The following is a 57,545-nucleotide window of genomic DNA, read 5'->3' on the forward strand; positions in this document are numbered from 1 at the left end:
GCCCGGAGACGGAGGCGTGCAGCTCACGGCCCATCGACGGCAGGGCGACATTGAGGATGGTGTTGTCCAGGCTGACGATCAGCAGACTCATGCAGCAGATGGCCAGCACCAGGAGCCGGCGTCGGGAGGTCAGCTCTGCCATGCGTGGATCGTACGGCCGTCCCATGATCGCCGCCCGGTGTCGGCGCGATACGCGACAATGGACGGATGACCACGCTCGCCCCGTCGCCTTCGGCGTCCTCGACGCTCACCATCGGCCCGCACGCCGTACAGCCTCCCGTGGTGCTCGCACCCATGGCAGGGATCACCAACGCGCCCTTCCGCACCCTGTGCCGGGAGTTCGCCGAGGGCGTCCGGGGCTTCGGGGGCAGCCCGGCGCGGCAGGCCGCCCCGGGCTCCAAGGGGCTCTTCGTCAGCGAGATGATCACCACTCGGGCGCTGGTCGAGCGCAATGAGAAGACCATGCAGCTGATCCATTTCGACGCGCACGAGACCCCGCGCTCGATCCAGCTGTACGGAGTGGATCCGGTCACCGTCGGCAGGGCCGTCCGCATGATCGTGGACGAGGATCTCGCCGACCACATCGATCTGAACTTCGGCTGCCCGGTCCCCAAGGTGACCCGCAAGGGCGGCGGCTCTGCCCTCCCGTACAAGCGGCCCCTGCTGCGCGCGATCCTGCACGAGGCGGTCTCGAACGCGGGGGCGCTGCCGGTCACCATGAAGATGCGCAAGGGCATCGACGACGACCACATCACCTATCTCGACGCGGGCCGGATCGCCGTCGAGGAGGGCGTCACCGCGATCGCGCTGCACGGCCGCACGGCCGCGCAGCACTACGGCGGCACGGCGGACTGGGACGCGATCGCCCGGCTGAAGGAGCATGTCCCGGAGATCCCGGTGCTGGGCAACGGCGACATCTGGTCGGCGGAGGACGCGCTGCGGATGGTCCGGGAGACGGGCTGTGACGGTGTGGTCGTGGGGCGCGGCTGTCTGGGGCGGCCGTGGCTCTTCGGCGACCTGGTGTCGGCCTTCGAGGGTACGGGCGCGTCCGCCGCGCCGACCCTGCGAGAGGTCGCGGGGGTGATGCGCCGGCACGCGGAGCTGCTGGGGGGGTGGATCGGCGACGAGGCGCGCGGAGTGATCGACTTCCGTAAGCATGTGGCCTGGTATCTGAAGGGCTTCTCGGTCGGCTCGGAGATGCGCAAGCAACTGGCGATCACCTCGTCGCTGGCGGAGCTGGACGAGCGGCTGGCGCTGCTCGATCTGGACCAGCCCTGGCCGGTGGGGGCGGACGGCCCGCGCGGGCGTACGTCGGGCAACAACCGGGTGGTTCTGCCGGACGGCTGGCTGAAGGATCCGTACGACTGCGCGGGCGTCGGCGCGGACGCGGAACTGGACACTTCGGGCGGCTGACCCAGCCCCCGGGCACGTGATTCTCGCCACCCTTGATAGGGGTGACGCTCAGATGAGCGTTATGGGGATGGGTGCATCTCTCGGAAGGGTGGCACTGGGTGCCACCCTTCATGGCTTCACCCTTTCAAGACCCTGCCCGACCTCCCGGCACTCGGCGTCGACATGGCGAGGGTTCCCCGTCGCTCTGCGTGTGTGTGCCTTCAAGCCTTGAAGCAAGGGTGTTGGGGCGGCTGATCGCGGGGTCGCTTTCGATCCGCTGGCGGACGAGTGGTTACGGCCGTATGACGGCCAAGTGGACGTACCCAGATGCCTTCGATCTGGGTATGTTCCTGGCCGTCAGGGCAGCCACCGAGCCTCGGGGAGTCGAGAGCCGTGTCGGAAATCAAGGATCAGCCGGACCAGAAGTTCGTTTACGACTTCACCGAGGGCAACAAGGACCTGAAGGATCTGCTCGGCGGCAAGGGCGCGAACCTTGCCGAGATGACCAACCTCCGGCTGCCCGTCCCTCCGGGCTTCACCATCACCACCGAGGCCTGCAAGGTCTACCTCGCCACCGGCGAGGAGCCGGCCGCCCTCCGCGACGAGGTGAGCGCCCACCTGGACGCCCTGGAGCGGCACATGGGCAAGAGGCTCGGCCAGGCTGACGATCCCCTCCTCGTCTCCGTGCGCTCGGGCGCGAAGTTCTCCATGCCCGGCATGATGGACACCGTCCTCAACATCGGTCTCTCCGACGAGTCCGTCGCCGGTCTCGCGCGGCAGTCCGGCGACGAGCGCTTCGCCTGGGACTCCTACCGCCGGCTCATCCAGATGTTCGGCAAGACCGTCCTCGGCGTCGACGGCGACCTCTTCGAGGAGGAGCTGGAGGCGGCCAAGGCCGCCAAGCGGGTCACCGTCGACACCGATCTGGACGCGGACGACCTCAAGTCCCTGGTCAAGAGCTTCAAGGAGATCGTCGAGTCCCGGGCGGGGCGGGACTTCCCGCAGGACCCGCGCGAGCAGATGGACCTCGCGGTCAAGGCGGTCTTCGAGTCCTGGAACGGCGACCGCGCCAAGCTCTACCGCCGCCAGGAGCGCATCCCCGGCGATCTCGGCACCGCCGTCAACATCTGCTCCATGGTCTTCGGCAACCTCGGCCCCGACTCCGGCACCGGTGTGGCCTTCACCCGCGACCCGGCCAGCGGCCAGCAGGGCGTCTACGGCGACTACCTCCAGAACGCGCAGGGCGAGGACGTCGTCGCGGGCATCCGCAACACCGTCCCGCTCGCCGATCTGGAGCGCATCGACAAGACCTCGTACGACCGGCTGATGCAGATCATGGAGACGCTGGAGAACCACTACAAGGATCTCTGCGACATCGAGTTCACCATCGAGCGCGGCCAGTTGTGGATGCTTCAGACCCGTGTCGGCAAGCGGACCGCCGGGGCCGCCTTCCGGATCGCCACCCAACTCGTCGACCAGGGGCTGATCGACGAGGCCGAGGCGCTCAAGCGGGTCACCGGGGCCCAGCTCGCCCAGCTGATGTTCCCGCGCTTCGACGAGCGGGCCAGGGGCGAACTCCTCGGCCGGGGCATCGCCGCCTCGCCCGGCGCGGCCGTCGGCAAGGCCGTCTTCGACTCGTACACCGCCGTCAAATGGTCCCGCTCGGGTGAGCGGGTCATCCTGATCCGCCGGGAGACCAACCCCGACGACCTCGACGGAATGATCGCCGCCGAGGGCATCCTGACCTCGCGCGGCGGCAAGACCTCGCACGCCGCCGTCGTCGCCCGGGGCATGGGCAAGACCTGTGTCTGCGGCGCGGAGGAGTTGGACGTCGACACCAAGCGGCGGCGGATGACGGTCGGCACGACCGTGATCGAGGAGGGCGACCTCGTCTCCATCGACGGCTCCACCGGCAAGGTGTACCTCGGCGAGGTGCCCGTCGTGCCGTCCCCGGTGGTCGAGTACTTCGAGGGCCGGATGCACGCGGGGGCCGAGGACGCCGGCGAGCTGGTCGCCGCCGTCCACCGGATCATGGCCTACGCGGACCGGGTCCGCAGACTGCGCGTACGGGCCAACGCGGACAGCGCCGAGGACGCGCTGCGCGCCCGGCGGTTCGGGGCCCAGGGCATCGGGCTGTGCCGCACCGAGCACATGTTCCTCGGTGAGCGCCGCGAGATGGTCGAGCGGCTGATCCTCGCCGACACCGACGAGGAGCGCACCACCGCGCTGGAGCAGCTTCTGCCGCTCCAGAAGAAGGACTTCATCGAGCTGTTCGAGGCGATGGACGGCCTTCCGGTGACGGTCCGGCTGCTCGACCCGCCGCTCCACGAGTTCCTGCCCGACATCACCGAGCTGTCGGTGCGGGTGGCCCTCGCCGAGTCCCGCGAGGACCACAATGAGAACGATCTGCGGCTGCTCCAGGCCGTCCACCGGCTCCATGAGCAGAACCCCATGCTCGGGCTGCGCGGCGTCCGGCTCGGGCTGGTCATCCCCGGTCTCTTCGCCATGCAGGTACGGGCGATCGCGGAGGCCACCGCCGCCCGTATCGACGCCAAGGGCGATCCGCGCGCCGAGATCATGATCCCGCTGGTGGGCACCGTCCAGGAGCTGGAGATCGTACGGGAGGAGGCCGAGCGGGTCATCGCCGAGGTCGAGGCCGCCACCGGGGCCGAACTCAGGCTGGCGCTGGGCACAATGATCGAGCTGCCGCGCGCGGCGCTGACGGCCGGACAGATCGCCGAGGCCGCCGAGTTCTTCAGCTTCGGCACCAATGACCTCACCCAGACCGTCTGGGGCTTCTCCCGCGACGATGTGGAGGCGAGCTTCTTCACCGCCTACCTGGAGAAGGGCATCTTCGGGGTCTCGCCGTTCGAGACGATCGACCGGGACGGCGTCGGCGCGCTGGTGCGCAGCGCGGTGGCGGCGGGCCGGGCGACCCGGCCCGATCTGAAGCTCGGGGTCTGCGGGGAGCACGGCGGCGATCCGGAATCCGTCCACTTCTTCCATGAGGTGGGGCTGGACTATGTCTCCTGCTCGCCCTTCCGGATCCCGGTGGCCCGGCTGGAGGCGGCCCGTGCGGTGGCCCTGTCGAAGGGGACGGCGACCGGCTGAGGGGGCGGCGACGGCCGGCTGAGCCGACCGGGGCAGGGGGCGTCCGAGGGGTGCCGGGGAGGGTGCCCGAGGGGGCGCCCGCCCCTCCTGTTGCACAGGTCAGGGCGTCCCCTTCTGTTTCTTTCGGCACTTCCGTAAAGACCCTGTCGAATTCAGGGGCCTTGATAGGCGACATGACGCGCGTAGCCTGATCTTGACGTAACCCCAATTTCTGTCGTTCGCCCTTTGAAACAGCGGGCGGGGCGCGGCCTGTGGATCCCCATCCACGGGCCGCGCCCCATTACCCCACCGGACAGGGAGCCGCACCTTCTGTCACCCGCCGCCGGATGTGCGAAGCCCCCCACGGTCTTCGACTCATCCATCGGAGACAGAAGGAACCTGCCCGACGCCGTACAGCCTTTCGGTTCGCACCCGACCCGGGCGAGACATTTCAACTCTGGCTGAAACTCCGTGGTGACCGGCTGTGATGACGTGCATACTCAGTGATCGGGGCGATTGCGGGTGCAACAGTGGGGGTTTCAGTGCTGCGTATCCATTTCACCGGCGACGACCTGGCCAGGGTGAGAATGGCCACAAGGCCGGATGCCCTGTGGGAAACGATTCTCAGTTTTCATCGATTGAGAGAGCGCCGTCGCGCTCAGATGTTCGGGGAATGGCGTACGGAAACCCGCACGCGGTTGAATAGTGAAACAAGCCTGCTCTCCGCACTGGTGCCGCTCCGGGGCTATTTCCCGGACTTTCTCACTCCGCCGGAAGGCATCGGAGGTCTGGAGGCCGGTCTTGAGGCGATCCGCGCCACCGATGCCGGGCGGCTTCAATCCGAACTGACTCTGGTGTCAGCGGGAACCGCCCCCGAACAGCAGGCCGAACGATCGGTCGAGCGGCCCGCCGAGCGCGCCGCCGAACGGGCCGGAAGGCTCGCCGGACTCGCCGAGGGCAAGCCCGAACCGCTCGCCCGGCTCATCTCGGTGCTGCGCGGCTACCACCGCGCCGCCATCGAGCCGTACTGGGCGCACATCCAGGCCAGGGTGGAGGCGGACCGCGCGGTGCGCGGCCGGGCCCTGCTCGACGGCGGCGCGGCCGAACTGCTCTGCTCACTGCCGGCCGGGCTGCGCTGGCGGGCCCCCGTGCTGGAGTCCGACTACCCCGTCGACCGCGAACTGCGGCTGGACGGCCGGGGGCTGCTGCTCCAGCCCTCCTTCTTCTGCCGGGGCATGCCCGTGGTGCTGCGGGACCCCGCCCTCCCGCCGATCCTGGTCTACCCGGCGGCGCACAGCCCCGAGCCCGCCTTCGGGGAGACCGGCGGCACCGCGCTCGGCCCCTCCCTCGGCAGGCTCGTGGGCCACACCCGCTCGGCCGTCCTCCAGGCCATCCGCTACGGCTGCACCACCAGCGAACTGGCCCGCAGGGCCGGTGTCTCGCTCGCCTCCGCCAGCCAGCACGCGGCGGTGCTCCGGGAAGCCGGTCTGGTGCTGACGCTGCGCCACGGCAACGCGGTGCTCCACACCCTGACCCCGCTGGGCGCGGCCCTGCTCAGAGGCGGGGCGCCGGCGGAAGCGACAGGCTGCTGACCCAGTTCCGCGCGGGGGCGCCGCCCCGCTTCCGGAACGGCCCGGCCACCTCGTAGGTGATCCCGCCCGAGTCCGCGCCGCTCGTACCGCGCTGGCTGGAGAAGTAGAGCCGCCCGCCGTCCGGGGAGAACGCCGGACCGGTGATCTCCGAGTCCGACTGGCCGTCGATCCGCAGGAAGGGCGCGACCTCGCCCTCCGGGGTGATCACGCAGATCTCCATCGTGCCGCCGTCCTCCGCCACGTACAGATCCCCGGACGCGCCGCCCGTGATGTTGTCCACCCCGGTCAGCGGCCCGCCCCCGCTGATCGCGGACTCGTCGTAGGCCAGCTCATAGGTGTCGGAACCGAGGTCGAGCCGCCAGACCCGGTCGTCGCCCTTGGTGGTGAACCAGACGCTGTCGTCAGCGTAGTGGCACCCCTCGCCGCCGCTGAACCGCTTCGCGCCCGGCACCTGCTCGCGGGTCCTCTTCTCGGCGGCGGCCGGGTCGGGGACGTCCGTCCAGGTGAAGGGGCCCGAGTCGGCCTCGCCCGCCGTGAGCACCTGGAGCGTGCCGGAGGCGAGCGAACCCCACTCGGCGGGCACGAACCGGTAGAGGCAGCCGTCGCGCTCGTCCTCCGTCAGATACACCGCTTGGCGCACCGGGTCGGCCGCCGCCGCCTCGTGCTTGAACCGGCCCATCGCGTCCCGGCGCACGGCGGGCCGCACCCCCCGCGGATCGGTCTCGTAGACATAACCCCGCGAGACCTCCTCGCAGGAGAGCCAGGTGTTCCAGGGGGTGCTGCCGCCCGCGCAGTTCTGCCGGGTGTCCGAGAGGATCCGGTACGCGCCGGTGATCGCTCCCGAGCCGTCGAAGGCGACCGCGCTCGCGCCGCCCGAGGGGCTGATCTCCGAGTTCGACACATAGATCCAGCCCGTGCCGTCGGCGAAGCACGCGCCGCCGTCGGGGGCGCTGTGCCACGCGTACGAGGTGCCGTCGACCCGCTCGCCCGAGCGGGCGATCACCCGGCTGGTGAAGCCGGGAGGCAGCGCGATCCCCCGGGCGTCGGCCGCCAGCGGGGCTCCGTACGGCCCCCGGCCCGGCCGGGCCGTCCCCGCGGCGGCGGCCCCGCGCCACAGCGAGCCGCCGAACGCGCCCGCCGCCGAACCGCCCGTACCGACAGCGCCCAGCGCCGCCGCCGCCGTACCGCCGACGACCGCCGTGCGCAGAAAACTCCGACGTTCCATGCATCGCTCCAGAAGCACTGGTGACAACCCGCGCCGCCGGGCGGCGGCACGAGTCGCGCGACGAGGGAATCCTCGGGCGTGGAGTTGACGACAGGTCACACCACATTGACGTCCGACGCTCGGACACCGGAGAAATCGGGGCTTTCCTATGGATTCCGGGACTTCGACGCCTGCTCAGTATCGGTGAGCCGGAAGCGCAGACGGCAGATCACCGCCTCCGTGTCCCGGCGCACCGCGTGCGCCAGCACCGCCCCGCGCTGGTTCTGGAGCAGCCGCTGCCACAGCCGCTCGGGCTCCACCTCCCCGATCAGCACCGTGACCCGGGTGTGCGGGTGGTAGTGGTGGATCCGCCGGACATACTCCGAGACCGGCCGCCCTATCGTGCGGTGGTCCGACTGGAGCTCCACCAGATCGATCCCCGGATTCCAGCGCTCCCAGTCCCGGCGCAGCGCGCCCGACTCCGCGCGGTCCTCGGCGTCCTGATGGGTGACGGTCACCGCCCGCACCTCGTCCCCCAGCGAGACCGCCGCGTTGAGCGCCTCACAGGTCAGCCGGGAGAGATGCGAGACGGGCACGATCACCAGCGAGCGCTCCCGGCGCGGCGGCCGGGGCACCAGACCCAGACCGATGCGCTCGTCGATACGGCCGTAGGCGCGGTGGACCCGCTCGAAGAGCACCACCAGCGCCGGGAGAGCGATCACTATCAGCCATGCCCCCTCGGTGAACTTGGTGGCGGTCACCACGACCGCGCTGACCCCGGTGAGTACCGCGCCCAGACCGTTCAGCACGGCCTTGAGCACCCAGCGGCCGGTCCGGTGGGCCCGCCAGTGGATCACCATCCCGGTCTGGCAGACGGTGAAGCCCACGAACACACCGATCGCGAACAGCGGCACCAGCGTGTTGGTGTCACCGCCGGAGAAGACCAGCAGCAGCGCCGCGACGGCGGCGAGCGCCACCACTCCGTGGCGGTGCACCTCGCGGTCGGCCTTCAGCCGGAAGACATGCGGCAGGAAGTTGTCCCGCGCGAGCAGCGACATCAGCACCGGCAGCCCGCCGAAGGAGGTGTTCGCCGCCAGCGCCAGCAGCACCACGGTCGCGAACTGGACCACATAGAAGCCCCAGCCGTGCCCGAGCGAGGCGTCCGCGAGCTGAGCGAGCACCGTCACCCCCTCGACCGGCTGGAGATGGAAGCGCCCGATCAGGATCGAGAGCCCGATCAGCATCACCCCGAGCAGCACACCGAGTACGACCTCGGTGCGCTGCGCGCGCTTGGCGGCCGGGGCGCGGAACGACGGCACGGCGTTGGCGACCGCCTCCACGCCGGTGAGCGCGGAGCAGCCGGAGGCGAACGCCTTGAGCAGCAGCAGCGCCCCGACCGTGGTCGCGCTCTCGCCGAGCGCCGAGGCCTGCCCGGCGGCGGCCTCCGTGGAGAGCGGCGCGGAGCGGAAGAGCCCGACCGCGATCAGGGTGAGGATCGAGCCGACGAAGACGGCGGTCGGCACGATGAACGCCTTCGCCGAATCGACGATCCCGCGCAGATTCACGGCGGTGACCAGCACCAGCACACCCAGGCACAGCGACAGCCGATGGTCGTAGAGCCCGGGGAAGGCCGAGGTGAGCGCGGCGACTCCGGCGGTCACCGAGACCGCCACGTTCAGGACGTAGTCCAGGATCAGCGAGGCCGCCGCGACCAGCCCGGTGCGCCGGCCCAGATGGGCGCGGGCGACGGCGTAGGAGCCGCCGCCGTCGGGGAAGGCGGCGATGACCTGGCGGTAGGAGGCGACGAGCACGGCCAGCAGTACGGCGATGGCCAGCGTGACGGGCAGGGTGTAGCCGAGCCCGACACCGCCCGCGGCGGCCAGGACGAGGACGATCGCCTCGGGCCCGTACGCCACCGACGCCATCGCGTCGAGCGAGAGCGCGGCCAGCCCCTGGAGCGAGGTGAGCCGATGCCGCTCACCGGAGTCCGGCGCGCTGACGGGCGCGCTGACGGGCGCGCTGATGGGGGCGAGATCGGGCGGCGGTACGAGGGGTTCGGCGGAGGCGGCCGACGGTGCGCCGGACGCGCCGGAGGGCGTGGACAGAGTGGTCATCGGGACGGCGAACCTCCGGTGCTGAAGCCTGGAGCCCCAGCGTGAGGGCGCGAATTTCCTTCCACGGGCCCTCTTGTCGCGTCCTTTGCGCCCCGGCGTCCCGTCTTCACACGACGTTGACGCGCCGCGTAGAAAACCCGTCAGCGCTCGCGGCCGGGTGCGGACAGAGCGGTACGCGGAGGCTTACCGTCCCGCTCATGGAGAGCGAGAGCGAGAGCGTGGGGCCAAGCGGCGGGGCGGCAGTGGACGAGGAGCACGCGGTGCTCGCCGAGGACCGGGGCTGGGTCAGCGACCTCTGGGCCGCCTGCTTCTGCTCCCTCAGTCTGATCGTCCTGCTCCATCTGGTGGACCTCGCCGCGGGCACCGTCGAGCTGGGCCGCACCCTGCTCTGGTCCGTCCTCGCCGTCCTGCTCTTCGCGGTCCTCTACCCGCCCCGGGTGACGGCCGGTCACCACTGGCTCTGTGTGCGCGGTCTCCTCGGCGAGCGCCGGGTCAGCACCGATCTGCTCACCCAGGTCGCCCGCAGGGGCGGGGTCGCCCAGCGGATCGTCCTGAAGGACGTGCGGGGCCGCCGGGTCGAGGTGGACCCGGTGACCCTCGCCGCCAATCCGCTGCTCTGGCTCGAACTGGAGCGGGGCGCGCGCAAGGCGCGGGACCGGGGGCTGCTCCGCAATGGCTCGGGGGTGCTTCGGTCGCTCTCCGACCGGATCGAGTCGGACGCGGCCCGAGGGGTGTTCGAGGCCTCGGGCCTCAAGTAGCCCCACCGGCCCGGGCCGGCCCCGTGCGGCCCGGTGCTGCCCCGTGCGGCCCGGGGCGGCCTCAGGGGGCCAGCCCCTCGTACACCACCCCCGTGAGCTGCTCCGACGCCACCCACAGCCGCTCGCCCGCCACATCGTCACGGGTCCAGCCGGCCCGCCAGGACGGCCTCGGCGCACCGCGCCAGCCGAACGGGCCCGGCCCGGTGAAGGAGTCGGGCCGCACCCCGGGCGCGGTCGCCGCGTACAGCGTCGGCAGCGCGCCCGCCGTCGCGGACTGCGCCAGCAGCCGGTTGCCGAGGGCCATGACCCGCTCGGCGGACTTGCGCCCCTCCATCCGGGGCCCCGCCGTCTGGAGATTGGTGGACGCGTACCCCGGGTGGGCGGCCGCGGCCACCACGCCGGAGCCGGCCGCCCTCAGCCGCCGTGCCAGCTCGTGGACGAAGAGCAGATTCGCCGTCTTGGAGCGGGCGTAGGCGATCCACCGCCGGTACTGGTGCTCGCTGTTGAGATCGCCCATGTCCAGATCGGCCGCCGCGTGCACCAGGCTGGACACGCTGACCACCCGTGCGCCCGGAGTGCCCAGCAGCTTCGGCAGCAGCAGCCCGGTGAGCGCGAAGTGGCCGAGGTGGTTCACGCCGAACTGGGTCTCGAACCCGTCGGCGGTCCGGCCCTGCGGCAGGGCCATCACCCCGGCGTTGTTGATCAGCAGATCGAGCCGCTCGTCCCGGTATCCGGCCGCGAACTCCCGTACGGAGGCGAGATCGCCGAGATCCAGCCGCCGGAACTCCACGTCGGAGCCCGGCAGCGCGCCCTTGATCAGGGCCTCGGCCCGGCTGCCGCGCTCCTCGCTCCGGCAGGCGAGCACCACCCGCGCGCCCTTGCGGGCCAGCTCACGGGCGGTGATCAGCCCGATGCCGCTGTTGGCCCCGGTGACCACGGCCGTACGCCCGCGCTGATCCGCGATGTCCCTGGTGTGCCAGCCCGCCATCGCACTCGCCCTTCGAAAGCCCGTCGTCTGGCCGCTCAGCGTAGGAGCCGTCAGGCCGAGGAGCCACTGTCCACGACAAGATCGGTGCCGACGACCGCTCCGGCGTCGTCCGAGGAGAGGTAGAGGACGGCCGCCGCGATCTCCTTGGCGGAGGCGGCCCGGCCGAGCGGGTTCTCGTGCTTGAGCCGCTCGGTGCGGTCGGCGTCGGTCTCGCCCGGGCGCAGCGACATGGGCCCCTCGGACGAGCCGGGGCTGACCGCGTTGATCCGGATGCCCTCCGCGATGTGGTCGAGCGCGGCGGTGCGGGTGAGGGCGGAGACAGCCGCCTTGGATGTGATGTAGGCGGCGGCGTTCGGCATGCGCCGATGCGCGCCCAGGTTGGAGGCGATGTTGACGATCGCGCCGCCGCCGTTCCGCCGCATCTGCGCCACCTGGTACTTCATCGCCAGCCAGACGCCGGTGACATTGGTCCGCAGCACCGACTCCCAGTCCCCCTCGCCGATGTCGGCGGCCGGCTCGAAGCCCCGGAAGATCCCCGCGTTGTTGACCGCGACATCCAGCGAGCCGAAGCGTTCGACGGTCGAGCGCATCAGGGCGCGCACCTCGTCGGAGCGGGTGACATCGGTGGGTACGGCGAGTGCCGCGCCGCCTTCCCGTTCGATCAGCTCGACCGTCTCCGCCAGTGTCGCCAGGGTGCGGCCCGCGGCCACCACATTGGCTCCCTCGGCGGCGAAGGCGAGGGCGATGGCACGGCCGAGGCCGGTGCCGGCGCCGGTGACGAGAACGGTCTTCCCGCTGAATCGATCGGACATGTGGCACTCTCTCTATTAGAACGAGCGGTCAAATATAGGGACGGGCTCCGCCTGTGACGGAGTGCGGCCGGGTGCGGCCGGGGTGCGGTTGGGTGCGGCCGGGGTGCGGTTGGGGTTCGTTTCCCGCGGTGGCGGGCGCGGGGTCAGTCGAGCAGCGCCAGGGCCTGTTCGAGCGCGTCGCGGACCCGTATGGGGTCGTCGCTCGCCTTGCCGACGATCCGCGCGCCCTGCATCAGCACCAGCAGCAGCCGGGCCAGCGCCAGCGGGTCCCGGCCCTCGGGCAGCTCGCCCTGGGCCCTGGCCCGGGTCAGCGACGCGTGCAGCAGGGTTTCGAGCTGCTCCCAGCTCAGCTGGACCTTGTGGGCCGCCGCGGTGTCGTGCGGGGCCAGCTCGGCGGCCGTATTGGTGACCAGGCAGCCCTTCAGCCGCCGCTCGTCGCCGCACTCGGCGGCGAGCCGGCGCACGGTCTCCCGGACGCCGGGCAGGGCGGGGCCGGGTGCGGAGAGGGTCGAGACCAGCAGGTTCGTGGTGGTCTCCGCGTACCGGTCCATCGATTTCAGATACAGCTCGTGCTTGCCGCCGAAGGTGGCGTAGATGCTGGCGCGGCCGATCCCGAGGTGCTCGACCAGATCCGCCACGGAGGTCGCCTCGTACCCGCGCCGCCAGAACAGTTCAAGGGCCGCCTGAAGGGCGACGTCCGGATCGAATTCCTTGGTCCTTGCCACGATGTGACGGTAACTCAATCTAGAACGAGCGGTCAAGAAAGGGGTTCGGGGGCTCAGCCTTCGGCGCCCGCGCGTACGCCGATGAGATGGGCGAAGGCGACCACGTTCCCCCGGTATCCGGACTTCTCGCTGAAGCCGCCGCCGCAGGTGATCACGCGGAGTTCGGCGCGGCCGCGCGAGCCGTACACCTCGTCGTCCGGGAAGGCGTCCGCCTCGTACACCTCGATCGCGTCGACCGTGAAGACGGCGGTCCTGCCGTCCTGGCGGGACACCTCGATCCGGTTGCCCTTCTTGAGCGCGCCCAGGCCGTAGAAGACGGCCGGCCCCTTGGCGTTGTCGACATGACCGGCGACGACGGCGGTGCCCTTCGCGCCCGGGGGAGTGCCGTCCCGGTACCACCCCGCGAGATTGGGGTCGGCGGGCGGCGGCACCTCCAGCCCGCCGTCCTTGGCGAGGCCGAGCCCGATGAGAGGGGTGTCGACGTCGATGTAGGGGATCCGCAGCCGCAGCGGCCCGGCCGGGGGCAGCGGGGCGGCGACCGCGTCCGTATGGGCGTGCGGGCCTGCCGCGAAGGCCTCGGCGGCGGTCGGCATGGGCGGGGTGACATCCCGGGAGCCGTTCTGCACCAGCCAGAGCCCGGCGCAGGCGGCGATGGCGAGACACCAGCCCTTCGTGCTGCTCAACGGCCCTCCGAGTCGATCGGGATGAGAGGCGGGACGCCCCCGTTCCCGGCGGGCCGGAGCCCACCGGGAACGGGGAACAGCGGGTCGTCGGACGGCCCCCGGCGGGCGGCGCCGCTTTCGCGGCGCGCCCCCCTCGGGCCGCCCGTCAGCCGCCCTGGGTGCCGCTCGCCCGGCGACGCAGGAGCAGGGTCCCGCCGGCGGCGGCCGCGGCCAGGACGGCCGCTCCCGCCGCGACCTGAGCGGTGTCGGGGCCGATGCTGCCCCCGACGCCGGTCTGCACATGGCCGCTGGGCTGCTGGTGATGGCCGCCCTGGCCGCCCGATTCGTACCCGCCCGGGTCGTGGCCGCCGGAGTCCTGGCCGCCTGAGTCATGGCCCTGGCCCTGACTCCGGCCCTGGTCGCCGCCGCCCTCGCGCGATTCGGATTCGCCCTCGTTCTTGCCGTTGAGCGAACCCGACTCGTCCTGGTGGCGGCGCAGGGTGACCTCACCGGTGACGCGTTTGCCGTTGTCGCAGCGCACGCTGACCCCATAGACGCCGGGCTGTACTCCGTAGGGCACCCTGAGCTGTCCCACCGCGGACTCCTTGTGGGCTCCGGGGGACAGCCGGAACTCGCCCGCGCCCAGTGCGCGGGCGTCTCCGACGCCCTCGCCGCCGGGGCCGCAGGCTGTCGTGTTCAGGGTGAGTGACGCCCCCGGAGCGGCGGTGGACGGGAACACCTCCAGGGACGCATGGTCCTCGGCGAACGCTCCGGGGGCCCCGAGGCCTATGGTGGAGACCGCCAATACGGCCGTGGTCAGCAGTCGGGCGGTGGTGCGCATGGTGTTCCTCCGAAAACGGTGGTGCTGAGTGCGTCACCTCCGAGATAAGGCGCACCCCGCGCCCCACGCCTGCTGATGATGCGTCAGATTTAAGCCCATCGCTCGGCGTGTCGAGCTGGACGCTTGGCGTTTTCGCAGGTCAGAGTGGGTGATGGTCAATCAGATCACTGGCGCGCTGAATGAGTGACAGGTTCACCCGTTCACCTCCGACCGTCCCTGACCAGCACTGACCAGCACTGACCAGCACTGACCAGCACTGACTGGCGCTGATCGGCGCTGACGCGGTGTCGGCGGAGTCAGATCACGTCCCAGTCCACGCTGTCGTGCGCCGATGTCACCGACGCCATGAGGGCCGTGTCGACGTCGTACCCGACCGCGTCGATGCCGACGACCGGCGAGATGCCCCGGGAGTTGGTGACGAAGGCGGCGCGGTAGCCGCCCAGGCCGGCGAGGGTCACCCTGCGCCGGACCGACGGCAGCAGCGGCTCCAGCATCGCCTGGACCGTCCCCAGCAGGCACGGCGCGTCGGGCCAGACCACCCGCTCGCCGTCCCAGAAGGCCGCATTGGTGACCGCGCCCTCGGTCACCGTCCCGTCCGGCGCGACGAGGAGCGCCTCGTCGTACCCCGCCCGGGAGGCGAGCGTCAGCGCGCGGCTCTGCCCGAAGGACCCGAGGTGCTTGATGTGCGGGAAGTCACGGACGTACGGCACGGACAGCAGCCGCACGGGCCTCGGGGCCTCCTCGAACGGCTCGCGCACGGTGACCGTGAGCGTCACCCGCTCATCGCCGTGGGGCCAGTGCACATAGACCCGCAGAGAGGCGTCCGAGACCCCGGCGGAGGCGAGCGCGTGGCGCATCCGCTCCCGTACCAGCGCCTTGTCCAGGCCCTGTCCGTACAGCTCCCGCGTCGCCCCGTCGAGTCTCGCCAGATGCAGCCCGATGCCGCGTGCCCGGCCCCCTCTGACCTGCATCGCCGTGAAGTGCCCATAGCTGCTGAGCATCGGCATGGACATCGTCTCGGTGGTGGCGACGACGCCGTCGATCTCGGTATGAGTCATCCCTCCACGGTAGGGGGACGGGGGCGGGCGGCGGGGGCGATCCGGCACCGGTCTTGACCTCAAGGGAGGTTGAGGTATCAAGCTCCTGCCCATGAACTCCAGCACGCGGGAGAACCCGCGACACACCCAGGACGGCCCCGCCCCGGACGCCACCGCTCCACTGAAGCTCGTCGTCATCCTCTCCAGCAATCGCGAGGGGCGCTTCGGGCCGGTCATCGCCGACTGGTTCCTCGAACACGCCGAACTCCACCGGGACTTCCAGGTCAGCGTGGTCGACCTGGGAGAGGAGGACCTGCCCACCGCGCTGACCAGCAACCCCCCGCCCTCGGTGGCCGAGTACCTCGGCCGGACCTCGCCCCGGCTCGCCGCCGCCGACGCGTTCGTCGTCATCACCCCCGAGTACAACCACTCCTTCCCCGCCTCCATCAAGAGCCTCATCGACTGGCACTTCACCGAGTGGCGCGCCAAGCCCGTCGCCTTCGTCTCCTACGGCGGGCTCTCCGGCGGCCTGCGCGCCGTCGAACAGCTCCGGCTGGTCTTCGCGGAGCTGCACGCGGTGGCCATCCGCGACACCGTCTCCTTCCACCACGCCCAGGACCGGTTCGACGGCGACGGCCGCCCCAAGGACCCGGCGGGCTCCGACGCCGCCGCAGTCTCCCTGCTCGACCAGCTTGCCTGGTGGGGGCACACGCTCCGGGATGCCAAGGCCGCCCGCCCGTACACCGGGTGAGGCGTGGACCGGGGCCCACGAGGGGCGGCCGGCCGGCTCGGCCGACCGCCCCGTACCGTGGCCCCGGCCACGGTGAGAACCCCAGAGGAGGAACCCGATGAACGGTCCTGAGCTGCCCTTCTTCGTCTACGGCACGCTCCGCCCCGGCGAGCAGAACCACACCCTCCTCCTCCTGGGCCGCACCGCGGCCGAGGAACCGGCGCGCTGGACGGGAGCGGTGCTTTACGAAGGCCCCGGCTATCCGTACGCCGTCGAGCCGGGCGGTACGAGCGGTACGAGCGGTGCGGACGGTATGGACGGTACGGGTGGTGCGGGTGGTACGGAGCCGAGTGCGGATCGCGGGGCCGTCGTCGTCGGCGAACTGCTGACGGCGGCACCGGGGGAGTACGGCCCTCTCCTCGCCGAACTCGACGAGCTGGAGGAGTACATAGCCCCCGGCCACCCCCGCAATCGGTACGAGCGGGTCACCCGGGATGTGCTGCGCGCCGCCGACGGCGCGGCGATACGGGCCTGGGTCTATCTCGCCGCCCCCGCCCTGGCCCGGGAGCTGCGCAGGAACGGCACCCCCGTGCCGGGCGGCGACTGGCGCGCCCGCCCGGTCGGCTGATCAGCCGGCTGACCGGCCAGGGACGGTACGGGAACGGCGGGGGACGGCGGGGGCGGTAAGGGAACGGCGGGCTCAGGCGCGTCGGCCGAGCAGCGCGAGCAGCCTGGTCTGGTGGCTGTCGCCCGGCGGGGGCTCGATGGGCGGGGCGAAGAAGCCCGAGTCCGACAGTCCCGCCGCGTACGGAGTGACCTCGTCCAGCGCGAAGGCGACCAGGGCGTCGGGCAGCCGTTCGGACGCGCCGATGGCCCGGGCCAGATCCCAGCTGTGCACCACCGCGTCCATGATCATCTGAGAGCAGTAGGCGACGGCCGGGGTCTCGCCGTACGACAGCCACACCGTCCGCCCCAGCGCCCCCGGCTCCGCGAAGGCCTTCCGGGCGGCGCGGGCGGCGGCGTCCCAGACGGCGCGCGGGCGCGTCCCGAGGACGTCGCCCTCGTGGGCGTCACCCACTTCCTCGACCGTCGCGCCCGCCGTGACCAGGTCCGGAACCCACAGCTGCTCCGAGGTCAGATGGTTCACAAGATCACGTACGGACCAATCGGTGCAGGGCGTCGGCTCGTCCCACTGATCGGCCCGCACCTGGTGCACCCGGTCGCCGAAGAGCGCGAGGGCCTCGGCGTGCCGGCTGAGCAGGGTGGTGACGTCTTTTTCCATGTATCCCATGGTTCTCACTGTCGCGCGCGGGGGATGGAGACGCGAGCCGCCGCCCGCGTGTCCGCCGTCGTGTCTCGCCGGGGGCGCCTCCGTGCCTCGCCGGGTCTTCGGGGCTCACTTCCCGGCGGCGGCCAGCGCCTCCGCCACACCCTTCTCCCGGTCCCCCAGGAACTTCGGATCCGGCTGGAACACCACGTCCAGCGCCGCCTTGCCCGCCGCGAACATCTCCCGGACACTGCCGTGGATCCAGTGCGAGTCGAGGGGCTCGTCGACCCCGACGCCGTACGAGTCGATCCCCGCCGAGTCGCAGAGCGCCACGGCCCGCCGGATGTGGAAGCCCTGGGTCACCAGCACCGCCCGGTCGACGCCGAAGATCTTCTTGGCGCGGACACAGGAGTCCCAGGTGTCGAACCCGGCGTAGTCGCTCACGATCCGCTCGTCGGGCACTCCGCGCTCGGTCAGATAGGTCCGCATCGCGTCGGGCTCGTCGTACTCCTCCCGGCTGTTGTCCCCGGTGACCAGGACGGCCTTGACCTTCCCGGTGCTGTACAGCTCGGCGGCGGCGTCCAGTCGGTGCGCGAGATAGGGCGTGGGCCTGCCCTGCCAGAGGCCGGCCCCGAAGACCACGGCCACCTCCTGGGCCGGCACCTCGGCGAGCGGGCGGACCCGGCTGTCGGCGACGGCGTGCATCCAGGTCGCGGGCGACAGCGCCAGCACACAGCCGAGCATCGCCGCCCACACCAGCCGCCGCTGACCGCGCCGGGTGCGGGGCATACGCGGTCGGCGCAGCCGGGGGAGCTTCATTCGCAGATCCTTCACACCTGATCAGACGGTATTCGAACGGATTCGGTTCGCCTCCCGTCCGGAGCGTCGGTGGACGGGAGCCGGGCCGACCAGGCGGCGGGCAGCAGCGAGCGGGCCGCGGCCGAGGCGTAGACCGAGGCGGTGAGCCAGGCTTCGGCGAAGGCGTCGGGGTCCGCCGGGAGCAGTCGGCCGAGCGCGTCGTGGCGGCGGTCGGCGGCGCTCTCCACGAGGGCGCGGGCGCACTCCGCGCCCGTGCTCAGGCCCACCGCGCGGAGCCTGCGCGGGAGTTCGCCGTCCGCCGAGGCGGCGGTCACGGCCCGCCCGCCCGCGACCGCCCGGTCCACGGCCCGCCGCAGCAGCTCCAGCTCCACCGGCAGCCCGGGCGGGGCCGAGTCCCCCCGCGGGGCGGCGGTCCGCCCGTCGGCGGGCGGCAGATGCGAACGGTTCAGCCTTCGCAGGCCGAGGTCCGCCCGGACCGGCTCACCCTCGTGTCCCGTCCAGAGCCCGGCCAGCGCCTGAACCCCGCCCGGCCGGTCCGCCACCGCCCGCGCGATCAGCCGCAGCCCCATGCCCGGCCGGCTCGCGAGCAGCCGCAGATTCTCGCTGTACGCCAGCTCCGCGCGCTCGTCCGGAGCCAGCAGCCGCAGCACGGGCCCGCCGTCGACCCGGAAGCCGCCTTCGGTGACCGTTCCGGTGAGGAAGAGCAGATCGCCGCCCACCCGGCGGGTCTCGGCCGGCTCGGCCAGCCAGCCGAGCGCGCGGGAGAGCTGCTCGGCGGGGGGCAGCCGCCAGAGCCCGTCGAGCGGCGGTTCGTCCCATCGGGCGCCCTCCGCCCGTACCGAACGCGACCGCGCCCCACCGCCGATCCGGCCGTCCGGCGACACCGTGGGACCGGTCAGGATCACCGCGCCCCCGGCCCCCCACTCGCGCAGCGGCAGCGCGCAGCCGCCAGGCACCGGAGCGCCCGCCGCCTGGAGCGCGCGTTCGGGGCGGCCGGGGGCGATGTCGGAGACCGTGTGCAGGACGCCGTCGGGGGTGACGCCGTACGCGGTCGCGCCCGCGTAGCCGGAAGCGGTCACCACCGGCTCGGTGAACAGGCCGTACAGCCGCAGCGGCCGCGTCGGCCGATAGGCGCGGCGCACCGGGGCGACCGCTTCGGCGGGCCGCCGCAGCAGATCGAGCAGTCCGGCCAGCTCGGCGGAGAGTTCGGGCAGCCGGAAGGCGGGATCCTCCGACCGGGCCTCGCCGAGGCGCCGCGCGATCCGCACCGCGGCGGCGGCCGGCAGCGGGAGCCCGGCGAGCCTGCCGGAGTGCGCCGCGTGCAGCAGCTCGGCCCGGTGGACGGCTCCGGCCCCCGACACCCCGGTGACCAGCACGGCGGTCGCGGCGGCCCGGAGGGCGTCGAGCGCGGCGGACTGGGCGGGGGTGAGCGGAACGACCTCCTCCGCCGGGTCGGGCGCGTCCTCGCCCGTCTCTTCCGCCTCTTCCTCCGCCCCTGTCCCTGTTTCCGTCTCGGCGGTCTCAGCCGTCTCGGCCGTCTCGGCGGCGCGTTCGGCGAGCGGCGCGGCGGACAGCACCGCCGCGCGGTGCAGACAGGCCGGGGCCAGCAGACAGCCGCAGACCGCGTCGGCCGCGTCCGCCACGATCCCGCCGGTGGTCCTCAGCGTCACCGAGGTCTCCTCGTCGACCCTGATCCGCACCCCGTCGGGCAGCGGTTCCACGGGCCATCCGGGCACCTTGGCGAGCGCCGAGTCCACGCGCTTGCGCAGCCGGGCCGGGAGCAGATCCAGCGCCCCGGCCGCCACCTCGGCGGTGACCGGGGGCAGTTCCTGGGCAGGGTTCACGGTCACCGGTGCGTACCTCCTACGCGCTCGCCGACCCAGCGGGCCAGCTCCAGGGGGCTGAGTGCGGCCACCGGCATGCCCGCGGCGACCAGCCGGCCCGCCACGGCGGTGGAGTACCTCGGTCTGCCCGCGTCGTCCAGCGAGGCGCAGCCGAGGACGTGGCAGCCCGCGTCGACCAGCGTCCGCACCTCGGCGAGCAGCGGTCCGATCGGGCCGCCCTCCTCGAAGTCGCTGATCAGCACGGTCAGGGTGCGTGACGGCACGGTCATCAGCCCGCGCGCGTGCCGCAGCCCCTGAGCGATGTCGGTGCCGCCGCCGACCCGGACCTCCAGCAACAGGCCCAAGGGGTCGTCCACCTGGTCGGTGAGGTCGATGACCTCCGTGGAGAAGGCCACGAAGTGCGTGCTGAGCGCGGGCACCCCGGCGAGGACGGAGGCGGTCAGCGCGGACCAGATCGTCGACGCCTCCATGGACCCGGACACATCCACGACGAGCACCAGCCGCCAGTCGGCCGATCTGCGCGCCCGGGTGCGGAACACCGGCCGCTCAGGGAGGACGGTCACCGCGCCCGTCCCCGGATCGCGCCGGGCGGTCGTCAGATTCGCCCGCAGGGTGCGCGGGAGATCCAGCGGGCCGCCGGGGCGGCGGGTGGGCCGCGGGTGGGTCAGCCCGGTGAGCGCGGGGCGCAGCCGGTTGGCGAGCGCCTCGGTCAGCTCCTTCACCAGCCGGGCCACCAGGGGCCGCAGCCGGGCGAGCTGTTGTTCGGGCAGCCCTCCCGCGTAGGAGAGCACGGTCCGCAGCAGCTCGACGGAGGGGATCGCGGCGGCCGGGTTCAGTTCGAGCGCGGCGTCGAGCCGCCCGGACCCGGCGGCCGACGCGAGGACTTCCTCGCGCACCCCCGGCCCGAAGAGGGCGGCCAGCTCCTCCGACCAGGCCCGGACGCCCGGGTAGGGGGCCTCACCGCCGCCGCCCCGGCCGGATCCGTCCTCCCCGCGCGAGCCCTCGCCGCGTCCGCCGCCGTACAGCTCGTCCAGCGCGGTGGCGTAGCGCAGCGCGCTCCCGCTCAGCTCCCGGCCGCGCCCCAGCAGCAGCCGCCACCGCTCACCGCCGGTGAGCGCGTGCCCCTCCGTGCCGCAGTCCGGGCGCCCACCCGGCTCCGGGCCGGTCGTGTCCGGGCCGGTCGTCCCGGTACCGGCCGCCTCCGGACGACCGGCCGCCGGGGTCAGCCCGCGGGCGGCCAGGGCTTCGCGGCCCGCCAGATCCGCCAGTGCCAGGAGAGCCAGCGCCGCCGCGTCCGTGACCGGGCCGGTCAGGGTGGACGCCGCCGTGCCGGTGCGGTCCTCCACGACGGACAGCAGCCGGGCGCGGGCCGCCGGGGCCAGGATGTCGAACCCCGCTCTGAGCGCGGGCAGCCGGTCCAGGAAAGCCCGGTCGGGGAAGCTCTCCACCCGCTCCAGCAGCGGATCGAGCGCCCGGCCCGTCTCCAGCAGCGGGCCCGCCGCGAGCAGCGCGCCGCGCAGCGATTCGGCCAGCTCGAAACGGAGGCCGGGGGCGGTGGCGGCGTCCACCCGGGAGGCCAGCCGGTTCCCGAAGTCGCCCGGGTCCCGCAGCCCCAGCAGCACCTGGGCGGCCCCCGCCGCACCCCGTATCAGCGGTGTCCCGCCGTCCTCCAGGCGGGCCAGCGCGTCGGCGAGCCGGAGCCCGCCGCTCACCCCGGCGGCCTGCCCGGCGAGCGAGACCAGCGCGCGGGCGTCGGCCGTCTCGGTGGAGCCCGCGAGGCCGTCGAGCGCCCGCACTCCGGCCGCCGCCAGCTCCTCGTACGCCGCGTCGATCTCCCGCCGCCGCCAGCCCGCTGCCGTCCCGGGCACATGGCCGGCGCGGAGGCGGTCCAGCAGGGCCATCCCGGCGAGCAGTTCGGACAGGGTGCCCGTCGCCGGGAGCAGCTCGGCCGTCTCGGTCAGCCGCTCGGCCGCCAGCTCGGGCAGCCCGCACGCGGCGGCCCGGGCCAGCCCGTCGAGAACCTCCGCCGCCGTCGGGCCGCCCCGCCGCCGCTCCTCCGCGCGCCTTCGGCGCAGCATCCCCTGGGCCGCCTGCTCCAGCGTCACCCCGTGCGGGCCGGCCACATCGAGCATCGCGGCCGTCGACGGCGTCCAGGACACGATCCACCGCGTGGTCAGCGCGGTCGCCTCGCCGACCCCGGCGACCTCCGACTCCTCCCCGTACGGCACTCCGCACACCGCGAGCCGCCGCAGGGCGATCTCCCGACGCCGGTCGAGATCGGTACGGAGCGTGTCCAGCCGCAGTTCACGCTGGTCGGGCCGGTCGGGGCCCGGCAGCTTCAACTCCGCGAGCAGCGCCTCGACCGAGGGGCCGAGCCCCGAGCGCGGCGTCCCCGGGGCCAGCCGCCCCTGGCGCGCGCCGACCAGCACCTGTTCCATCGCCGCCGCGACGATCCGGCCCCGGCCGAGCAGCCTGCCCTGGGTGAGCACCGTCCCGGCGGCCTCGACCAGCTCGCCGCGCCCGGCGGCCGGCAGCCCGCGCAGGGTCGCCAGATCACGGGCGACCCGCACCACCTCCCGCGCGTCGGCGGGCCCGCTGGGGTGGCCCGCCTCCCGCACGGCGGCGCAGATCCGGACCGAGACACCGGTCAGCAGCTCGTCCAGCAGGCACAGATCGCCCGCCGCGCGGAAGACGCCGTGCTGCCACTCGGGGTCCCGGATCCCCGCCGGATATCCCGAACGCTCGTCCAGCAGCGGGTACGAGTACGGCACCAGCGATGTCACGACATCCACCGCCGGGCCGTCCTCCGCCCGCTCCGGGGCGGTGTTCCCCGCCGGTCGGTCCATGAGCGCGGGCGCGTGGAACGAGCCGATGACCGCCGCCGCCCGCCGGTCGCCGTGCTCGGCCAGCCTGCGCCGCATGTTCGCCTCGCGGCGCAGGTCGTACGGGTCCACCTCACCGGCGTCCTCGCGCAGGGCCCAGCCGACCAGCAGCGCCGCCCGGCGCAGCGCCTCCGGAGTGCCGCCGGGGGCGGTCGCCTCGACCAGCCGGTCCCACAGATCGTCACCGGGGCGCCCCCCGGCCCGCGCCCGCAGCGCGGCGGTGAGCGCACCGGAGCCGGGGGCGGGCTCGGCGGCCCGCTCCGAGCGGCCGTCCTCGGGCTTCCGCGCCCCGAGCGGCAGATCGAACGGGATCACCTCCACCCCGGCCTCCCGCGCCCAGCGGATCGCCGCCAGCTCCGGCGAGAACTCGGCGAACGGCAGGAACACCAGGCCGCCCCCGCTGCCCGCCAGCGCCACCGGGGGCACCGTCGCCGGATCGCCCAGATGCTCCAGCCAGGGCGCGAACTCCTCCGGCAGCTCGATGAACAGCACCTCGGGAGCCGCCTCGGCCAGCAGCGCCGGGACGGCCGCCGCCAGCGCGGGCGAGTGGTGCCGCACCCCGATCAGATACGGCTCCCGGCAGCCGGCCAGCCGCGCCAGCGCCTCTTCGGGCCCCCCGCCCGCGCCGCCCGCGCCGCCCGCGCCGCTCGTCTCAGGCGAGTTCATCGCGCAGCTCCCACAGCGTCCGCCACAGCGGTGCGCCGCTCTCCGCCCGCCGCCGCACCGGTCCGTCCCAGTAGCCCAGCAGCCGGGCGTGGTCCGAGGGGTCGTCCTTGCGGACCGTGCCCAGCAGATGGCCCGGCAGGGTGCGGACGACATCGCGGCCGTCACCGAGATAGGCCGCGCCGAGCCCCATGGCGGTGGCCACATGAACCGCCTCCGCCGTGGACATCACCGTCGACGGCCGCTCGATCTCCCAGCCCTCGGCACTGCGCCCGGAGCGCAGATCCCGGAACGCCGTCACCAGCGCCTCCAGCACCGCGTCGTCCACCGCGAACCCCGCGCCGGACCGCTTGAGCGCGGCCGTCGCCTGCCCCCGCACCAGCGCGGTCTCGGCGTCCAGGTCGGTGATCGGGCCGACCTCCTCGAAGTTGAAACGCCGCTTGAGCGCGGCGGACATCTCCGAGACGCCCTTGTCGCGCAGGTTCGCCGTGGCGATGAGGGTGAAGCCGGGCACCGCGTGCACGGTGCCGTCCGCGCCGTCGCCGCCCGCGAGTTCGGGCACCGACATCCGCCGCTCGGAGAGCAGCGACACCAGGGCGTCCTGCACCTCCGGCAGACAGCGCGTGACCTCCTCGATCCGGGCGACCGCGCCCCGGGTCATCGCAGTCAGCACCGGCGAGGGCACCAGCGCCTTCCTGCTGGGCCCCTTGGCCAGCAGCATCGCGTAGTTCCAGCCGTAGCGCAGCTGGTCCTCGGTGGTGCCCGCGGTGCCCTGGACGGTCAGCCCGCTGGTGCCGCACACCGCCGCCGCCAGCAGCTCCGACAGCATCGACTTGGCCGTGCCCGGCTCACCGACCAGCAGCAGTCCCCGCTCGCCCGCCAGGGTCACCACACACCGCTCGACCAGCGCGCGGTCGCCGACGAACTTCCGCGACACCACCTGCTGCCGTCCGTCGGCGGCCCGCAGCGGCTCCCCGTCCGAACCGCAGACGAACAGCACCACGGCGCGCGGCGTCATCCGCCAGCCCGGCGGCCGGGGGCCTCCGTCCCAGCCGGCCAGGAACTCCAGCTCCTGCCGGTGCCGGTCCTCGGGCAGCTCGATCTGCCGCGCCCCGCCCGCCGTCTCCATCCGGTCCCCCTCGCTCATCGCGAACCACCCTTGCCCCTCCTGGCGTTACGCCCCTTGAACACTTCGAACCCCGGTGCGTCGCCGTCCAGCACCCGCTGCCAGGCCACCGCGAACAGCTCCGCCACCGGCCGGTCGGGCACCGCGAAAGCGTGCTCCGCGCCGGGGAGCAGATCCGACTTCCAGCTCTCCAGGGGCAGCCTCGGAGTCCTCGCCTCCAGCCAGCCGCCGGGCAGGAAGAGCGAACGCCCGGCCCGGGCCCGCTTCGCCTCCACCACCAGCTCGGTCCCCGCCAGCTCCGCCCGGGCCTTCTTCAGCCTGGCGGGCTTCCACCCCGTCCACTCCGCCTGATTCCGGTCGGTGGGATCGGGCAGCGCCAGAAGCATCAGATAGAGGGCCGCCGCGTCCTCGGAGAGCCCGAACCGGCCGGCTGCCGCCGTCACCAGCTCCGGCGCGCTGTGCGCCGGATGCTGGGCGGCCCCCGCCGGACCGTCGGCGGCGAGCAGCTCCGCGAACTCGGTGCCGAGCACCGCGCGCAGCGCCGCCAGCTCGTCCGAGTCGCCCGAGATCGCCAGCAGCAGCTTCAGCGTCGGATGGTCGGGTCCCGCGTGCTCCCCGGTCGCCACCGAGGCGGCCCGCACCCACACCGACTCCAGCTCCGTGTAGTAGCGCGTCGGGGCGAGCACCAGCGTGTCGCCGACCTCGACCAGGCCGTGCTTGCGGCCCCCGGTGTTCGGACCGAGGCCGTGCGCCTCGCGTATCCGCTTCGAGGTCGACTTGCCGTCGGCGTCCCAGTCGCAGCCGAGGTCGAGCAGCAGCCGCGGATCGGTGAGCCGCTCCCGCAGCATCCGCAGGGTCGTCGGCAGCACCGCCCGCAGCGGGTCCCCGAAGGGCAGCCGGTAGGCCAGCCACCGCAGCGCGGTCACCGAGGAGGCCAGCGTCCGCCCGGTGAGCAGCGCGTCCTTGTCGACCGGCGTCAGGTCGCCGTCCTCGTCGGGCCGCTGCTCGGTGCCGCGGGTCAGCTCCCGCCGTGTCTCGGGGTTGAGCGCGGCGTCCAGGCCCGGGTCCGAGGCGAACTCCGCCATCAGCCGGGCGGTCAGCCAGGGCGGTGTGGCCCGCCGCCGCCCGCGCTCGGCGAGCCAGGCCTCGATGAGCGGCTCCAGATGGAAGCCCCGCGTCCACAGCTCGTCCACCCGGTCCGGCTCCGCCGGCAGCAGCAGACCGGTGTACCGGCGGCGTTCGGCGGGGGCGAAGTCGCCCAGGGTCTCGCGGGCCGACTTGGCGTCCGCGCTCTTGAGCCCCAGCGGTGCGAGGTACTCCGCCGTCAGCAGTCCGTCGCGGCCGTACTCATTGATGCCCGGCAGCCCGAGCTGCACCAGCGCGGCCGTCGCCGCGCCCACGCCGACCCGCTCGGCGAACTCCTGTGCCTGCTCCGGGCGGTACGGCAGCGGACCGTGCTCCCGCACCCCGTCGATCAGACGGCGCAGCGACTCCGCGTACGAGGGGTCCCCTGCGGAGCCCAGCACCCGGGAGTCGATCTCGGTGAGACCGTCCCAGCCGCCGAAGGCCCCGGCGGGGTCGTACTCCACACAGTTCCAGGTGGCGCGCGGGTGATCGGTCCGCTCCACGCACATGAACATCAGCACCCTGGCCCCCGAGCGGCGGACCGTGCCGACCGGATCGGCGGGGTTCTGGTCGAACCTGCCCTTCAGCTGTACGGTCCGCAGCCGCCCGCGCGAGTCCAGCAGGACCGCTTCGCCGTCGACCCTCGTCTCCAGCGCCGCGTCCAGGAACTCCAGCAGGGCCTCGCGCTCCTTCTCCGACGTGGTGGGGGAGGCGGCCCGCACCGCGGCCCCCGCCAGGCCGTGGCCGAGCAGCGAGATCCAGTGCACACCGGTGCCCCTGCTCTCCTCCTCGGCCTCGCCGGTGTCCGGCGCGAGCATCCGCCGCAGCGTCCGGAGCTGGTTCATGGCTGTGGCGTCGTCCTCCTCCCAGCCGTACGAGCCGTAGTGACGGCGGGACGACAGCAGGCCGTTCAGCGCCTGCCGCAGCAGACCGTCGTAGGCGAAGGCGACCTCCGGACGGCCCTTCGCCGGACCGGTGCCGCTCTGCTCGGCCGCCCGCTCCGCGAGCGCGGCGACGCGCTTGACGTGCCGTGCGGCCTCGGCCACGAAGCCGGCGACACCGGCGATCAGCGCGGGGTGGGTGATCCCGGGCAGCAGCTCGCCCACCGCCCCGGACGGCTCGGCCCCCTCGGACACCGCCGTCAGCAGCGCCGCGGCGTCCGCCTCGGTCACCTCGCGCAGCACGGCCGAGCCCCGCTCGTCGCGCGGCCGCAGCGCGTGCCAGTGCCCGACCGGCGCGACCAGTGGGGTGCCGGAGGCGTAGACCTCGTCCGTGCCGCCCTCGGCGACGGAGGCCAGCCGCACGCCCTCGGCGTCGTACAGCTCCACCCGGCCGTGATAGCTCCGGGTCTCACGCGGGTGCAGCACTCCGCCGCCGGGCAGCCTCAGCGGCGGCAGCGGAATCTCGGTGGCCGCCCGCTCGGGGTCGCCGTCGGCGGGCAGCCGGACGGCGGGACCGCGCGCGCCGTCCACGGAACACGCGGTGAGCGTGCGGGTGTCCGGGTCGAACCGCACCCACCAGCCGAGGAGCCCGTTCGCGCTGCCGAACGGCGAGGCTTCGAGCCCGGGCCGCGCGGGCAGCAGCCGGCAGGCGCGCCGCACCAGGGCGCCGCCCGAGCGCTCCGCGAGCGCCGCGTCGAAGAAGGCCGGCAGGGTGACCCGGCCCCGGCGGGCCGTCAGCGGGTCGTAGTCCCACCACGCGTTCTCGTGCAGCACCCAGACCGAGACGCCGTCCGAGGCGACCGGCCGGGCCTCGCTCGCGAACGAGGTGTCGCCCGCGTGGACCGGCCGTCCGCCGAAGGTGCGGCTGCCGTCGGGCAGCTCCAGCGACGGGGTCTGGAAGGAGTTGTGGGAGTCCTGGAGCATTCCGTTCGGCTTGAAGACATCGGCGGCGCTGCCCGACCAGCGGCCCCGGCGGCCGTCGCCGTACCCGTTGATGGTGAGCCACTGACCGCCGATGTAGCGGACGGTCGGGTCGTTCCAGGAGTAGTCCTTGCTCGCCGGGAGCGACAGCGTCTGACGGTCCAGCACCCCCTGCGGGCCGACCGCGACGGCCCGCATTCCCAGCCGGACCACCAGCGCGGGCCAGGCGTCGGAGAGGGCGTACGACTCCTTGTCGCGCTGCCCGCGGCCTTGAGGGGCCCGGGGGCCCAGCTCCGCCACCGCCTCCTCCAGCGCGGGCCAGCCCAGCTCGTCCAGGATGCCGGTGCGCAGGGTGCGCGCGAGGGCCCCGGCGGGGGAGAAGGCGGTGATCCGGGCCAGCGCCTCCGGCGCGGTGTTCAGCACCGCCGCCGAGGAGAAGCCGGCGAGCCGGCCGAGCTGGTGGTCCACCTCCGGGAGGCCGAGCGGACGGTCGAGATCGTCCGCCCGGTCGGCGAGCCAGCCCGCGAGGACCGTGCGCAGCGCCGGGTGTTCGGCGATCCGCTTCAGCCGGCCCGGGGAGTCGCCGCCCGCGAGCTGCTCCACCCCGTCGCGCAGCAGCTGGGCGAAGCGCTCGTCCGCGACCAGCGCCGCCAGATCCCGGCGGCCCTCCCGTTCGTCCGAGAGCCACCCGGACAGCTGGAGGTTCTTCATGCCGGCCGTCGGGGGAGACACCGGGACGCCCAGGGCGAGACAGAGATCCAGGACATCGAGGTCGACGGTGACCCGCCAGCCGTCCTGCAACAGCTTCACCGGTGTGCCGTCCGCGATCAGACGCTTGGCCAGCTTCTCCACCAGGGTCAGTTCGGGGGCGAGCCGTGCGAGATCGCCCCAGCCGCGCTGCCGGTGACCGCTCCACGAGGACAGCCACTCGGCCGCCGGGACCGTCCCGTCCATCAGCAGCTCGAACGCCCCGCACCGCTCCAGCAGCGCGAGCCAGTCCGCGTCGAACTTCTCGGTGCTCTCGCCGCCCGTCTGGGGCAGCAGGGTCAGCAGCCGCTCCCGCACGGCCGCATCCTCGGCGGCCACCGCGGTGAGGGCGGGCAGCGCCGACTTCCAGAAACTCCCCGACGCGTGGCTCATCGCCCCCGTGTGGATGATCTCCCTGACCAGCGACTCCTCCTCGTCCGCCGCGTCCAGCCCCGCGCCCTTCGCCAGCCGCCGCAGATCCTCCAGCATGCCCGCGTACGGGGTGAGCCCGGCGGTGCACCGCTGGGCGGAGACCAGCCGGAACTCCGCGTACGCCCGCTCCGGGGACAGCCGGACGGCCAGCCCCTTCGCGTACTCCCGCAGGGCCTTGCCGCTCAGCGCGCCCTCGCCGGCGAACTCAAGGAACACCTCCCGAAGGCGCTCCTCGTCCACCGGCAGCGCGTGCCGCTGCTCGGCCGCGCGCGCCTTCCCGAAGAACACCGATGCCTGCTGCCGGGCCTCGGCGGCCAGGAACTGCCGCCCCACCTGCTCGTAGTACGTGGGCAGAAACTGCGGAACGGAACGGTCCAGCCGCTCGCCGATCTCGTCGAAGCCCTCTTTGGCCAGGCCCGGCTTGGTGGTCACCTGGCGCGTCAGCCGCTCCATCTCCTTCACCACGGCCAGCGCGTGATGGCCGTTGGCCGGGTCGTTGACCAGGGCCCAGGCGGGGAAGCCGAGGGACCGGGGCTTCACCCGGCCGACGGCGGCCGAGCCGGCGGACTCGAAGCCGAGGTACTCCAGCGCCAGATCCTCCGCCGGGGCGATGGCCCCGGGCACCAGCCGGACCACCGTGCGCCCGTCGAGCGCCGGGTGGCGGTAGGCCCGCGCCGTCAGCTCGTCCGTACCGCCGCCGCCGCCCTCGCCCGAGGCCCTGCCTCTGCCTCTGCCTCGGCCCGGAACACCCGAACCCCCGCCGTTCGTGCCGTTCGTTCCGTTCGTGCCGCTCGTGTCGCCGCCGAGCGGCAGCACCCCGCCGGCCTCCAGCAGTCCGTCCATCGATCCCCCCACCGTGCCCTGCCCGTCCGTGCCGTCCGTGCCGTCCATGCCTTCTGCCGTGCCGTCCGCCGTGGCGTCGGGCCGCCGCGCCGCCCCGCTCATCGCAGCGCCTCCTCGTCGTCCACGACCACCCGGCCCGCGTACACCAGCGCGGCCATCCGCTCGCCCTCGGACCAGGCGACCGGACCCACCTCGGACAGCGCCAGCCGTCTGCCGTCCTTGCCCCGCCACTCCAGGGCCCCTGTGTGGGCCGCCGAGTCCGGATAGTCCGCCCCCAGCCAGTACGCCGCCTCCAGCGCCCGGCCGTCCTCCACCAGCGGACAGAGCACCTGACCGCCGCGCACCCTGTACCCCAGCGAAAGCGCACGCGCCGTGGCGTGCCGCAGCTGATCGAACTTCCCCTTGGCATAGGCCGGCCACTCATGGCCGCTCACCTCGCCGGGCCGCCGCCACACCTCCCGGAACAGCTGCTCCACCCGCTGCTCGACACCCAGCTCCACCGCGAACTCCCGCAGCTCGTCGAGGTCTTCGAGCAGCACGGGGTGCGGTATCAGCACGCTCTCGCACTCCAGCCGCACCGAATCGCCGTCCAGATCGACGACTCCCAGGCCCTTCGCCGCGTCCGCGTCCCGCAGAAAGCCCGCCCGCCCCAGATCCGCCGTGCCGTCCGGCCCCAGCGGCGCGATCACCAGATCGCGCAGCGCCGACTGCCAGGCCGCGTCCGGCCACACCCGCGCCAGCAGCGCCGCCGGCACCGGCAGCGAGCGCACCAGCCAGGCGTCCACCTGCTCCCGGCACTCCCGCTCATGCCGCTCCAGCCACTCGGCCAGCTGCTCCAGCCGCACCACCGCCGCGTCCTCCCGCAGCTTCGGCGGGACCTGCTTCAGCTGCCGCCCCGCCGCATTCCGGCACAGCACGCTCGTGCCGTCCAGTGCCACGGTGTACCCGCCGCTGTCTGTCTCGATCCAGCCCATGGCAAGACCGCCTCCCCGACGTACCGGTTTCGATGTCGATGACAGTAGGTGAGGGGTCTGACAGTCCGCTTCCGACCCTGCCCGTCTGTGGAAAACTCCCGTCACCAGCCGCCCGCGAGGAGCCGTCGCCCGCCCCGCGCGCCTGTGCCCACGGCCGCCGAGGGCCACAGCCCTCGCGCAGAGTCACCACCCCGGCCCCGCCCATCGGTGTCACAGCAGGTGGGCGGCCCCGCCGACGACGAGAACCGGCCCCGCGCGGCCCACCGGCTGAGCGGCCTGTCACACCCTCCGGTTACCTTCGGGACATGGCAGGCACCACTGGCACCACCCCAGACCTGTACGACGACGCGGCCACTGAGCGCTGGGCCCCCGAGCCCGACAAGCGCCCCGGTCGGACCGCCTTCCAGCGCGACCGGGCCCGCGTGCTGCACTCCTCCGCCCTGCGCAGACTCGCCGGAAAGACGCAGGTCGTCACCCCCGGCAGCCGCCACCAGGCGGGAGACGCCAGCCCGCGCACCCGTCTCACCCACTCCCTGGAGTGCGCCCAGGTCGGCCGCGAGCTCGGCGCGGCCCTCGGCTGCGACCCCGACCTCGTCGAGGCCGCCTGTCTCTCCCACGACATGGGCCACCCGCCCTTCGGGCACAACGGCGAGGTCGCGCTCAACGACTTCGCCAAGGACTGCGGAGGCTTCGAGGGCAACGCCCAGTCGCTGCGCCTGCTCACCCGGATCGAGCCCAAGCGGTTCATCACCACCGACAGCGGCGACATGATCAGCGTCGGCCTCAACCTCACCCGGGCCGCCCTCGACGCCGCCACCAAATACCCCTGGCCCCGAGCCGGCCACCCCACCGACCCGCACTCGGTGAAATTCGGCGTCTACGAGGACGACCTGCCCGTCTTCGACTGGGTCCGCCGGGGCGCGCCCGAACACCGCACCTGCTTCGAGGCCCAGGTCATGGACTGGTCCGACGACGTCGCCTACTCCGTGCACGACTTCGAGGACGGCCTCCACGCCGGGCACCTCGACCCCCGCGCGCTGCTCGACGAGGACGAGCGCGCGGGCATCTGGAAGGTCGTGATCGGCCGGTACGCGCCCGCCGACACCGAGCCCGCGGAGCTGGCCGAGGCCCTCGACCGGCTCATCGGCCAGGAGTGGTGGCCCCAGGGCTACGACGGCTCCGCCCTCGCGCAGGCCCGCCTCAAGGACGCCGCCAGCCAGCTCATCGGCCGCTTCTGCCTCGCCGCCGAGACCGCCACCCGCCAGGCGTACGGCACCGGCCCCCTCACCCGCTACGGGGCCGAGCTGATCGTCCCCCGTGAAGCCCGGCTGGAGTGCGCCGTCCTCAAAGCCGTCGCCGACCGCTATGTGATGCAGCGCGCCGAGCAGGAGGCCCTCCGCCTCGATCAGCGCATCGTACTGACCGAGCTGGCGGAGGCCATCGCCGCCGGCGCGCCCGGGACACTCGACCCGCAGTTCAGCGCCCTGTTCGACGCCGCGCGGGACGACCGGGCGCGCGGTCGGGTGATTGTCGATCAGCTCGCCTCGCTCACCGACGCCTCCGCCCTCACCCTGCACTCCCAGCTCACGGCCGGGCGACGGGCCGGATGACCCGCCCGGAAGGGGCCCCTCGGCAGGACACGCCAAGACCACTCCCTCTTCCGCCGCCGTGCTCGGTGCGGGACGCTCCCTGAAGGTCCAGCGCGGAAACCGGAAGCGGAAGCCGGAAAGAGGAGGCATCAAGTGGTCGATGGACATCGGACATTCGTCATCGTCGGCGGTGGGCTCGCCGGGGCCAAGGCCGCCGAGACCCTCCGTGCCGAGGGATTCACCGGGCGGGTGATCCTCGTCGGCGACGAACGGGACCACCCCTATGAACGTCCACCGCTCTCCAAGGGCTACCTCCAGGGCAAGGAGGCCCGCGAGAGCGTCTTCGTCCACGAGCCCTCCTGGTACGCCCAGGCCGATGTCGAACTGCACCTCGGCCAGACCGTCGTCGCCGTCGACCGCGAAGCGAAGTCGGTACGGCTCGGCGACGGCACCGTCATCCACTACGACAAACTGCTGCTCGCCACCGGAGCGGAACCCCGTCGGCTGGACATCCCGGGCACCGGGCTGGCCGGGGTCCACCATCTGCGCCGCCTCGCCCACGCCGACCGGCTGCGCCAGGTTCTCGCCGCGCTCGGCCGGGACAACGGCCGGCTGGTCATCGCGGGCGCGGGCTGGATCGGCCTGGAGGTCGCGGCGGCCGCCCGCGGCTACGGCGCCGAAGTGACGATCATCGAGCCGGAGCCCACCCCCCTCCACCAGATCATCGGCCCCGAGCTGGGCCAGATCTTCACCGAGCTCCACCAGGACCACGGCGTCCGCTTCCACTTCGGGGCCCGGCTCACCGAGATCACCGGCCAGGACGGCATGGTCCTCGCCGTCCGCACCGACGACGGCGAGGAGCACCCCGCCCACCACGTCCTCGCCGCGATCGGCGCGGCCCCGCGCACCGCGCTCGCCGAGGCCGCCGGCCTCGCGCTCGCCGACCGGTCCCACGGCGGCGGCATCGCCGTGGACGCCGCCCTGCGCACCTCCGACCCCGACATCCACGCCGCCGGCGACGTGGCCGCCGCCCACCACCCCCTGCTCGGCTCCCGGCTCCGCGTCGAGCACTGGGCGAACGCCCTCAACGGCGGCCCGGCCGCCGCGCGCTCCATGCTCGGCCAGGACGTCTCCTACGACCGGGTGCCCTATTTCTTCTCCGACCAGTACGACCTCGGCCTCGAATACTCCGGCTGGGCCCCGCCCGGCTCCTACGACCAGGTGGTGCTGCGCGGCGACGCCGGAAAACGCGAGTTCATCGCGTTCTGGCTCAAGGACCGCCGGGTCCTCGCCGGGATGAACGTCAATGTGTGGGACGTCACCGACCCGGTCCAGGCCCTGATCCGGGCGGGCTCCCCGGTGGATCCCGACGCTCTCTGCGACCCCTCCGTGCCCCTGGAGTCACTGACCGGATGACGGGAGTTGTCCACAGCAGACGGGAGTGCCCGCCGTCCACCGTAGAATTCACGTGTGGCAGGCAGGATCAACGATGACGACGTCAAGGCGGTTCGGGACGCGGTCCCGATCGACGCCGTCGTTTCCGACTATCTCCAGCTGCGCAACGCGGGCGGCGGCAATCTGAAGGGGCTCTGCCCCTTCCACGACGAGAAGTCCCCCTCCTTCCAGGTCAGCCCCAGCAAGGGTCTCTTCCACTGCTTCGGCTGCCAGGAAGGCGGCGACACGATCGCCTTCGTGATGAAGATCGACCATCTCACCTTCTCCGAGACGGTCGAGCGGCTCGCCGCCACCGCGGGCATCACCCTGAGGTACGAGGAGGGCGGGTACAACCCCAGCCACCAGCGGGGCGAGCGGATCCGGCTGGTGGAGGCCCACAAGATCGCGGCCCAGTTCTACACCGAGCAGCTGGAGAAATCCGCCGAGGCCCAGACCGGCCGCGCCTTCCTCGCCGACCGGGGCTTCGAGTACGCCGCCGCCCAGCACTTCGGCGTCGGCTACAGCCCCCAGGGCTGGGACCATCTGACCCGCTTTCTGCGCGGCAAGGGCTTCAGCGACAAGGAGCTGATCCTCTCCGGCCTCTCCCAGGACGGCCGGCGCGGCCCCATCGACCGCTTCCGGGGCCGGCTGATGTGGCCCATCCGGGACATCTCCGGCGATGTCGTCGGCTTCGGTGCCCGCAAGCTCTACGAGAGCGACAACGGCCCCAAGTACCTCAACACCCCCGAGACCGGCATCTACAAGAAGTCCCAGGTGCTCTACGGCATCGATCTCGCCAAGAAGGAGATCGCCAAGACCCGCCGGGCCGTCGTGGTCGAGGGCTACACCGACGTGATGGCCTGCCATCTCGCGGGCGAGACCACCGCCATCGCCACCTGCGGCACCGCCTTCGGCGGCGACCACATCAAGATCCTCCGACGGCTGCTGATGGACAATGCCACCGCCGAAGTGATCTTCACCTTCGACGGTGACGCCGCCGGACAGAAGGCCGCGCTCCGCGCCTTCGAGGACGACCAGAAGTTCGCCGCCGAGACCTCGATCGCGATCACCCCCGGCGGTATGGACCCCTGTGACCTGCGGCTCGCCGAGGGCGACGAAGCCGTGCGCAAACTGGTGGAGACCCGCACCCCGCTCTTCGAATTCGCCATCCGCCAGGTCGTCACCCGCCACAACCTGGAGACCCCCGCGGGCCGGGCCGCCGCCCTCGACGAGGCCGCCCCCATCGTCGCGGGCATCAAGAACATCGCGATCCAGCACGAATCCGCCGTACAGCTCGCCGGAATCGTCGGCATCCTCGACACCCAGTTCGTCGTCAAGCGCGTCGCCCAGCTCGCCCGCTGGGCCCGCGACCGGGGCGGCCGGGGCCCCGCCCCCGCCTCCTCCCGGCCCGGCGGCGACCGCCAGAACCAGCCCCACGCCCAGGCCGCGCCCACGACGGGCTCCGGCCCCGCGATCAACCTCCGCAGCCCCGCCCACCGCACCGAGCGCGAGCTGCTCAAGCTCGCCCTCCAGCACCCCGGGCTGGTCTCCCCGGCCTTCGACGCCTACGGCGTGGACGAATTCACCGCCCCTCCCTACGCGGCGGTCCGCCAGACCATCGCGGAGGCCGGCGGCGCGGAGCAGGGCACGGCGGACAGCTCCGGCTATCTCGCCCGCGTCCGCGACGCCGCGGCCAACGACTCGGTGCGCGCCATGGTCACCGAGATGGCCGTCGAGGCCATCCACTCCAAGACCGTGGACGAGACCTACGCGGGGACACAGCTCGTCCAGGTCCGGCTGCGCGCGGTCGACCGCCGGATCGGCGAGGTCCAGGGCACCCTGGCCCGGCTGGGACAGCAGGCCGACCCCGAGCGCCACACCGCCGTCCAGAACGAGCTGTGGGTCCTCCAGCAGTACGGCCAGTCCCTGCGCAACCACGGCGCGGCGGCCCTCTGAGCCTCCCCGGCTTCCCCCGGTCCGGCGGCCGGGCCGCTCTTCCCTTACACCTGCCGGTCTCCCGTACAACAGAACACCACGGGATCCTCACACGGTAACCACTCGGTCACGCATTGGACTCAGAAAGTGGCCGCACGCCCCTCGTGGCGACTGTGTGTCGTACCCCACACTGGGTGCGGTGCCTGAGTCCTCGGAGCGCGGCCGCCCACCGGAAGTGGGCCACGCACCCCGGCGGATCCGTTCATCGTGTACGGGACGGACAGCGGCCCGGCCGCTCCGTCCCGCTGCCGCACGCCCGTGAACCGGCAGCGATCACCCTGGAGGTCGCCCCCCGTGCAGACCCAGACCCAGACCCTGGCCGGGAACCCGGCCGAGACCCTGGTCGAGACCTCGGCCGGCAACCCGACCGAGACACCCCCGGCGCAGCGCCCGGCCGGGACGGAGACCCTCGCGGCCGTCCCTCCGCAGCGGCTGCCCGCGAACCACCCCGAGTCCCGGCCGGCGAGGGCGGCGACCGCCGTCACCGCTGTCGAGGAAGCGGTCGAGGAAGCGGTGGAGGAGTCCGACCCGCCGGAGCCACCGCGCGCCGCGCGCGAGGCGAGCGGCGGCCCCTCGTCCGATCTCTTCCGGCAGTATCTGCGTGAGATCGGCAGAATCTCCCTGCTCACGGCGGCCGAGGAGGTCGAGCTGGCCCGCCGGGTCGAAGCCGGGCTCTTCGCCGAGGAGAAGCTGAGCAGCACCCCCGACATCAACAACTCCCAGCTCGCCGTCGACCTCGACCGGCTGGTGGTCATGGGCCGGGTGGCCAAGCGCCGGCTGATCGAGGCCAACCTCCGGCTGGTCGTCTCCGTCGCCAAACGCTATGTCGGCCGCGGACTGACCATGCTCGACCTCGTCCAGGAGGGGAACCTCGGACTGATCCGGGCGGTCGAGAAATTCGACTACGCCCGGGGCTACAAGTTCTCCACCTACGCCACCTGGTGGATCCGCCAGGCCATGTCCCGGGCCCTCGCCGACCAGGCGCGCACCATCCGCGTCCCCGTCCATGTGGTCGAGCTGATCAACCGCGTGGTGCGGGTGCAGCGCCGGATGCTCCAGGAGCGCGGCTACGAGCCGACGCCCCAGGAGGTCGCCGCCCAGCTCGATCTGCTGCCCGAGCGGGTCAGCGAGGTGCTGCGGCTCGCCCAGGAGCCGGTCTCCCTGCACGCCCCGGTGGGGGAGGAGGACGATGTCGCGCTCGGCGACCTCATCGAGGACGGCGACGCGGCCTCCCCCGTCGAGTCGGCGGCCTTCCTGCTGCTCCGCGAGCATCTGGAGGCGGTCCTCTCCACCCTCGGCGAGCGCGAGCGGAAGGTGGTCCAGCTGCGGTACGGGCTGATCGACGGCAGGCCGCGCACCCTGGAGGAGATCGGCCGGATCTTCGGCGTCACCCGGGAGCGCATCCGTCAGATCGAGTCCAAGACCCTCAACAAACTGCGCGACCACGCCTTCGCCGACCAGCTCCGGGGCTATCTGGACTGACACCCTCCGCAGCCCGCGCGGACCCGGGCCCCGGACCCGGGCCCCGGACCGGGGGCCCGTACCTGGGCCCGGAACAAGGCCCCGGCGGCCCGGCTCAGTCCACCTCCGCGACCGCCTCCGCGAACTGCGCCGAGTACAGCCGCGCGTACGCCCCGCCCGCCGACAGCAGTTCGTCATGACCGCCCTGCTCGACGATCGCGCCGTTCTCCATCACCAGAATCACATCGGCGTCCCGGATGGTGGAGAGCCGGTGCGCGATCACAAAGCTGGTACGCCCGTGGGAGAGCCGCGCCATCGCCTTCTGGATCAGCACCTCCGTACGGGTGTCGACCGAGCTGGTCGCCTCGTCCAGCACCAGGATCACCGGGTCGGAGAGGAACGCCCGCGCGATGGTGATCAGCTGCTTCTCGCCCGCGCTGACCCCGGAGCCCTCGTCGTCGATGACCGTGTCGTAGCCGTCGGGGAGCGTACGGATGAAACGGTCCGCGTGCGCGGCCCGCGCCGCCTCCTCGATCTCCGCACGGCCGACCTCGCGCGCGGACCCGTACGCGATGTTCTCCGCGATGGTGCCGCCGAAGAGCCAGGTGTCCTGGAGCACCATGCCGATCGCCGACCGCAGATCGTCCCGCGACATCCTGGCGACGTCCACCCCGTCGAGACTGATCCGGCCGCCCGTGACCTCGTAGAACCGCATCAGCAGATTGACCAGGGTAGTCTTGCCGGCCCCCGTCGGGCCGACGATGGCCACGGTGTGCCCCGGCTCCACGCTCAGCGACAGATCCTCGATCAGCGGCCGGTCCGGGTCGTACCGGAAGGAGACCTTCTCCAGCGAGACCTGCCCGGCGGGCCGCTCCGGCAGCTCCGCCGAAGCGGCGTCCGGCTCCTGCTCCTCGGCGTCCAGCAGCTCGAAGACCCGCTCGGCGGAGGCGACTCCCGACTGCACCAGATTCGCCATCGACGCCACCTGCGTCAGCGGCATGGAGAACTGCCGGGAGTACTGGATGAACGCCTGCACCTCGCCGATCGACAGCGTCCCCGACGCGACCCGGAGCCCGCCGACGACCGCCACCAGCACATAGTTGATGTTGGAGACGAAGAACATCAGCGGCTGCATCGCCCCGCTGTTGAACTGCGCCTTGAAACCGGCCTCGTACAGCGCCTCGTTCTGCTCGGCGAACTCCTCGGCCGACTCCTTCTGCCGCCCGAAGACCTTCACCAGCGCATGGCCGGTGTACATCTCCTCGATATGGGCGTTGAGCTTCCCGGTGGACCGCCACTGCTGGACGAAGTGCGGCTGGGAGCGCTTGCCCACCCGCGCCGCGATGAAGATCGACAGCGGCACCGTCACCAGCGCGACCAGCGCCAGCAGCGGCGACACCCAGAACATCATCGCCAGCACACCGACAATGGTCAGCAGCGAGTTGATCAGCTGGCCCATCGTCTGCTGCAAGGTCTGCGCGATGTTGTCGATGTCATTGGTGACCCGGCTGAGCACCTCGCCGCGCTTGGCCCGGTCGAAGTAGGACAGCGGCAGCCGCGAGAGCTTGGCCTGGACCTCCTCGCGCATCCGGAACACCGACCGGTTGATCACCTTGATCGACAGCCGACTCGCCACCAGGGCCAGCGCCCCGGAGACCAGGAAGAGCCCGAGCGCCACCAGCAGAATCTGTCCGACGGCGGTGAAGTCGATGCCGTGGCCGGGGGTGAAGCCCACCCCGGACAGCATGTCGGCGAGCCCGTCGTCGCCCTCGTTCCGCAGGCCCTCGATCGTCGCTTCCTTGGTGGAGCCCTCGGGCAGCTCCCGGCCGACGACCCCGGCGAAGATCCGGTCGGTCGCCCAGCCCAGCACCATCGGCCCGGCCACCGAGAAGCCGACGCTCACCACCGCCGCCGCGAGCATCGTCCACAGCAGCGCCCCGTCCGGCGCGAGCTGCCTCAGCAGCCGCTTGCCCGACCCCTTGAAATCCATGGACCGCTCGGCCGAGCCGCCCATCATCATCCGTGGCCCGCTCATGCCGCCTCAGCCTCCGTCAGCTGCGAGAGCACGATCTCGCGGTAGGTCTCATTGCCGGCCATCAGTTCACGGTGGGTGCCGGTGCCCACGACCCGGCCCTCGTCCAGGACCACGATCCGGTCGGCGTCCCGGATGGTGGAGACCCGCTGGGCGACGATGACCACGGTCGCCTCGGCGGTCTCCCGCGCCAGCGCCGCCCGCAGCGCCGCGTCCGTGGCGTAGTCGAGCGCCGAGAACGAGTCGTCGAAGAGATAGATCTCGGGCCGCTGCACCAGCGTCCGGGCGATCGCGAGCCGCTGCCGCTGCCCGCCGGAGACATTGGTGCCGCCCTGCGCGACGGGCGCGTCGAGCCCGCCGTCCAGCTCCCGGACGAAGTCGGCGGCCTGCGCCACCTCCAGCGCCTGCCACAGCTCCTCGTCGCTCGCGCCGGGCTGTCCGTACCGCAGATTGGTGGCCACCGTGCCGGAGAACAGATACGGCTTCTGCGGTACGAGACCGACGGTCCGCGCCATCAGCTCCGGTTCCAGTTCGCGTACGTCGACGCCGTCCACCAGCACCTCGCCGCCGGTGGCGTCGAAGAGCCGGGGCACCAGACCGAGCAGGGTGGACTTCCCGCTGCCGGTCGAGCCGATGATGGCGGTGGTCTCCCCGGGGCGCGCCGTCAGCGCGATCCGGTGCAGCACCGGCTGCTCGGCCCCGGGATAGCTGAACTCCACGTTCCGCAGCTCCAGGGAGCCCTGCCCGCGCAGCTTCCGTACGGGGGCGGCCGGCGGGACCACGCTCGAATCGGTGCCCAGCACCTCCTCGATCCGCTCGGCGCAGACCTCGGCGCGCGGCACCATCATGAACATGAAGGTGGCCATCATCACGGCCATCACGATCTGCATCAGATAGGCGAGGAACGCGGTGAGCGCGCCGATCTGGATCGCGCCGCTGTCGACCCGCTGGGCCCCGAACCAGACGACCGCGACGGAGGAGACGTTGACGACCGTCAGCACGGTCGGGAACATCAGCGCCATCAGCCGTCCGGTGCCCAGCGCCACATCGGTCAGCTCGGTGTTGGCCTCGCGGAAACGGTCCTGCTCATAGCCGTCGCGGACGAAGGCGCGGATGACGCGATTGCCGGTGATCTGCTCCCGCAGCACCCGGTTCACCGTGTCGAGACGTACCTGCATGGTGCGGAAGAGCGGTCGCATCCTCAGCACCAGCACGGTCACCGAGACGCCGAGCACCGGCACGACGGCCAGCAGCACGGCGGAGAGCGTCACATCCTGGCCGAGCGCCATGACGATGCCGCCGACGCACATGATCGGCGCGGAGACCATCAGGGTGAACGCGAGCAGGACCAGCATCTGGACCTGCTGGACGTCGTTGGTGGTACGGGTGATCAGCGACGGTGCCCCGAAATGCCCCATCTCGCGCGCGGAGAAGCTCTGCACCCGGTCGAAGACGGCCGCGCGCATGTCGCGGCCGAGGGCGGAGGCGGTGCGGGCGCCGTAGTAGACGGCTCCTATGTTGCAGACCACCTGCACCACGCTGATGGCGATCATCACCGAGCCGAGTTCGAGGATGCGGCCGGTGTCGCCCTTCACCACCCCGTCGTCGATGATGTCGGCGTTGAGATTGGGCAGATAGAGGGTGGCGCTGGTCTGCAGCAGTTGCAGCAGCACGAGCAGGGCGATCGGTTTCTTGTACGGACGCAAGTGTGTCCGCAGCAGCTGTATCAGCACGCGCTGTCTCTCGGGCTCGGCGAGGTGGGGCGAAGCGGGCGGGGCGAAGCGGGGGGACGGGATCGGGGGCATTCCATCTTGCTTCACCGAGGCCCATGAACCCCAACGGTTTGTTTCAAGGCCGGGTCAAGACGTGCCGGCCGCACCCGCCGACCCGCACCCGCCGACCGTCACTCGCCGCTCGCCCGGGGCCACGGGACTCCCGTACCTCGTCGTACCCCGTACCCCGCGACCGTCCTCGCTCACTGCCCCGGCGCGAAGGCTCCCGGGTGCAGCTGATCACGGGTGACGCTGTACTGCTGCCGCACCGCCTGGCCCGTGGCCAGCTCCTCGCCGGGCTCCAGCACCTGCACCGACGCGCCCTGCCAGACGGGCGGGGCGGCGGGCGACAGCGTCCCCTGCGAGACCCCGAGCGCCCAGGCGGCCTGCCGGGCCGCGCCCAGCGCCGCGTAGTCGGCGGGCTGCGGCACCACGACCTGCGCCCCGAAGATCCCCGGGGCCGCGGCCTGCACGGCGGGCAGCTCGGCGCTGGCGCCCAGCAGAAAGACCCGGCGTACCTCCACACCCCTGCCGCGCAGCACATCCATCGCGTCGGCGAGCGAGCAGAGCATCCCCTCGAAGGCGGCCCGCGCCAGATGCTCGGGCTTCATCGACTCCCGGCGCAGACCGCTCAGGGTGCCGGCGGTGTGCGGCAGCCGGGGGGTGCGCTCGCCCTCCAGATACGGCAGCAGCACCAGCCCGGAGGAGCCGGGCGTTGACTTCATCGCCAGCTCGGAGAGGGCTTCGAGATCGTCGAGACCGAGCATCTCGGCGGTGCCGCGCAGCACCCGCACGGCGTTGAGTGTGTGCACCACGGGGAGGTGCATTCCGGTGGCGTCGGCGTACGAGGTGATCATCCCGCTGGGGTCGGCGAGCGCCTCGTGGTGCACGGCGGTCACGGAACCGGAGGCTCCGAGTGAGACCACCGCATCGCCCGCGGCGACGCCGAGACCGAAGGCGGCGGCCATCGTCTCACCGGTGCCGGCGGAGATCAGCAGCCCCTCGGGGGTGGTCCCCGCCGCGTCGGCGGGACCGAGCACCTCCGGCAGACCGCACTGGTGGCCGAGGGCCAGCTCGACCAGATCCGAGCGGTACGAGCCGGCGGACGCCGACCAGTAACCGGTCGCGGACGCGCCGCCCCGGTCCGTGGTCCGCCGGGCGGGCCGGCCCAGCAGCTGCCAGACCAGCCAGTCGTGCGGCTGGAGCACTCCCGCCACCCGCTGGGCCGCCTGCGGTTCCTCACGGGCCAGCCAGCGCAGCTTGGCCACCGGGTGCGAGGCCTGCGGCACCGATCCGACCGCCTCGGCCCAGGCCTGCCGCCCGCCGAGCCCGTCGATCAGATCGGCCGCGGCGATCTGCGCCCGCTTGTCGTTGCCGACCAGCGCCGGGCGCACCAGCGTTCCCTGCTGGTCCAGGAGGACCAGCCCGTGCTGCTGCGCCGAGACCCCGATGGCCTGCACGCCTTCCAGCAGCCCCCCGGCCGCGGCCTCGCCGAGCGAGAGCAGCCAGGCCTGCGGGTCGATCTCGGTGGCCTTCGGGTCCACGGGGTGCGGGGCATAGCCCTGCCGCAGCACGGCACCCGTGTCCGCGTCACAGACGACGATCTGGGTGAACGCAGATGAACTGTCCAAGCCGGCGACTATCCCCATGGAGGGAGATTCTGCCCCACCCGGAGAGTGCCGGTGTCATGTGTTGCTGGTTCCCCACTCGTCCTCGCGGCCCGGGCCGCGCTCCCGCAGCGACCGCACCCGCTCGGCGACGGACTCCGGCACCCGGTCCCCGACCTTCGCACCGACGGTGTGCAGGGCCTTCCCCGCGACCTCGCGCCCGCTCTGCACGGCGGTCTCCGCCGCGTTGCGCACCGCGGGGTTCTGCGAGAACTGCCGCGCGCTCTTCCGCAGCTGCTCGTAGCGCTCGCGCCCGGCCCGCGTACCGAGGACGTAGCCGACGGCGAGTCCGACGACGAATGTGAGCTTGTACCGCATGGCGCTGTCACCCTTCGCTTGCCCTACGTCGGTGCCCGTCCGCCTACCCGGCCCGGCCCGTGATCACCCAGGACCCTACCGATTGGCGGAGCACCCCCCTGCTTGCGCTAATGTATGTGTCGCAGCGAACGCACGCCTTCCGGGGAGTCCCGGGCAGGTACGTTCGGTGCACGCGGTGCAATCCCCTGTAGCTCAATTGGCAGAGCAGCCGGCTGTTAACCGGCAGGTTACTGGTTCGAGTCCAGTCGGGGGAGCGCGATCCCCTGTAGCTCAATTGGCAGAGCATTCGGCTGTTAACCGGAGGGTTGCTGGTTCGAGTCCAGCCGGGGGAGCCGATACGGAAGAGGACCCCATGTGGGTCCTTTTTCGTATGTTCTGGCATGCCTGTGGAACCGGGCAGGGCGCAGCGCGCTCTTCACTGCTGGACGATGCCGACCATCCGAAGCAGGAGATCGTATGAGCGGCTATGCTGCGGCAGACGGCGCGCACATTTGTGCGCGACGCGCCGTTAGGGGCGGTAGCTCAGCCGGTTAGAGCAGCGGACTCATAATCCGTCGGCCGTGGGTTCGAGTCCCACCCGCCCCACTGCGAGCCGCAGGTGCAGAAACGATCTGACCAGCATGCGAGCGCCCCACCCGACTTAGCCGGGTGGGGCGCTTGATCGTTTGCTGGCCCCCTGCTGGCCCGAGAGGAAGGCGGGGAGGAGTGCTGGCCCGCCTGCGGCGGGGGACGCTGACAGGCCGGTGCGGCTTGGGTTCAGTCAGGGTGCCGGGCGGGTTGGGCGCGGAGCGCGGTGAGTCTGCGCAGGTAGATCTGCCCCGAGTAGTACGACGATTCCGCCGGGGTGGCGGTGTTCGTCTCGATGATGTGCTGGGCCGCCGCCTTCAGGGCCGCCGCCCAGGCGAGGGCGTGCTGTCGCCCGTCTCGGCCGCACTCCTGGGGCTCCCTGGGAAGGCACAGCGGGAGGTGGGGGCCTACCTTGTTCGCGGCATGGCGTACGTACATGGCGAGCCGCTCCCACTCCTCCTCGTGCCGCTCCACCGGGTCACCTTGGCCGTGAAGCCAGGTGGTCAGGTCGTCACCGTGATCATCCATAAGCGTGCCTCCGACTCGATCGGCGTGGTCACCGATCGTAGTCAGCTCGATGGGAGGCTTCGGCGGTAATCCGGGATGGCCTTGGACGGCAGGCAGGGCCCGCAGGCCGGCAGGCAGACCGGCCCGGCCGCGCAGACCTGGGTGGTTGCCTGCTCGATCTGTGTCCTCGCGGTCTCCATCTCGGTGCCGTTCCAGATGGCCGACAGAGGTGCCTCACGGATGTTGCCGACGGTGATGGAGCGGCCCATGGTGCACGGCCACACGTCGCCGTTGGGGCTGATCGCCAGTCGTCCCTGGGCGCAGTGTCCGCACAGGTCTGCGGGCGTGGGCTTGGCGCCCATGCTCGCCCGGCCGACGGGCCGTTGGCGGTCCCCGCTCAGGTCGTTCACGCCGAGGGCCTGGAGGTCCTGGTGCGCGGCCGGGCCGCGCTGGTCCGGCTGGACTTGAACCGTGGCACCTCTGATGGCCAGCCCTAGTTCCTTCGCCTTCTGGATGTTGGCGCGGGTGCGGGTGTGGGATCCCCGCCGGGTGGTGACCGTGTCGTGCTCGGCGGCCGTGTCCGAGTAGTACGAGGTCGCGAGGTCGACCCGCTGCTTCACGAAGGTCTCCCAGAGGGAATCGCTCACCTGGGTGAGGTTGCTGAAGACCTCGATCCCGGTGATGCTCCGGGTCCTGACGTGGTCGATCAGCTCCGCCAGGTGCGGGTAGAGGCAGGGCTCGCCGCCGATGAACTGGACGCTCTCAACGCCCATGTCGGCGAGCTGGTCGATCGTGTCCTTCCAGTCGTCCACGGCCATGGTGCCGTGGGTGCCCTTGGGGCTGGAGTCGGCGTAGCAGTGGGTGCATTCGAGGTTGCAGAACCCGGTGACCTCCAGCCAGGCGAACTTGAGCTGGAGTGGGGGGATGGGCGGTAAGACGGCAGGGTTCATCAGGCAATGTCCTTCTCGTTTGGTCAACCGGCCCCGGCCGTTCCCGCCGGGCTGGGCGGGGGGCTGGTGGCAGGTGTGGGTGCAGCGGATCGTGTGGACCGGAGTCTCGGCCGCCGTCTGGTGCGGGAGGCGTATCTCCTGCGGGCCGGGGCACAGCTGGCACTCGCCGAGGCGGCACTCCGGGGTGAGCTGGGGCCGTCGTGCCGGGCCGGTCACGGGGCGCGCCGTCGGAACTCCCGCGCGGGACCGACGCTGATGACGATGGCGGTCGCGTCGTCGCGCTTGCCCTCCTCGTCCGGCCCGGCCGCCGCCACGATGGCGTCGGCGAGGGCCTGCGGGTCGGTGTGCTCGCGGGCGAGGGCTTCCAGCGCCTTGAGGCCCAGGTCGGCACCGTCGGAGAGGAGCAGCAGCAGTTCCTCCTCCGGTGCGCGGGACCGTCCCACGATCGGGGCCACGGCGGTGGCCAGGGAGACGTAGAGCTGCTCGCCCACCCCCTGCGGGATCGTCCTCAGGGCCAGGTGCCGACCGTTCCAGCTGTACGCGACCGCGTCCCCCGCCACGCAGAGTTCGATGTCCCGTCCGGGGACGGCTACCGCGACGACCACCGCTCCGTCCGGGCCGGCCCCGGGCGCGAAGTTCTCCGTGAGCGCGGCGGCCGTGAGGGCTCCCGTCGTGGCCCCCCGTCGTACGCCGATCTCCGTTGCTGCCCAGGCTAGGCGCTCGGCGAGCAGAGGCGCGCCCTCGTCGTGCCCGGCCAGGTCGACCACGGCGGCCGCGACCGTGCCGTCCGGCGCGGTGACCGTGGTCGCGGCGTCCGCGTTGTTGGGGCCGGTGCCCTGCCGGGTGGCGACGTGCGCGCGGTTGAGGCTGCCCATCAGCGGCCACCGCCGGTCCGCAGCCCGCTGCACCGGGCGCAGCAGCAGGGCGGGTAAGCGGAGGAGACCATCAGGCCCGGCGGTACGGGCGGACCTCCGGGGCCGCCGACCACCACCGTCGGCGAGACGGGGCGCTCGCCGCCCCGGCTCATCCGGTACACCCTCATCGTCATCACCGTGCATCCCCTTTGGGTAGCGAGCAGGATGTCCCCATCGAACCTGGAATGCCCGCGAGTGAAAGGAGCCTGCAGACGGGCCGTTCAGGGGGCCAGAATGGGGGCCAGAACGGGGAGGCGGCATGAAAGCGGAGAGCATCGGTCAGATGCTTGTCCGGCTGCGCACCGCGCGCGGCTGGACGCAGAAGCAGGTGGCAGACGCGTACTGTCGGGCATCCGGCACCATCGCCAAGGACTCACGGGAGGTGGGCCGGTGGGAGCGGGGCGTGCGAATCCCTGTGCCCTTCGCACGGGGCCACTTAGCCGCGATCTTCGGTGTGCCGCTCACCGTGCTGGACCGCGCGGCCGCCGTGAGCAGGAGAGAACGGGTCGTCGCGCCGTCCGTTCCGCCCGTTGAGGACACCTCTGGCCCCGGCAGCGCCGGGCCAGCACCTCTCGCGGCGGAGGCTCCGTCAACCACTCGGCACGTTGACCCCGCCCTGGTCCCGTACTTTCAGACCCAGCTCGAAGGCCACTACGCGGCAGACATGATGCTCGGTCCCCGCGCTCTGCTGGGCACGGTCGAGGCGCAGTGCCGCCTCATAGGAGAGTTGGTCGACCAGGCCGACGCACCGACCCGGCGGTCCATGGCCGAGGTGGGCGTGTCCTACGCGACCTTCGCGGCCTGGCTTCACCTCGATGCCGGGGACCCCACGGCGGCCCTGCGATGGCACGACACAGCCCAGGAACTCGCGCACCGCTCCCACAACCGCCAGGCCATCGCGTGCGCGCTGGTCGACCGCGCGATGGCCCGTACGGATCAGGGAGCCGGGGCGGCTGTGGTCGACCTCTGCGAGAGCGCCCTCATGGACGCCACCCACCTGTCCCCCGAGATCCAGGTTTTCGCGCTCCAGCAGCAGGCGCACGGAGCCTCTCTCCTCGGTGAGCGCCGAGAGGTGGACCAACTGCTCGACACCGCGAGCCGATTACTTGACCGGGTGGACGTCGAAGAGTGGGGCACGGCCTGCCTGCGCACTCCCAACTACGTTGAGGTGCAGCGCGCCACTTGCTACGGACGGCTCGGCCTGGCGCACGAGGCGCACCGACTGTGGCAGCAGATCATCCCGGCGGCTCCGGCAACGTCTCGGCGCGACGTCGGGGTGTGGTCCGCCCGGCAGGCAGTCGCCTCGGCCGCACTTGGGGAGCCGGAGCGCGCGGTCGGCCTGGCGCGCCATGCTGCCGACGTCGTACTGGCCACCGGCTCTGCGCGCGCCGTCAAAGAACTGTGGGCTGTAGCAACTGCGATGTCGCCGTGGCAGGCTGAGCCGGTCGGCCAGGATCTTGCCGAGGTGCTGGCACCCATTGGCGTAGGGAGATGACCATGGCTGAACCGCTGTCCAAGGAGCAGATCGAGGAGCGGATTCGAGGTCTTGACGGATGGTCGACGGACGGCCGGAAGATCGAGCGCACATACACGATCAGCCATATCCCAGGCGCTGCGTTCGTCGCGCACATCGCGGCCATCCAAGACGACCTCGGCCATCACTCTGACGCGACCCTGAGCTACCGGGGTGTGCATGTCTCGATCAGCTCAAGCGACCTCGGGGGGTACGTCGCGGAGCACGACATCGAACTGGCTCGCCGCATCGAGGCTGCCTCGCCTGGCCACGGCGCAGTGTAGCGGCCGCCTATGCGAAGAGGTCCCCGCCGCCCACTAAGGCGGCGGGGCAGAGGCAGGCCGAAACAGGCCCTTCGCGGAGCAGCGCACGGCATAGTGCGAAGGGTGACCGTGACACAGAACGGAGAGCTATGTTCTCGGACAACACCTGGGGCCTGTGCGAGTACCACACCTCAGGCTTCACCGACGGCGAGCTAGAGGCGCTCAAGGAGTACGACGAACGGTGCACCCTCAAGGGGCGCTTCGACCTGGAGGAACTGCTGCACGAGACCGGGCTGGAAGCCGACGAAGCCCTGCGACTCCGGGCCGGGGAACTGGCCCGATGGCACGACGACCTCCTGCGGCTGATGGCTGACCCTCGGATTGAGAACGAGCGTCGCCGCGAGAACGCCTTCGGTCCTCCCTACGACGACCATGGCACGGGCCCGTACGGTGGAGCCGTCGCCCGGTTCCTGGCGTTCTCCGCCGAGGACTACCACCGTCACAGGCGCGGGTACGAGCACGCAGTCACTGTGTGGGCCCTGGGCCTTCAGGCCTTGGACAGCTACCCGCCCGATACCTGCGGCCTCGACCTCGACAACCGAGTTCTGAAGCTCTGGGGCTGAGTTCTGGGAAATGCGGCATCCCCGCGACGGCGGGGAGTATCCGGTGAGGACGCGCGCAGTGACTAAGCGGGCCACCCCTGCTACGCAGGGCTACGAGCTGCTAGCCGTGAGCGTATCGGGATGCCTCGCTCACCCGCCAGTACCTCCGCGGAAAAGTTGCCTCCCGTCAGAACTTGGTCCCATGCGCCGGCTGTTCGTCCTACCGTCACAGGCATGTGGTCCACACTCATTGCCGTCATCGGTACCCTCGCGGGCGTCGCGCTCGCCAGCGCCACTCAGGTCTGGACAGAGCGCCGTACCGCGCGCCGGGAGCAGCGGCAGCAGGTCGCGGCTGCCACCGCGCAACTGCTGGACGCCGTGATCGGCTATCGCGAGTTGTTCTGGCTGCGGATAGCCGCGCTCCGGGCCGGGGAGCCGGAGGAGCGCGAGGAGCGCGCTGCGTTCTACCGGGCCAGATCCGAGATCACCCGGGCGCGCGATCGTCTGGCGCTGGCCACCGCCGACCCTGCGCTGATCGACGCCTCCGAGGCTGCGGCCTGGTCGGCTATCGAGCTGAGTGACATACAGCTTGGGACCCTTGTTGACGGGCGGTTTGCTAACGCGGTCGAGGCTGCGCTCGATGCCGGGCGGGAGCGGAGCCGGGACGCCCACACCGCCCTTCGCCGGGCGGCCACGGAGCATGTGCGGCGCGGCTGATCCAGGCCGGGCCCGGGGGGAAACGTGAGAAGCCCCCCGCCGCCACGAGGGCGACGGGGGAGAAGGTCACTCGGGAGGGTCCAGGGCCTTCTTCACGGCCGCCTCAATCCGCGCCGTGAGGACGCCGTTCGTGTTGTGCTTGATCTCTGTGAGCACCTGGTCCTGTCGGCCGAGCTGTGTCATCAGGAAAGCAGCACCCAGTACCGGGCCCACGAGGGCGACGTACTCGGCGGTCGCGCTGCCGGTCACGGCCAGGGCGACGTACCCGGCCACGCTGATCGCGAAGACCGCGATCTGGAGAGTCCTCATGGTCATCATCACTTTCCTGTGGTGGGGACGCGGAGTTCGGCCCAGCTGCTCGGGCCGGGGATACCGTCGGCGGCCGCGCCGATGTAGCCGAGCTTGCGCTGCCAGGCCGCGTACGACTTCCGATCGGCCTCGCCCCACGCGGGGCCAGGCCCCACGGCGTACCGGCCGCAGCCCTCGGCCGCGAGCCGCTTGCCCATCGCGGTGATGATCTGGCTGCGACGCCCGGCGGTGAAGAAGGCGGCCCCGGGGAACGGCTCGTACTTCGCCACCGGCGGCGCGGGCTTCGGCTTCGGGGCCGGCGCGCCCGGGCGGGGCGCGCCGCGCTTCACCCACGCGTGCAGCTCGTCGCCGGGGCAGGCGGTCGGGTGCCCGTCGCGGTGGCCGAGGATCTCCGGGCCCGCGTCGCCGTGCTCGCGCAGGTACTCGATCGCGTCCCGGAGCCCGGCGAGCATGGCGTCGGTCGGCCGGGTGAGGCCCTCGGTGCCGAGGAGCGCGCACACCGCGTAGTGCCGCGAGTTGAGCGTGGCCGATCCGTTCGCGCCGGTGCGGCGGTGCGCGCCCCGGCCCTCGAACACCGTGCCGTGCTCGCACACGAGCATCGAGTACGCGATGTCGGAGTAGTTCTCCTTCTTGTTCGCGAGGTGCGCGGCGCGGATCTGGCGGACGTAGTCGTCGCACCGGTCGTGCGTACGGGACGCGTACGCGCTCCCGAGATAGTGCACCTTGACGCCGCGCGTGGACGCGACCTTCGCGGCGGGCGAGGTGGCGGGCGCGCCCCACTGGGCGCGCCGGATGAGCTGCATGGTGCCTCCGGGCACAGAAGAGCCCCGGGCCGGGCGGCTCGGGGCGGGTGGCGGGGTTGGTCAGGTGGCGGTCTGGTAGGTGCCGTAGACCTTGACGACGTCGCCGGCGGCGAGGGTCCAGGGGGCGCCGCTGGCCCAGGCGTTCCAATCTCCGGGCGTCGAGGGGTTGGCGAGCCAGATCGTGCCGGTGGTGGTCGCCGAGTTCGAGAGGTCGGCCGCGCCGAGGATGAAATTTGGGCTGGCGGGGTCTCTGTTGGCCATGGCAGTGAGGACTCCGGGCATGGTGCCGGCGGCCGTGAACGGCAGCCCCAACGAGAGGTTCCCGCTGCCGAAGGTGGTGCTGCTGCCGACGATGAGGCGTGCGTGGACGTGGCAGGTCCGACCGATCTTCATGTGGCGGCCGACCAGCGTGCCGTTGCCGATGGCCGGGTTGGTGGTGGCTCCGGTCCAGGTCGGTGTGTAGGAGGTCCAGGCGGCGAACATCGAGTTGAGCTGATCGCGGATCTCGACGTTGAGCATGGCCGCGGTCACGACCTCGCCGACGCTCCAGGTGCGCGGCGCGAACGTCACTCTCCTCTCCTCGCCGCTTCGGGTATGGGCCGGTCGGGGTTGTTGGGGTCGTCCGGGTTCCACCAGTTCCGGTCGCGTACCAGGGGGCGGGTGAGCATGTCCGCCTCGATCGCGTCCACGGTCGTGGGCCAGACGACGGTGACCCAGTCGTAGCCGCACTCCGGGCACGCCATCCGCTGGTCGGAGGGCGAGATGAGCTGGGCGTTGCCGCAGTGGCAGTCGCCGAGCCACCTGTTGTGGTTGATCCGGGCGTAGACGAGGCCGCTGACGGTGACGGTGGGGACGGGGACGGTGCGGCCGAGCCAGGCCCGGTACCAGTGGAAGATCCGCTCGGCAACGGGGATGTGGGACCAGTCGTCCGCGGGGCGGCCGGGGCGGGCGGGGCGGGGGCGGTAGTACGCCTCCGCGCGTACCACCAGAGTGGTGTTGGTGGACATGCCTGTCTCCTTGGGTCAGTAGGCGAGGCGGGTGGTGGTGCCGAGCTCGGCGTAGACGGGGTCGTCCAGGACCCACACGGAGTCGGTGATCGCCGCGCTCGTGTGGAAGGCGATCCTGTGGTCGCGGTGCTTGATCGTCTCGGTGTAGCCCTCGACGGTGACGCGCATCTCCGCCGCCGGGGCCTGGGCCGGGAGGCCGGTGACGGAGATGTGGGAGCCGATGTCCGCACCGAGGATGCCGAGGTAGGCCGGGTGCGAGTACGCCTGCACCGGGACCTCCCGCAGCTCGTACACCGGCTGCGCGTAGCGGGAGATGAGCCAGGTCGCCGCGTCCCGGACGGCGTTGTCGCTGGTTTTGAGGATGGAGATGTCGCCGCCGGGGGGTGCGTAGGTGCCGTAGCGGGCGGCGCTCGCTGTGTCGACGGCGCGCTGGGTCGCCCCGTCCGGGCGGCTCGCCGTCACCGTGTTGATGAGCTTCTGGTCGTCGCGCTTCAGCTGGACTCCGTCGGTCTCCAGGTCGGCGTACTCGACGCTGAAGGCGTCGGCGGCCGGTGAGGGGTTGTAGCGCAGGCCGCGGGAGGCGTAGTCGAGCGCGAGGCGGTCCCGGGCGGCGTAGAGGCGGGCGCTCTCCGTGGTCTCGATCTCCCGCATCCGGGACAGGGCGGTCTGGCCGCCCGCCCCTTGCCCGGCGACCGGGTCGTGCACGGTGCCGTAGATGCTCGGCGGGCCGAGCCCGGTGTAGCGGGCCAGGCGGGCGATGCGCAGATCAGCAGTCTCCCCGGCGTGGGCCGTGGTCCCGGCGGTGTAGTGGGAGGGCAGTGTCGGCAGAGGCGCGAAGAAGGTGTTGTAGATGCTCAGGTGTGCGATGGACCCGGACCACAGCCGCGCCCCTTTGTGGCCGCCGACGTCGAGGAATCGCGTATCTGTGATGAGCATGGCGAAATCGGTGAGCCGGGCCACGCCGTCGACGTAGATCGTGAAAAGGTTCGTGTCCCAGAGGACGTGGTGCCACGCCCCGTCGGCCAAGTTCCCTGTGGGCACTGTCTGGGTCTCCGGGACCGCGTCGTAGATCACGAACTCGACCTGGAGGATCCCGGCGAAGTTGAGGGAGAGGATGAACATTTCGTCCTCGGCCGCCGTGCGCAGGGACATGATGACCCGGCCCGTAGTGCTGGTGGAGAACCAGAACTCGACGAACATCTCCCCCTCGATGACCCCGAGCGCGTTCTCCAGGTCGGCGGCCAGGTACCGGCCCGCCGACGAGCTCGCGGGCGTGAACACCGGGGCCTTCTCGCCGGTGGCGGCCGGGCCGTCCGCCGCCCCGAAGGTGAGCGTGCCGCCGGATCCCGCCTGGACGCGGGCGAGTGAGGGAGCTCCTCGCCCGGAGAGGTCTCCGGCGCTGCTGCCCGAGGTCTCGGTGAGCGGGTAGTACGCGACAGCACTCCCCGTCGCCGCGATCTCCTCGGCCAGGCACGATTTCAACTCCCTGTCCCTGCCCAGCCACTTGAACACGTCGGTGGCGGTGATCGTGACGGTGGACTCCAGGCCCGCCCACTGGACCGGGAAGTCGCCCACGGCACCGTAGAAGCGTGGGTAGACGACCGCGCCCGCCAGGTCCAGTTCCGCGTAGTCGCCGGCCCCGCCGGTCCGGACCCCGGCCATCTCGATGACCACCTGGTCCGTACCGACCCAGGCCGGGGTGGGGATGCTGCGCAGCACCGTCCAGGAGCAGCCGTCCGGCGACGTCTCCCAGAACAGAACGCCCGCGGCTTCCCGGATCCGGATCCACAGGTGTGCGGTCGGGCTGTGGGCGACGGTGACCGAGGCCGGGTCGGTACCGGCGACCTCGGAGACGCAGCTGAGCGTCTGGGTGATCGGCGAGTACACAAAGCCTGCGCGGGTCCCGGCGGTGGCCGAGGCGGCGGTGACGGTGAGGGTCGCGGCTGAGCTCCCCCCGGCGGCCGGGAGCGCCGACAGTTTGACGGCGAACTGGCTGCCGGTGAGGAGCCAGGACCGGCCGGACTTGTATCCGGCGGGGGCGCCGGGGGTGAGGGGGATGCGGGCCCGGCCGCCGGCCTCGGCCACGCCGCCGTAGCAGTCCGGCCACAGCACCGGGTCGATCCGCCCGTCGTCGAAGTCGTCCGCCAGCGCGGTGAGTGGCCAGGGTGCGGGTCCGGTCCGGGCGGGGAGGTGGGTGACGGCCGCGCGGACCGGGACGCCCGGCAGCGCGTCCGGCCCGCTGAACTGACCATTTTGGTTGTCCAGGCGCATGGTGAGCGTCCCCGGCTGGGTGTCGGCGAACTCGTCGCTCGCGCCCCGCGTGATGTTCACCCCGGAGGCGGAGACGTCGACGTACTCCGTGATGTCGGTCCACACGATCCGGTCCGGGGCGGATACTGATCCGCCCCAGCCCAGCTCTACGAGCAGCCCCATACTCAGACCCCCAGTGCGACGTTGATTCCGTAGGTGCGGCGGAGCTCGACCAGCTGGCGGCGGAGCTCCCGGGCGACCGCGACCGGGTCGGCGGAGCCGGAGACGTGTACGTCAATCCGCACCTGCTGCGGTGTTCCGGCGGTGCTGCCGGTGATGGCCGGGCGGCCGATGACCGGCTGTGTGGAGGCGATCCGGCCGGATACGGCGGCGAGCGCCTGGTCGAGGACGGGCATGGCCTCGATGAGGCCGACGGCCAGACCCTTGGTCGAGTCCTGCCCGTCCGCCGCCATCACCCGCGACGGGCTCTTGATGCCGAGCGCCTTGCGGATGGCCTTCTGCATCGCTTTCGCGATCTTCACCATCTGCGCCTCGATGGCGTCCTGCTGCGACTCCAGGCCCTTCAGGAAGCCCTTCCCGGCGTTCTTCCCGCTGTCGTACAGCAGGTCAGCGCCGGTCTTGCCGAGCTTGTCCGTCTCCTTGGACAGCGTCCCCTGGAGGCTGTTGATGCTCTTGAAGGTGGCCTTGTCCGCCCCGGCGAGCGCGGACGCGTAGGCGTATCCCTCCTCCGGGCCCATCTCCAGGATCTGCCTCAACAAGGTCTTCGACAGGCCGCGCTTCGCGAGGGCGGTGATGTGGCTGGCGAAGGTGCGCAGCTTGCCGAGCTTGTTGGTCAGGCCGGCCTTGATGCTGCCCGCGCTGATCTTCCCGTCGGCGAGCTGGAGCCCGGCCAGTGACGAGGACTGCCGCGCCGACGTCGTGACGGACTTCGCGAAGTCGCGCGCGGCCTTGATGCGCGCGGCGAACCCATCCCGCTGAGACGCGAGCCGGTCCAGCTCCTTGGTGTCGACGCTGATCCGCGCGACCAGCGACAGGCCCGCGAGGCCCTTCTTCGTGCCCTTGACGGCGGCCAGGATGTCCTTGGCCAGCTCCTTCGCCGTGGACTTGATCTTCGCCCGCGACCCGGTCATGCCCGAGATCAGACCGTTCCCGATCTCCCGGGCGAGGGCCTTCATCTTCTTGCTCGGGCTGGCGATCTCCAGCTCCGCCCGCACACCGGTGACGACCGCGGCCGCCATGGTGCGGGCCGAGGCTTCCACCTCGCCCGTGCTGCTGCGCATGCCGGCCGCCAGGCCGCGCCCGGCGTCCGCCCCGGAGCCCGCCATCGCCCCGCCGCCGCCGGGGGCGGTCGGGCCGGGTGAGCCGATGGGGAGGCGGCCCTCGTTGAGGGCGTCCATGAACGCCACGCCGTGGCGTGCGACGGAGGAGGCTTTGACGACGTACTCGCCGTTGCTCACGCGCGCGTCGATGGAGTCTGACGTGCCCGTGCCGGGGCCGCGGACCAGGCCGCCGTCCGCGTAGAGCTCGGCGGCGTTCTTCGCGGCCGCGGCGTTCGAGGTGCCGCCGCCGTCCACCCGCATGGAGCGGTAGACGGTGAGGCGCGTGGTGGTGATCGTGATGCTCTTGTTCTGGATTCCGTCCCGCGCCCGCTGCACTGCGCCGAGGTTGGCCATGGCGGTGCCGGTCAGGGCGGTGACCGAGAACTGGCCGTTCTTGAGGTGGGTGACCTTGTAGCCGAGGCTCTCCAGCAGGCGTACGGCGTCCTGGGTGAGGGCCTTCACCGTCACGCTCTTCGCGTTCGGCGCTGCCTGCACCTTCGCGATGAACCCGTTGAGCCCGTTGACCGCGTCCTCGGTCCGCATCGTGATGGTGGCGGTCTTGTCCGGGGTCTTGAGGATCTGGTCGGCGAGCTGCTCAGCCTGGCCCCGGGTCAGTCCCATGGCGTCGGCGAAGGCCACCAGCTGCGCGCGGCCCCGGGCGTAGACGTCGTTCGCCTTCTCCCACGATCCGGTGCTCTCGTAGGTGGAGGCGGCGGCGGCGTCGGTCTTGGCCGCCAGGTCCTGGAGCGCTGCTGCGGAGGTCCGGGCCCGTTCGGTGGTGAGGTTCAGCTCGCCGTGGACCATGGACAGGCTGCGCGCGCCGCCCGTCGCGGCCTTGGCGGTGGCCGCGATCGCCGCTTCGAAGCCGATCATTCCGCCCAGGCCGCCGCGCTGGACGTCGTTCAGGGCGACGATCGACTGCCGCAGCCCGTCTGCGGACTGCTTCTGTGCGGCGAGCTTCGCCTGCGTCGCCTGCGCCTGCTGCCCGAACAGCCCCATCGCCTGAGCAGCGAGTTCTTGCTCGAACTTCAGAGCGGCCAGGGCCTCGTTGTAGCCGTCGAGGCTGCCCTTCAGCTGGGCGGCCTGCGCGGGTCCCATCCCGGCCAGCAGCCGGTCCAGCGCGGCGGCGGCCTGGTCCGCCTTCCCGCCGGAGACCAGGTTGGCGAGTGCCGAGTCGATCGCGTCGAACGACTGGGTGAGTTCTTCGGTCGCGTCGCCGGCGTCGAGGAAGCCGCCGGTGATCGAGCTGCCCCAGTTGTTGACGCTCTCCACCACGCTCGGGTCGAGGACCCGGTCGATCTGCTCGCGGAGCTTCTCGAAGTCGGCACCGAACTCGGTGACCAGAGTGCCGCTGGTCTTTCCGGTGCGGCCGAGCTGGCCCAGCGACGTCGTCAGCCGGTCGACGTCCGGGCCCGTCGTCCGGCCGGCCTGGGACAGCTCGTTGAGGCCGAGGAGCAGCAGACCGATACCGGTGCCCGCGACGGCCAGGCGCGCGCTGCGGGACAGCGCCATGAACCCGGCCCCGACTGCGGCGAGCCGGCCCGGCGCGGCGGACGCCGCAGTGTTCATCGCCACGAGCTGGACGCCGAGCGCGGCGATGGCCGCCCGCCCGGCCGCCATGCCGACGGCCGCGAGCTGCACCGCCTTGATCGCGATCGCGAGCTGGAGCAGGGTCGTGATGACCCCGGACGGCACGGCCGCCGCCAGGCCCGCGAGGACGTTGACGACCTGGAGCAGGCCGACACCGACATCGCTGCCCGCGATCAGCAGGTTGGTGAGCGCCTCGGCCAGGTTCCGGAGGGTCTCACCGGCGAGCGGGGCCTGGGCGCGCGCGTAGTCCATGAACTCGCTCAGGCCGCTGCCGACTTTGCTGGTGTCGGCCTGGCCCAGGGAGATCAGGGCGTCGTTGGCCTTGCGCAGGGTGCCGGTCGCGAACGCCTCGAACTTGGCGTTGACCCGGTCGAAGCCTGCGGTCTGCATGCCCCCGGCGAGGATCGTGACCATCCGGTCCAGCTCGGCGGAGGTGCCCCGCACCAGACCGCTGGTCTTCGGCAGCAGTCCGGAGAGGGTGGCCATGCCCTTGGTGACCGGGGCCATCGTGTCCCCGGCCAGGCTGTCGGACCAGGACTTGTACTCATCCTTGAACACGCCCAGCGCCGCCGCGGCCTGCCGGGTTGCGGGAGGCAGCTTGGCCATGGTGCGGGCGTACTCCGCCTGCGCCGTGGCGGCTTCTTTCGACCGGGCCCCCGACGTCTCGACCGCGTCCTGATACTGCTTCTCCGCCTCGGCCGCCTCGCCCAGTGCGGCGGCCTGCGGGCCCAGCGCGGCGGCGAACACGCCCAGCGCGATCCCGGCGGCCCCCGCGCCGGCCGCGATCGGGGCCAGCGCGGCGGCGGCGGGGATCGCCGCCGGAGCCAGCGAGATCAGCGATCTCCGGAGGGTGGCCACCTTCTGGGCGCTGGTGGTCGTGTCGCGCTGCATGGCGGCCATGCGCTGCGTGGTCGTACGCGCCATGCGGTTCATCGCGGCTTCGCCGTTGATCCCGGCGGTCAGCATCCGGCGGCCGAGCCGGTCGGCGGAGTCCCCGACGCCGTTGAGGACACGGGACAGCTGGTCCCGCCCGTCGAGAGTGAAGGTGAGCCGGCTCATCGCTCACCCCCTTGGTGCTTATGCCGCGACGTGCGCCGCCGCTTGTTGTGCCTGGTGGGTGTCGATCCAGCCGCAGAGGCTGTAGAAGTCCTCGACCATCAGGGCGTCGATACCGTTGGGGTCGATGTGGAGGAGGTGGGCGAAGAGGCCGAGCCGCTGGAGCCGGTCGGTGTCGATGTCGAAGACGAGTCCGTCACCGGGGCCGGACTCGGCTCCTCGCTCGGAGGCCCCGGCTCGGGGCCGGCTGCCGGGGCTTTTCCCTCGTCGGCGGCCAGGGACTCGATGAGGGCCCGTGCGTGCTCGGGGTCGGCCGCAGCGGCGGGCATGGCCGCGAGGCTCGCCACGATCTGCTCGGCG

The 57,545-nt window shown here is 72.2% G+C and carries 45 protein-coding genes and 3 tRNA genes (2 of these 48 cut by a window edge); 17 read left to right on the forward strand and 31 right to left on the reverse strand.

The window, feature by feature from the left end; translation table 11 throughout:
* A protein-coding gene (locus tag IE247_RS10780; RefSeq protein WP_190122764.1) for an MFS transporter crosses the window boundary here: on the reverse strand, positions 1-142 show its beginning. It extends 1,295 nt beyond the left edge of the window; only the first 142 of its 1,437 coding nucleotides appear in the window; its start codon is at positions 140-142; its stop codon lies off the left edge, out of view.
* Between the two features lie 65 nt (positions 143-207).
* Here IE247_RS10780 and dusB point away from each other — a divergent pair, with 65 nt between their 5' ends.
* The 3 genes from dusB (at position 208) to IE247_RS10795 (ending at position 6,074) form a co-directional block, all read left to right on the forward strand.
* Positions 208-1,413 carry a tRNA dihydrouridine synthase DusB gene (gene dusB, locus IE247_RS10785; RefSeq protein WP_190122765.1) on the forward strand — a complete coding sequence of 402 codons (1,206 nt, stop codon included), beginning with the start codon at positions 208-210 and terminating at the stop codon, positions 1,411-1,413.
* Positions 1,414-1,785: 372 nt separating this feature from the next.
* Positions 1,786-4,503: a pyruvate, phosphate dikinase gene (ppdK, locus tag IE247_RS10790; protein ID WP_190122766.1), complete on the forward strand. Its 2,718-nt coding sequence runs from the start codon at positions 1,786-1,788 to the stop codon at positions 4,501-4,503.
* Between the two features lie 521 nt (positions 4,504-5,024).
* Positions 5,025-6,074 (forward strand): ArsR/SmtB family transcription factor, encoded by a 1,050-nt coding sequence (locus IE247_RS10795; RefSeq protein WP_190122767.1) that lies wholly within the window; start codon positions 5,025-5,027, stop codon positions 6,072-6,074.
* Here the strand turns inward: IE247_RS10795 and IE247_RS10800 are convergent.
* Positions 6,037-7,299, reverse strand: a complete 1,263-nt coding sequence (locus IE247_RS10800; protein ID WP_190122768.1) for an alkaline phosphatase PhoX — start codon at positions 7,297-7,299, stop codon at positions 6,037-6,039. The two genes, IE247_RS10795 and IE247_RS10800, sit on opposite strands and share 38 nt — an antisense overlap.
* Positions 7,300-7,445: 146 nt before the next feature.
* Positions 7,446-9,392, reverse strand: a complete 1,947-nt coding sequence (locus IE247_RS10805) for an APC family permease (protein ID WP_190122769.1) — start codon at positions 9,390-9,392, stop codon at positions 7,446-7,448.
* 197 nt (positions 9,393-9,589) lie between these two features.
* Between IE247_RS10805 and IE247_RS10810 the strand changes: the two genes are divergently transcribed.
* On the forward strand, positions 9,590-10,150 hold the full coding sequence (locus IE247_RS10810; RefSeq protein ID WP_229869000.1) for a hypothetical protein: 561 nt from the start codon (positions 9,590-9,592) through the stop codon (positions 10,148-10,150).
* Positions 10,151-10,211: 61 nt separating this feature from the next.
* On the opposite strand, the gene IE247_RS10815 is transcribed toward IE247_RS10810, so the two are convergent.
* The 6 genes from IE247_RS10815 to IE247_RS10840 all read right to left on the reverse strand — a co-directional run bounded on the left by IE247_RS10815 (position 10,212) and on the right by IE247_RS10840 (position 15,236).
* Positions 10,212-11,138, reverse strand: a complete 927-nt coding sequence (locus tag IE247_RS10815) for an oxidoreductase (protein WP_190122770.1) — start codon at positions 11,136-11,138, stop codon at positions 10,212-10,214.
* A 50-nt stretch (positions 11,139-11,188) separates the two neighbouring features.
* A complete protein-coding gene (locus tag IE247_RS10820; protein ID WP_190122771.1) occupies positions 11,189-11,950 on the reverse strand; it encodes an SDR family NAD(P)-dependent oxidoreductase in 762 nt (253 codons plus the stop codon).
* A 143-nt stretch (positions 11,951-12,093) separates the two neighbouring features.
* Positions 12,094-12,675: a TetR/AcrR family transcriptional regulator gene (locus IE247_RS10825; protein WP_190122772.1), complete on the reverse strand. Its 582-nt coding sequence runs from the start codon at positions 12,673-12,675 to the stop codon at positions 12,094-12,096.
* A gap of 53 nt (positions 12,676-12,728) precedes the next feature.
* The gene (locus tag IE247_RS10830) at positions 12,729-13,358 is read right to left on the reverse strand and encodes a class F sortase (protein WP_229869003.1); all 630 of its coding nucleotides are present in this window, start codon (positions 13,356-13,358) and stop codon (positions 12,729-12,731) included.
* A 145-nt stretch (positions 13,359-13,503) separates the two neighbouring features.
* Entirely contained in the window at positions 13,504-14,178 is a 675-nt protein-coding gene (locus tag IE247_RS10835; protein WP_190122773.1) for a GVDTG sorting domain-containing protein, read from the reverse strand.
* A 296-nt stretch (positions 14,179-14,474) separates the two neighbouring features.
* Positions 14,475-15,236, reverse strand: coding sequence for an aminotransferase class IV (locus IE247_RS10840; protein WP_190122774.1), 762 nt, complete (start codon positions 15,234-15,236; stop codon positions 14,475-14,477).
* A gap of 91 nt (positions 15,237-15,327) precedes the next feature.
* Here IE247_RS10840 and IE247_RS10845 point away from each other — a divergent pair, with 91 nt between their 5' ends.
* Together IE247_RS10845 and IE247_RS10850 are read left to right on the forward strand one after the other, a co-directional pair.
* On the forward strand, positions 15,328-15,966 hold the full coding sequence (locus IE247_RS10845; protein ID WP_190122775.1) for an NADPH-dependent FMN reductase: 639 nt from the start codon (positions 15,328-15,330) through the stop codon (positions 15,964-15,966).
* Between the two features lie 97 nt (positions 15,967-16,063).
* Entirely contained in the window at positions 16,064-16,573 is a 510-nt protein-coding gene (locus IE247_RS10850; RefSeq protein WP_190122776.1) for a gamma-glutamylcyclotransferase family protein, read from the forward strand.
* Between the two features lie 72 nt (positions 16,574-16,645).
* Here IE247_RS10850 and IE247_RS10855 read toward each other — a convergent pair whose 3' ends face one another.
* The 7 genes from IE247_RS10855 to IE247_RS10885 all read right to left on the reverse strand — a co-directional run bounded on the left by IE247_RS10855 (position 16,646) and on the right by IE247_RS10885 (position 30,529).
* Complete coding sequence (locus tag IE247_RS10855; protein ID WP_190122870.1) at positions 16,646-17,227, reverse strand: TIGR03086 family metal-binding protein; 582 nt, start codon at positions 17,225-17,227, stop codon at positions 16,646-16,648.
* Between the two features lie 114 nt (positions 17,228-17,341).
* Complete coding sequence (locus IE247_RS10860; RefSeq protein ID WP_190122871.1) at positions 17,342-18,031, reverse strand: SanA/YdcF family protein; 690 nt, start codon at positions 18,029-18,031, stop codon at positions 17,342-17,344.
* A gap of 11 nt (positions 18,032-18,042) precedes the next feature.
* On the reverse strand, positions 18,043-19,881 hold the full coding sequence (locus IE247_RS10865; RefSeq protein ID WP_229869005.1) for a hypothetical protein: 1,839 nt from the start codon (positions 19,879-19,881) through the stop codon (positions 18,043-18,045).
* Entirely contained in the window at positions 19,878-23,423 is a 3,546-nt protein-coding gene (locus tag IE247_RS10870; RefSeq protein ID WP_190122777.1) for a vWA domain-containing protein, read from the reverse strand. Before IE247_RS10870 ends, IE247_RS10865 begins: the two co-directional genes overlap by 4 nt.
* Complete coding sequence (locus tag IE247_RS10875) at positions 23,410-24,567, reverse strand: ATP-binding protein (RefSeq protein ID WP_229869007.1); 1,158 nt, start codon at positions 24,565-24,567, stop codon at positions 23,410-23,412. Before IE247_RS10875 ends, IE247_RS10870 begins: the two co-directional genes overlap by 14 nt.
* Entirely contained in the window at positions 24,564-29,657 is a 5,094-nt protein-coding gene (locus tag IE247_RS10880; RefSeq protein WP_190122778.1) for a hypothetical protein, read from the reverse strand. The genes IE247_RS10875 and IE247_RS10880 overlap by 4 nt, the downstream gene beginning before the upstream one ends.
* Positions 29,654-30,529 carry a DUF4132 domain-containing protein gene (locus IE247_RS10885; protein ID WP_190122779.1) on the reverse strand — a complete coding sequence of 292 codons (876 nt, stop codon included), beginning with the start codon at positions 30,527-30,529 and terminating at the stop codon, positions 29,654-29,656. Before IE247_RS10885 ends, IE247_RS10880 begins: the two co-directional genes overlap by 4 nt.
* A gap of 305 nt (positions 30,530-30,834) precedes the next feature.
* On the opposite strand from IE247_RS10885, the gene IE247_RS10890 reads away from it, so the two are divergent.
* The 4 genes from IE247_RS10890 to IE247_RS10905 all read left to right on the forward strand — a co-directional run bounded on the left by IE247_RS10890 (position 30,835) and on the right by IE247_RS10905 (position 37,029).
* A complete protein-coding gene (locus IE247_RS10890; RefSeq protein ID WP_190122780.1) occupies positions 30,835-32,139 on the forward strand; it encodes a deoxyguanosinetriphosphate triphosphohydrolase in 1,305 nt (434 codons plus the stop codon).
* 132 nt (positions 32,140-32,271) lie between these two features.
* Entirely contained in the window at positions 32,272-33,534 is a 1,263-nt protein-coding gene (locus tag IE247_RS10895) for an NAD(P)/FAD-dependent oxidoreductase (RefSeq protein ID WP_190122781.1), read from the forward strand.
* 54 nt (positions 33,535-33,588) lie between these two features.
* Positions 33,589-35,508 (forward strand): DNA primase, encoded by a 1,920-nt coding sequence (dnaG, locus tag IE247_RS10900; protein WP_190122782.1) that lies wholly within the window; start codon positions 33,589-33,591, stop codon positions 35,506-35,508.
* A gap of 333 nt (positions 35,509-35,841) precedes the next feature.
* Positions 35,842-37,029, forward strand: coding sequence for an RNA polymerase sigma factor (locus IE247_RS10905; RefSeq protein WP_373305538.1), 1,188 nt, complete (start codon positions 35,842-35,844; stop codon positions 37,027-37,029).
* Positions 37,030-37,123: 94 nt separating this feature from the next.
* Here the strand turns inward: IE247_RS10905 and IE247_RS10910 are convergent, their stop codons facing one another.
* The 4 genes from IE247_RS10910 to IE247_RS10925 form a co-directional block, all read right to left on the reverse strand.
* Positions 37,124-39,043 (reverse strand): ABC transporter ATP-binding protein, encoded by a 1,920-nt coding sequence (locus tag IE247_RS10910; protein ID WP_190122783.1) that lies wholly within the window; start codon positions 39,041-39,043, stop codon positions 37,124-37,126.
* Positions 39,040-40,773 (reverse strand): ABC transporter ATP-binding protein, encoded by a 1,734-nt coding sequence (locus IE247_RS10915; protein ID WP_190122784.1) that lies wholly within the window; start codon positions 40,771-40,773, stop codon positions 39,040-39,042. Before IE247_RS10915 ends, IE247_RS10910 begins: the two co-directional genes overlap by 4 nt.
* Before the next feature lie 242 nt (positions 40,774-41,015).
* The gene (locus tag IE247_RS10920) at positions 41,016-42,461 is read right to left on the reverse strand and encodes an FGGY family carbohydrate kinase (RefSeq protein WP_190122785.1); all 1,446 of its coding nucleotides are present in this window, start codon (positions 42,459-42,461) and stop codon (positions 41,016-41,018) included.
* Between the two features lie 36 nt (positions 42,462-42,497).
* Complete coding sequence (locus IE247_RS10925) at positions 42,498-42,797, reverse strand: YtxH domain-containing protein (protein WP_190122786.1); 300 nt, start codon at positions 42,795-42,797, stop codon at positions 42,498-42,500.
* A 181-nt stretch (positions 42,798-42,978) separates the two neighbouring features.
* Between IE247_RS10925 and IE247_RS10930 the strand changes: the two genes are divergently transcribed.
* From IE247_RS10930 to IE247_RS10940, 3 genes are all read left to right on the forward strand, one after another.
* Positions 42,979-43,051 (forward strand) — tRNA-Asn (locus IE247_RS10930).
* 5 nt (positions 43,052-43,056) lie between these two features.
* Positions 43,057-43,129, forward strand: a tRNA-Asn gene (locus tag IE247_RS10935).
* Positions 43,130-43,308: 179 nt separating this feature from the next.
* Positions 43,309-43,382: transfer RNA gene (locus IE247_RS10940), tRNA-Ile, on the forward strand.
* 171 nt (positions 43,383-43,553) lie between these two features.
* Here the strand turns inward: IE247_RS10940 and IE247_RS10945 are convergent.
* From IE247_RS10945 to IE247_RS10960, 4 genes are all read right to left on the reverse strand, one after another.
* On the reverse strand, positions 43,554-43,892 hold the full coding sequence (locus IE247_RS10945; RefSeq protein ID WP_190122787.1) for a hypothetical protein: 339 nt from the start codon (positions 43,890-43,892) through the stop codon (positions 43,554-43,556).
* A 41-nt stretch (positions 43,893-43,933) separates the two neighbouring features.
* Complete coding sequence (locus IE247_RS10950) at positions 43,934-44,821, reverse strand: radical SAM/SPASM domain-containing protein (protein ID WP_190122788.1); 888 nt, start codon at positions 44,819-44,821, stop codon at positions 43,934-43,936.
* A 212-nt stretch (positions 44,822-45,033) separates the two neighbouring features.
* Positions 45,034-45,696 carry a SpoIIE family protein phosphatase gene (locus IE247_RS10955; RefSeq protein WP_190122789.1) on the reverse strand — a complete coding sequence of 221 codons (663 nt, stop codon included), beginning with the start codon at positions 45,694-45,696 and terminating at the stop codon, positions 45,034-45,036.
* Positions 45,696-45,869 carry a hypothetical protein gene (locus IE247_RS10960; protein WP_190122790.1) on the reverse strand — a complete coding sequence of 58 codons (174 nt, stop codon included), beginning with the start codon at positions 45,867-45,869 and terminating at the stop codon, positions 45,696-45,698. The genes IE247_RS10955 and IE247_RS10960 overlap by 1 nt, the downstream gene beginning before the upstream one ends.
* Before the next feature lie 149 nt (positions 45,870-46,018).
* On the opposite strand from IE247_RS10960, the gene IE247_RS10965 reads away from it, so the two are divergent.
* From IE247_RS10965 to kilB, 4 genes are all read left to right on the forward strand, one after another.
* On the forward strand, positions 46,019-47,230 hold the full coding sequence (locus tag IE247_RS10965) for a helix-turn-helix domain-containing protein (RefSeq protein ID WP_506005037.1): 1,212 nt from the start codon (positions 46,019-46,021) through the stop codon (positions 47,228-47,230).
* 2 nt (positions 47,231-47,232) lie between these two features.
* Positions 47,233-47,532 carry a 4a-hydroxytetrahydrobiopterin dehydratase gene (locus IE247_RS10970; RefSeq protein ID WP_190122792.1) on the forward strand — a complete coding sequence of 100 codons (300 nt, stop codon included), beginning with the start codon at positions 47,233-47,235 and terminating at the stop codon, positions 47,530-47,532.
* A 128-nt stretch (positions 47,533-47,660) separates the two neighbouring features.
* Positions 47,661-48,134 (forward strand): hypothetical protein, encoded by a 474-nt coding sequence (locus tag IE247_RS10975; protein WP_190122793.1) that lies wholly within the window; start codon positions 47,661-47,663, stop codon positions 48,132-48,134.
* A gap of 213 nt (positions 48,135-48,347) precedes the next feature.
* Positions 48,348-48,830: a plasmid transfer protein KilB gene (gene kilB, locus IE247_RS10980; RefSeq protein ID WP_190122794.1), complete on the forward strand. Its 483-nt coding sequence runs from the start codon at positions 48,348-48,350 to the stop codon at positions 48,828-48,830.
* A 66-nt stretch (positions 48,831-48,896) separates the two neighbouring features.
* Here kilB and IE247_RS10985 read toward each other — a convergent pair whose 3' ends face one another.
* From IE247_RS10985 to IE247_RS11015, 7 genes are all read right to left on the reverse strand, one after another.
* Positions 48,897-49,145, reverse strand: a complete 249-nt coding sequence (locus IE247_RS10985) for a hypothetical protein (RefSeq protein ID WP_190122795.1) — start codon at positions 49,143-49,145, stop codon at positions 48,897-48,899.
* A gap of 2 nt (positions 49,146-49,147) precedes the next feature.
* Complete coding sequence (locus tag IE247_RS10990) at positions 49,148-49,942, reverse strand: peptidoglycan-binding protein (RefSeq protein ID WP_190122796.1); 795 nt, start codon at positions 49,940-49,942, stop codon at positions 49,148-49,150.
* A 60-nt stretch (positions 49,943-50,002) separates the two neighbouring features.
* Positions 50,003-50,512: a hypothetical protein gene (locus IE247_RS10995; protein WP_190122797.1), complete on the reverse strand. Its 510-nt coding sequence runs from the start codon at positions 50,510-50,512 to the stop codon at positions 50,003-50,005.
* Complete coding sequence (locus tag IE247_RS11000) at positions 50,509-50,949, reverse strand: hypothetical protein (RefSeq protein ID WP_190122798.1); 441 nt, start codon at positions 50,947-50,949, stop codon at positions 50,509-50,511. Before IE247_RS11000 ends, IE247_RS10995 begins: the two co-directional genes overlap by 4 nt.
* Before the next feature lie 15 nt (positions 50,950-50,964).
* Complete coding sequence (locus IE247_RS11005; RefSeq protein WP_190122799.1) at positions 50,965-53,382, reverse strand: LamG-like jellyroll fold domain-containing protein; 2,418 nt, start codon at positions 53,380-53,382, stop codon at positions 50,965-50,967.
* Positions 53,383-53,384: 2 nt separating this feature from the next.
* Positions 53,385-57,188 (reverse strand): hypothetical protein, encoded by a 3,804-nt coding sequence (locus IE247_RS11010; protein ID WP_190122800.1) that lies wholly within the window; start codon positions 57,186-57,188, stop codon positions 53,385-53,387.
* Between the two features lie 98 nt (positions 57,189-57,286).
* Positions 57,287-57,545 carry the end of a hypothetical protein gene (locus tag IE247_RS11015; protein WP_190122801.1) on the reverse strand. Its footprint extends 314 nt past the window's final position, so only the last 259 of its 573 coding nucleotides appear in the window; its start codon lies beyond the right edge, outside the window; its stop codon occupies positions 57,287-57,289.

It is taken from the genome of Streptomyces inusitatus (assembly GCF_014651115.1).
GTDB classification, from domain to species: domain Bacteria; phylum Actinomycetota; class Actinomycetes; order Streptomycetales; family Streptomycetaceae; genus Streptomyces; species Streptomyces amakusaensis.

What these genes read in the sequence shown, in the direction of transcription:
- IE247_RS11005 (WP_190122799.1), bottom strand. Translation starts at nt 53,382, where the DNA reads ATGGGGCTGCTCGTAGAGCTGGGCTGGGGCGGATCAGTATCCGCCCCG.
- IE247_RS10965 (WP_506005037.1), top strand. Translation starts at nt 46,019, where the DNA reads ATGCTTGTCCGGCTGCGCACCGCGCGCGGCTGGACGCAGAAGCAGGTG.
- IE247_RS10875 (WP_229869007.1), bottom strand. Translation starts at nt 24,567, where the DNA reads ATGAGCGAGGGGGACCGGATGGAGACGGCGGGCGGGGCGCGGCAGATC.
- IE247_RS10885 (WP_190122779.1), bottom strand. Translation starts at nt 30,529, where the DNA reads ATGGGCTGGATCGAGACAGACAGCGGCGGGTACACCGTGGCACTGGAC.
- IE247_RS10910 (WP_190122783.1), bottom strand. Translation starts at nt 39,043, where the DNA reads ATGAGCGGGCCACGGATGATGATGGGCGGCTCGGCCGAGCGGTCCATG.
- IE247_RS10835 (WP_190122773.1), bottom strand. Translation starts at nt 14,178, where the DNA reads ATGCGCACCACCGCCCGACTGCTGACCACGGCCGTATTGGCGGTCTCC.
- IE247_RS10920 (WP_190122785.1), bottom strand. Translation starts at nt 42,461, where the DNA reads ATGGGGATAGTCGCCGGCTTGGACAGTTCATCTGCGTTCACCCAGATC.
- IE247_RS10955 (WP_190122789.1), bottom strand. Translation starts at nt 45,696, where the DNA reads ATGGGCAGCCTCAACCGCGCGCACGTCGCCACCCGGCAGGGCACCGGC.
- IE247_RS10820 (WP_190122771.1), bottom strand. Translation starts at nt 11,950, where the DNA reads ATGTCCGATCGATTCAGCGGGAAGACCGTTCTCGTCACCGGCGCCGGC.
- IE247_RS10850 (WP_190122776.1), top strand. Translation starts at nt 16,064, where the DNA reads ATGAACGGTCCTGAGCTGCCCTTCTTCGTCTACGGCACGCTCCGCCCC.
- IE247_RS11000 (WP_190122798.1), bottom strand. Translation starts at nt 50,949, where the DNA reads ATGTCCACCAACACCACTCTGGTGGTACGCGCGGAGGCGTACTACCGC.
- IE247_RS10925 (WP_190122786.1), bottom strand. Translation starts at nt 42,797, where the DNA reads ATGCGGTACAAGCTCACATTCGTCGTCGGACTCGCCGTCGGCTACGTC.
- IE247_RS10870 (WP_190122777.1), bottom strand. Translation starts at nt 23,423, where the DNA reads ATGAACTCGCCTGAGACGAGCGGCGCGGGCGGCGCGGGCGGCGCGGGC.
- IE247_RS10890 (WP_190122780.1), top strand. Translation starts at nt 30,835, where the DNA reads ATGGCAGGCACCACTGGCACCACCCCAGACCTGTACGACGACGCGGCC.
- IE247_RS10880 (WP_190122778.1), bottom strand. Translation starts at nt 29,657, where the DNA reads ATGAGCGGGGCGGCGCGGCGGCCCGACGCCACGGCGGACGGCACGGCA.
- IE247_RS10810 (WP_229869000.1), top strand. Translation starts at nt 9,590, where the DNA reads ATGGAGAGCGAGAGCGAGAGCGTGGGGCCAAGCGGCGGGGCGGCAGTG.
- IE247_RS10800 (WP_190122768.1), bottom strand. Translation starts at nt 7,299, where the DNA reads ATGGAACGTCGGAGTTTTCTGCGCACGGCGGTCGTCGGCGGTACGGCG.
- IE247_RS10950 (WP_190122788.1), bottom strand. Translation starts at nt 44,821, where the DNA reads ATGAACCCTGCCGTCTTACCGCCCATCCCCCCACTCCAGCTCAAGTTC.
- IE247_RS10855 (WP_190122870.1), bottom strand. Translation starts at nt 17,227, where the DNA reads ATGGAAAAAGACGTCACCACCCTGCTCAGCCGGCACGCCGAGGCCCTC.
- IE247_RS10970 (WP_190122792.1), top strand. Translation starts at nt 47,233, where the DNA reads ATGGCTGAACCGCTGTCCAAGGAGCAGATCGAGGAGCGGATTCGAGGT.
- dusB (WP_190122765.1), top strand. Translation starts at nt 208, where the DNA reads ATGACCACGCTCGCCCCGTCGCCTTCGGCGTCCTCGACGCTCACCATC.
- IE247_RS10860 (WP_190122871.1), bottom strand. Translation starts at nt 18,031, where the DNA reads ATGAAGCTCCCCCGGCTGCGCCGACCGCGTATGCCCCGCACCCGGCGC.
- IE247_RS11010 (WP_190122800.1), bottom strand. Translation starts at nt 57,188, where the DNA reads ATGAGCCGGCTCACCTTCACTCTCGACGGGCGGGACCAGCTGTCCCGT.
- IE247_RS10985 (WP_190122795.1), bottom strand. Translation starts at nt 49,145, where the DNA reads ATGACCATGAGGACTCTCCAGATCGCGGTCTTCGCGATCAGCGTGGCC.
- IE247_RS10840 (WP_190122774.1), bottom strand. Translation starts at nt 15,236, where the DNA reads ATGACTCATACCGAGATCGACGGCGTCGTCGCCACCACCGAGACGATG.
- IE247_RS10960 (WP_190122790.1), bottom strand. Translation starts at nt 45,869, where the DNA reads ATGACGATGAGGGTGTACCGGATGAGCCGGGGCGGCGAGCGCCCCGTC.
- kilB (WP_190122794.1), top strand. Translation starts at nt 48,348, where the DNA reads ATGTGGTCCACACTCATTGCCGTCATCGGTACCCTCGCGGGCGTCGCG.
- IE247_RS10945 (WP_190122787.1), bottom strand. Translation starts at nt 43,892, where the DNA reads ATGGATGATCACGGTGACGACCTGACCACCTGGCTTCACGGCCAAGGT.
- IE247_RS10975 (WP_190122793.1), top strand. Translation starts at nt 47,661, where the DNA reads ATGTTCTCGGACAACACCTGGGGCCTGTGCGAGTACCACACCTCAGGC.
- IE247_RS10815 (WP_190122770.1), bottom strand. Translation starts at nt 11,138, where the DNA reads ATGGCGGGCTGGCACACCAGGGACATCGCGGATCAGCGCGGGCGTACG.
- IE247_RS10805 (WP_190122769.1), bottom strand. Translation starts at nt 9,392, where the DNA reads ATGACCACTCTGTCCACGCCCTCCGGCGCGTCCGGCGCACCGTCGGCC.
- IE247_RS10990 (WP_190122796.1), bottom strand. Translation starts at nt 49,942, where the DNA reads ATGCAGCTCATCCGGCGCGCCCAGTGGGGCGCGCCCGCCACCTCGCCC.
- IE247_RS10845 (WP_190122775.1), top strand. Translation starts at nt 15,328, where the DNA reads ATGAACTCCAGCACGCGGGAGAACCCGCGACACACCCAGGACGGCCCC.